Genomic DNA, 57,671 nt, shown 5'->3' with positions numbered 1-57,671 from the left:
ATCACATCTGATAGAGCCCTCCTGCATCTTACAGTCGCATATGCCAAGATACTGTAGGATAGATTTCAGTGTTTCAAGATAAACCTTTGCTTCCTGTGAGGAACGCATATCAGGCTCAGAAACTATCTCGATAAGCGGAACACCGCAGCGGTTAAGGTCAACAAGTGATACACCATGGAACTTGTCAGAGTGGAGCAGCTTACCTGCGTCCTCCTCGATGTGTATTCTTGTGATACCTATTCTTCTTTCCTCGCCGTCAACAAGGATATCAACATAACCCTTGCCGCAGAGAGGAACTTCTGCCTGTGATATCTGATAAGCCTTTGGCAGGTCAGGGTAGAAATAGTTCTTTCTGTCCTGTTTGCAGACACGGTTTATCTCGCAGTTGAGTGCGTGACCCATTCTTATTGCATAATCAACTACCTTTTCGTTAAGAGTAGGCAGTGTGCCAGGCATACCCATGCAGATAGGGCAAACCTGTGAATTGACTTCAAGACCGAACTGGTTCTTGCAGTCGCAGTATATTTTAGACTCGGTATTAAGCTCAGCATGAGTTTCAAGACCGATTACAACTTCGTAGCCTTTTACCATTTTTGTGACCCCTTTCCTTAAAGCTCAGGCATTTTGAATCCGCCAACAAGCTGCTCATAAGCATAAGCTGTGTTAAGCAGACGCTGCTCTGTAAACTTTCCGCCGATAAGCTGCATACCAACAGGCAGACCCTTGTCGTCATATGCACAAGGAATGCTTATTGCAGGCAGACCTGCAATGTTCACTGTAACAGTGCAGACATCGTTTGCGTACATTTTAAGGGGATCGTCAGTGTTTTCACCGATCTTGAATGCTGTTGACGGAACTGTAGGAGTAGCGATAACGTCAACGTCAGCGAACTGAGATGCGAACTCCTGCATTATTCTCTTCTGAACGAGCTTTGCTTTCTTGTAGTAAGCGTCATAGAAACCTGATGAAAGCACGAATGTGCCAAGCATTATTCTTCTCTTTACTTCGTCGCCGAAGCCCTCTGAACGTGTTCTCTCGTACATATCAACAAGTCCGTCATATTCTTCAGCTCTTAAGCCGTATCTTACACCGTCAAATCTTGCAAGGTTTGAAGAAGCTTCTGCAGAAGAAATGATGTAGTATGATGAAAGTGCATAATCTGTAGACGGCAGAGAGATCTCCTTTACAGTTGCGCCCTGCTTTTCAAGCTCTTTCACAGCGTTCATTACAGACTGCTTAACGAATGGGTCGATACCCTCGCCGAAATACTCTTTTGGTATACCGATCCTCAGACCCTTTACGTCAGCTTTAAGGTCAGCCGCAAAATCAGGATACTCTCTATAGGAAGAAGTAGCGTCATACTTGTCATGACCAACGATAGCAGACTGTACCATAGCAACGTCCTTTACGCACTTGCCGAGAGGTCCGATCTGATCCAGTGATGAAGCGAAAGCAACAAGACCATATCTTGAAACGCTGCCGTATGTAGGCTTCAGACCTACAACGCCGCAGTATGAAGCTGGCTGTCTGATAGATCCGCCTGTGTCAGAACCAAGGGTAACGATAGCCTCTCTTGCTGCAACAGCGGCAGCAGATCCGCCTGATGAACCGCCAGGTATCCTCTCTGTATCAAATGGGTTCTTTGTTGGCTTAAAATGTGAGTTCTCGGTTGATGAACCCATAGCGAACTCGTCCATGTTGAGCTTGCCTGTTACAACGATATCGTCAAGCTTGTTCATTACAGTTGCATTGAAAGGCGGAACATAATTGCCAAGCATTTTTGACGCACAAGTTGTTCTCAGACCCTTTGTTGAGATATTGTCCTTGATACCAACAGGTATACCAGCCAAAGGTGAAAGCTCCTCGCCCTTTGCAAGCTTTTCATCTATCTCAGCGGCTTTTTTCATAGCGTTTTCTTCGTCAAGTGTCAGATAAGCGTCTACCTTGCCCTCAACTGCTTTTATTCTGTCAAAAACAGACTTTGTAAGCTCTGCGGAGCTTATTTCCTTGTTCTTTATCATTTCTGACAAGTCGCAGGCATTTCTTTCAAAAAGTTCCAATTATAACACTCCTTACTCTACTGTTTTAGGCACGACAAGACAGCCTGCCTTTACCTGAGGAGCGTTCTGCATAAGCTCCTGTCTTGTGAATTTATCCTGAACAGCCACGTCTTTTCTGAGTATCATCGGGTTGTCAGGGTCAAGGGTCATTTCGTCCTGAATGTCGGGGAGCTTTTCAACCATTCCCACGATGTTTTCCATTTCTGACTCAAACTTATCAAGCTGATCGTCTTCGATGCGAAGTCTTGCCAGCTTGGCAATGTGTTTAATGTCAATGTTCATTTTACATTCCTCCTGTTTTATTTATATAAAAAGATATTATCTTATTTTATCATATCCTTGAACTGTTCTTCGGTGATTATTTCGATACCGAGCTGCTGAGCTTTATCAAGCTTGCTTCCTGCTTCCTCACCTGCAAGAACATAGTCCGTTTTTTTGGACACTGAGCCGCTTGCCTTGCCGCCGTATTTTTCAATAAGTGCCTTTGCCTCACTTCTTTTAAGCGTCGGCAAAGTGCCTGTGAGAACAAAAGTCTTTCCTGCAAAGCGGTCGTCTATCTGTATTTTCTCATACTTTGTGTTTATCCCACATTCTTTGAGCCTTTGAATAAGCTCTATCATATGCTCTTCATGGAAAGCATTGTAAACGCTTTGCGCCATTACGCCGCCAAAGCCGTCTATCTCGGATATCTGCTCAGCGGAAGCGTTCATGATGTTGTCAAGGTCGCCGAACTTGTCGCACAGAAGTTTCGCAGAAGCCTGTCCGATATTTCTTATGCCCAGACCAAACACCAATCTGTCCAAAGAATTGGACTTTGACTTTTCTATAGCACTAAGCAGATTGTTCACTGATTTTTCCTTGAAGTTGTCAAGCTGTAAAAGCTTGTTTTCGCTCAGAGTGTAAAGGTCAGCCACAGAGGTAATAAGCTTATTGTCAAGAAGGGTGTGAACTATCTGCGGACCAAGACCGTCAATGTTCATTGCGCCCTTTGAAGCAAAGTGAACGATGCTTCTGAATATCTGCGCAGGACATTCAACGTTCGGACACCTTACCGCCGCTTCTTCCTCGGACTTCACAAGCTTTGTTCCGCATACAGGACAGCACTCAGGGAGCGTGAAAACTCCGTTGCCATGCTTTTCCACAGAGCCAAGCACCTCAGGGATTATATCTCCTGCCTTGCGCACCTTGATGATATCCCCCACGGAAATGTTTTTCTCTCTTATAAAATCCTGATTGTGTAGGGTCGCCCTTGAAACGCTCGTGCCTGCAAGAAAAACAGGCTCAAACACGGCCACAGGTGTTATAGCACCAGTTCTGCCCACGTTAAGCTCTATATCAAGCAGCTTTGAGGTCTTTTCTTCAGGCGGAAACTTGTAAGCCACAGCCCACTTTGGCACTTTTGCAGTTGCACCAAGTATCTCACGCTGTCTGAAATCGTCAACCTTTATAACAACGCCGTCAATATCGAATGGCAGGTCAAAACGCTTTTCTCCGATAGCCTTTATGCAGCCTATGACCTCATCAGCGGTAGACACACGTTTGTAATCAGGGATAGTCTTGAATCCCAGTGTTTTCAGATAGTCAAGTGACTCCTTGTGAGAAGTAAGTTCCTTGCCCTCTATCTGCTGAACATTGAACACAAAGATATCAAGCTTTCTTTTAGCCGCTATCTTAGGGTTTTTCTGTCTAAGAGAACCTGCGGCGGCGTTTCTTGGATTTTTGAAAGGCTGCTCGTCATTATCCTCCTGCTCTTTAACAAGCTTCAGAAAAACATTTCTCGGCATATATGTTTCACCTCTGACTTCTATCAAAGGCAGTTCCTCGTTTATTTTTATAGGAATGGACTTTACAGTTTTCAGATTAGAAGTAACGTCCTCGCCCACAAAGCCGTCACCACGGGTAGAACCTATGGCAAGCTCACCGTTATGATATTCAAGGGATACCGAAAGTCCGTCTATTTTAGGCTCAACAACGAATTGTGGCTTATCAACAGCCTGCTGAACTGTCTCAATAAAGCTTCTCACCTGTTCAAAGGAAAAAACGTCCTGCAAAGAACCCATTTGCACACGGTGTGTGACTTTCTCAAATATTGATATCGCCTTGCCGCCTACACGCTGAGTAGGGGAGTCGCTTCTGATAAACTGCGGAAACTGCTCCTCAAGACCCTTTAGTTCCTGCTGGAGCATATCGTATTCATAGTCTGTGATCTCGTTCCTGTCCTCAACATAGTAAAGCTGAGAGTGATAATTCAAAAGCTTCACAAGCTCGTCTATACGTTTTTTAGCTTCCTGTTCGTTCAAAATAACACAACTCCATTTCTGCCAACTTTTTACGGCATATCATACGCAGGGCAATACCACATAAGGATTGTACGCAAGATGCGTAGCCGGATTTTTCGTTAGCTTGTATAGAAACGACGCAGGAATACTTCCGTATTTCAAGGAGTTTCTGTGCGAGATAACGGAAAATCTGCAAGCAGATTGCGTGCAAAGCCGTTAGGCGTGCCTTATGCGGTATTGCCCTTTATATTATACCATAATTGCTGGTGAAATACAAGCCTTTTTTCTATAAACTGCGAAAAAATCAGCCTTTTCCCTTGCCTAAGTACATATCAGGTATCTCCCCTACGATAACAGTTTCGCTTACGGGATAGTCATAGCTCACCACGATATCCGTAGAGTGTGCAGGAAGAATGGCTGTCATTTCTATGGTCACAGTGAGATAGAGGCTGTATTTTGTCTGATTTATCCCTGCTTCCGTTAAATCGCTTTTAAGCTCTGTTTTTGCCGCACCTATCTGATGAAGCCGCAGTGGTATGTCAAAACCTCTGCCTGTGAGGATATTTATTCCTGAAAGTGTGCCGATGGGTACGCTGAGTTTTGTTCCCTCAAGCTGTGAAAGGCTTTCGTTCACAGCTTTTGAAACGCTGCTTTGCAGCCTGTTCACTGAGGCTGTGTCGCTGTTTATGGAGGTTATCCTGCCGTCAGTTTCAGATATCTTTATATAACTGCTCTGGGGCAGTTTTTCAAGTTCTCTGCTTATGGCCGCATTTATCACATCAAGTGCAGCCTGCTTGCTTTCAAACTCGCTTATTTCGCTGATGTGCCTTGAAAGCTGTGCAAAAAACACCGTCGTGAGCAGCGCAAGAATAATAACGACAGCAAGAATTATGTATGAAATTCTGTTCTTGAAAGAACGCTTGTGGACGCTCAAAAAAATCACCGCCTTTGGCTTATTATATACCAAAATGCGGTGATATGTGATTATTTTACTTTAATTCAACGATAGTTACGCCGTCCTCGCCCTCTCCGTAAACGCCTTTTCTGAATGATTTTACAGACGGGTGGTGTTTAAGCGCACGCCTTATGGCATCACGGAGAATACCGGTGCCTCTGCCGTGGATTATGGTGAGCATCGTCACTCCTGACATGATAGCGTCAGAAATAAACTGCTCCATTTCGTGAACGCCCTCGTCAGCGGCATAGCCCCTGATATCAAGCTCGGTGGATACCTTTCGTGTCATACGGCTCTCAATGCCGCTTTTGGATACTCCGCCTTTTTTCACAGGCTTTTTGGACTGTTTCTGCGGCTGCTGTTTTTCAATAAGCTGAAGTTTTTTTACATCTATCTTGGTTTTCATTATGCCTGCCTGAATGAAGCACATTCCGCTGTTGTCAGGGGGCGTTATAATGATACCCTTTCTGTTTGTGTCAACGATAAGCACGTTGTCGCCCTTTTTCAGCGGTCTTGGCAGCACATATCCCTCGTTCCTGCTTTCAGAAACAGGGTTAGCCTCGCTGTAAAGCTTGTTCATTGTGGACTTCTGCTTGTGCCTTGCGTCAATGGCTTTCTGAGTGAAGTTTGGATTTTCTTTCTCTTTTCTCAGCTTGTCAAGCTCGTCAATAAGCGCCTGCGACTCACGCTGAACACGATTTACGATCTGCTGAGCCTCACGTCTTGCCCTTTCAAGCTCGGCTTCTTTCTGATCGTAGAATTTTTCTTTCTGCTCTGCAAGCTCTTTTCTGAGAGCCTCGCTTTCCGCACGGTATTTCTCCGCAAGCCTGTTGTTTTCTTCAAGCTGCATTCTTGTGCGTTCAAGATTGTCTATGATAGTTTCAAACTTTTTGTTATCCTCAGAAATAAGCGATTCAGCGTACTTGATTATATCCTTGTCGATACCAAGACTTTCAGAGATAGCAAAAGCGTTGGACTTACCGGGTGAGCCTATGATAAGCCTGTATGTCGGGTGCAAAGTCTGCACGTCAAACTCGCATGAAGCGTTCTCAACGTCAGGAGTGTCGATAGCGTACATTTTAAGCTCCTGATAGTGAGTAGTTGTAACTAGCGTCGCACCGAATATCCTTATGCGTTCGATTATAGCCACCGCCAGCGCAGCACCCTCCACAGGGTCAGTGCCTGAACCAAGCTCGTCAAGAAGCACAAGGCTTTCGCTGTCCGCTTCGTCAAGTATGGTCTTTACTCTGCTTATGTGAGAAGAGAATGTAGACAGATTGTTTTCTATAGACTGCTGGTCGCCGATATCAACAAGCACGTTTTTGTATACAGATATCCTGCTTCCGTCTGACGCAGGAATAAGCAGACCGCACATTGTCATAAGCGTGAGCAGACCCACAGTTTTAAGCACAACTGTCTTACCGCCCGTGTTAGGACCTGTTATTATCAGGGAGTGATAGTCAGTGCCAATAGAAAAGTCTATAGGCACGACCTTTTTCGGGTCGATAAGAGGGTGACGTGCCTTGTTCAGCACGATAACACCGTCATTGGATATCTCAGGGAGCATTGCTCTCATTTTTGCACCGAGGTTTGCCTTTGCAAAATAAAGGTTAAGCTCTGTTACCGCATTGTAGTTTGAAATGAGCTGGTCTTTCATTTCGGCACATTCCATGGAAAATTCAGCGATTATCCTGTGTATCTCGTCCTGCTCCTGACCCTGCAAAATTCTGATATCGTTGTTGGCTTCCACTACCGACATAGGCTCGATAAAAAGCGTTGAGCCTGTTGCGGAGGTGTCATGAACAAGACCGCTGACATTGCCCTTGAACTCAGTCTTTACCGGAAGAACGAAACGTCCGTCACGCATTGTGACGATGCTCTCCTGCAAATATTTCTGAGTGCTTGGGGATTTTATCATCTTGTCAAGGGTCTCTCTTATCTTTAGTCCTGAACGTGTTATCTTCTGCCTTATGCTTCTCAGCTCCGCACTTGCGTCGTCAGAAAGCTTTGTTTCATCTATGATAGCCGTTTCAAGTCGCTGCTGCAGGTACTTGTTTGGATAGAGCATTTCAAAGAGATATGAAAGGGAAGTGTCCTTGTTCTCACACTGCTCATACCAGTGGTGAAGCTCATAGGTCTGCGCAAGCAAGCGTCTTATCTGGATAAGCTCGCCCAAAGAAAGCACACCGCCTGCCTCGGCCCTTTTGATGTAAGTTGATACGTCATTTATGTTGTAGAAATTCGGCGTGCCGTATCTTACGCTGAGTTCAAGGGCTTCGGCGGTCTTGCCTGTTTCTTTCTTGACCGTGTAAAGATCAGAACAAGGCTTTATCCCCAAAGCCATTTTTTTCGTTTTTTCGTTGGAGCATTCTTTTGAAAGCATTTCAAGAATTTTGTTCAGCTCCAATGAATCGTAAAATCTTTCGTCCATTATATATACCTCAAAATATGACAATAGGCAAAGCTACGCAATGCCTACAAAAGTCTGTAAAAATCAAGCGACGGAAACTTGCCTTTCAGATTATATCTAACAAACCGCTCTGTAAAAGCCGTCAGTTTTTTCTGATATCTTTCGCTTATCTTGAAAGCAAAAAGCCGCTCATATTCCGTCAGTGCAATAAATCGGACTATGTATAGCATAGTCCTGTCTAATTCAATATCGTAAATACTGTCAGGATTGTAACAGCACTTGTCACACTCCAAGACCCCTGTTGACAGATTGAAGTGCATAATGTCAGCTTCATACGCCATGCAAACCGAACAGCCAAGAAGCGCAGGTCTTAATCCTGCTTCGCACAGCAGACGAAACTCAAATATAGATTTGAGAAGTTCGTTATCCCTGTCGCCCTTATCGAGAAAATAAAGTGTGTTCAGCGTCAGCCGCATTATCTCGTCACAGCCGCTTTCCTCTGTTCGTATATACATGAGAAGCTCAGAAAAGTAAGAGGCAAGAGCCGTTTTCTTAGGGTCGAGCCTGATGTTGTAAAAAAGCTTCTCTGATTCACTGCTGTTGAGAAAAAACATTGATTGGTCTTTAGCGTTCCTCTTTTCCTCAACGCACAGCTTAGAGTATGCAAAAAGCTGCGTTGATGACGCGTTTTTCGTGCTTTTCCTGCCACCACGAACAAATATATCTATGACTCCACGCTCTGCTGTGAGGACAGTGATGGATTTGCTTGTTTCACCCCTGTCATTTTCCCTCAGTATCAGTCCCATAAAGGTCAGCATTGTCAGTATCCTCTTTTCTGTGTGCGGCATATGTGAGATAATCCTCTATCCTGCCGCTTTCAAAGAACTTGTCCCATAAAGTCATGATATTCACCGCCTTACTGATATTATCAGCTTTTTTGGCGGCCATTATAAGCGGAAAAATATGTTGCCTTTATTCCAAACCGAAATTCTTTATCATGCCCTCACGGTTTCTCCAGCCCTCTTTTACCTTAACCCAGCACTGGAGATTTACTTTTATCTGGAAGAAATCTTCAAGGTCAGCTCTTGCTTCCTGACCTATCTTTCTAAGCATAGAGCCGCCTTTTCCAATAAGAATACCCTTGTGCGACTCTCTCTCGCAGTAAATAGTAGCGGTAACGTCAAGTATAGCTTCACCGTTTCTATTTTCACGCTCGTTGAGCTGTTCAATAGTCACAGCTATGCCGTGAGGGACTTCGTCATTAAGGTTATTGAGTGCCTTTTCTCTTATTATCTCAGCCATTATGACCTTTTCAGGCTGGTCTGTGAATTTATCATCAGGGAAGTAGTGCGGACCCTCCACAGCATTCTTTTCAAGATCTTCCATAATAATATCAAGGCCATCCTTTTCAAGAACGCTCACTGGTACGATATCTATAAAATCATAAAGCTTTGAATACTCTGCTATCACTGCGATAAGATCCTCTTTGTTTTCAAGAAGATCTATCTTGTTCAGCACAAGTATCACCTTAGTCTTGCCTGTCTTGAAGCCCTTTACAAGCTCACGCTCGTTTTCGGATATTTTCTTTGTGCAGTCAGCCATAAGGATAATAAGGTCAACCCCTGCAACAGACTCGTTCACAGCGTTGAGCATATGCTCGGAAAGCTTGTTTTTAGCCTTGTGCATACCAGGTGTGTCCATGAAAACGAACTGCGTTTCTCCCTTTGTGAGAACACCTGTTATCTTTGTTCTTGTTGTCTGCGGCTTGTCACTCACTGCGGCTATCTTTTCGCCCACAAGTGCGTTTAGCAATGAGGATTTGCCTGCGTTCGCACGTCCAACAATGGTGACGAACGCATTTTTTGAATTTGCATTTTTCTTGTTCATATATATTTTTCCTTATCTTTTTTATCTTTGTCAGCAGGCGTTTTGAACACCCATACGAGCCACAGTATCACACCTGCGGCTAAAGCTATCCCTAGCCATATGTTTCTTGCAAAATAAGAGGCTATAGCCATAAAAGCATAATAGTCCCAGAATATCCTTATTCCCACAGCCACAGAAGCTACCGCCGCAATGAGAACAGCCCCTGCCGCACAGTCTTTAGCCTTTTTAGCAAGGGGGTTTTTATCTTTACACGCCATATCCACAGCGGCTTCAACAGCCGTGTTCACAAGCTCTAGTGAAATAACAAGCCCTATGCAGATATAAACTGCGGCAGTTTCGGCGGCGCTAAGCCCATAAAATCGCATTAGCAGTATCACAAGCACTGCAACGCCAATGTGAAAACGCATATTGCGCTCTGTTTTTATACAGCTCACAATGCCCTCAAAGGCATAAACAAAGCCCTTGAAGAAACGTCCTATCCCTGTTTTACCTGTGTTCATGCTCGCCTAAGAAAGTGGCGTCACGGGATATGCCCAGATTGCCAAGTATAGCTTCTTCCTTTTCACGCATTATTCTCTCCTGAAGATTGCTTTCTTCATGGTCATAACCAAGGAGATGAAGCATTGAATGTACTGTCAAAAAGCCTATCTCTCTTTCAAGAGAGTGACCATAAATCTCAGCCTGACGGTAAGCCGTTTCAAGGCTTATGACTATATCTCCCAGCAGGAAAGTACCTGTTTCGTGGTTCATGTCAAAATCACCGTTCTCGCCAAGAGGAAAGCTCAGCACGTCTGTTGAGCGGTCTATGTTTCTATGCTCCTTGTTAAGCTCATGTATCTGCTCGTCATTCACAAAAGATACAGAAACTTCAAAATCATCATTGTGGCCCTCATATTCCAACACAGCATGGCAACAGCGTCTTACAAGAAGCCTTATGCCAACAGGTATCTTTACCTCTGTCTGGTTGTTGGTTATCATTACTTTTACCTTGCCCATTACTTTTTCACATTCCTTTTTTGTTATATTTTTCATAAGCAAGGATTATGTCCTGCACAAGCTTGTGACGGACAACGTCCTTGTCGGTAAATCTGTTTATTGATATATCGTCAACGCCTTTGAGTACGTTCATTGCCTGAATAAGTCCTGACTTTCTCTGGTCAGGCAGGTCTATCTGCGTTATATCGCCTGTTATGACTATCTTTGAGTTGAATCCAAGACGTGTGAGGAACATCTTCATCTGCTCGTGAGTGGTGTTCTGCGCTTCATCAAGGATAATGAAAGAATCGTCAAGAGTACGTCCTCTCATGTATGCCAGCGGAGCGACTTCGATACAGCCACGCTCCTGCTGTTTAGCGAAAGTGTCAGGACCGAGCATTTCAAAAAGTGCGTCATAAAGCGGTCTGAGATATGGGTCTACCTTACATTGCAGGTCGCCCGGAAGAAAGCCCAGCTTTTCTCCTGCTTCAACCGCAGGACGTGTGAGGATTATCTTCTCTACCTCGTGCGCCTTGAAAGCTTTTACCGCCATTGCCACCGCAAGATAAGTCTTGCCCGTTCCCGCAGGACCAATGCCCATGACGATAGTCTTTTTCCTTATTGCTTCAACATATCTTTTCTGACCGAGAGTTTTCGGCTTAACGAGCTTTCCGCTCACCGTTACGCACACGCCGTCATCAGACATATGCTTTATCTCATACTGCTTGCCCTCACGCACAAGTGTGAAAACATATCTTATAGTCTGCTCAGTGATAGCCTCGCCCTTGTTGATAAGAGCGATAAGACTGTTTATAGCCTCCGAGGCGTTAAATACGTTCTCCTCATCGCCTGTTATCTTGATATCGTCACCTCTGCCGAGAATCACAACATTATACTCTTTTTGGATAAGATTAACATTCTCGTCATAATTGCCGAAAAGGCTGAGTACAGTTTCCATTCTGTCCACGCTGATAAGTTTTTCCGCCATTAGCACAACTTCCTCTTTTTTTGTTCTGATATACCTATTATACAAAACTATTATATCACATTTTTCCTCTGATTGCAACAATCTCAGTAAGATTTAACACTTTTTTTATGCACCTTTTCACACTTTTTGATCATTTCTTAATAAAAAATTCCACCTCTCTGCAAAGCTCGCCATATAGGGTGTATGTTACAGTAGCGGTTACTCCGTTTTCCGTCACATTATCCTCCACTTGCCGGTCTTTTATCTCATAGTCTGAGAGAAAATTTTCCTCATATAAATAGGCCTTTTCATGAACGGCGTCAAGTGCCTGCTGTTCTGTCAGGGTGTCTTGTGAAAATTTATATTCTTCAAGTTCGCAGGTGGTTATGCCAAAAGGCATTTCAAGCCCGAAAAGCGACAGAGGAGAATATCTTTGCTCATTTTTCCAGTAACCCTCAGGCTTTGAGAAAAAAAGAGGGATATCAGCGTCAAACACAGTGAAAAAACGCTTTGTATCTCTCTTGCCTGTCGTCTTTTCTGCCTTGTCCTCAAAGGGCTGTGTGAATGTGACAGTGCGCTCAAAAGTGCCTAGTATCTTACCCTTTGAGCGTGCATAGCTTGTCTTTGTTTCAACGTTTTCCTTGCCGTCTATCCAGCTTGATTTTGATGTGATGATCTCACCTCCTACAACGATATCGCCCTTTGTCACACCGCTTCCCACAGGTATCTTTAGCTGTCCGTCATAAACCTCGATTTTTTCGATAACTCCGTTTTCGCAGGCAACAAGATTTGAGGGATAGCGGTTTGACTCACGCTTTGTGTCGCCCTCAGTTTCGATAACGTCGATTATCAGCGTGTCACCCTTGCGTGTTATGCCTGCCCATGATATGCCCTCCACTTTTTGCTTTAACGCACGTTCTGTGACTATGAGATCAATGCTTGGGATATAAGTGCCGGTTTCAACGCCCTCCTCTTTAAGCACCGACATAACGCCTTTTCTGATATTTTCATCATCACTGAGTATGTCAAACCTCACCACCACGTTTGATAGATAGAAGCACGAAAGCATGACAGCCGCAGTGCCTATGACAAGTCCTCCTCTTCCGAAAAAACGTTTTGCAAGAACAAAGCTTCCGTGACGTTTTGCGGCGGTGTATTCAAGCCCAAGTTCATCGCATAGTCTTTCAAGTGCCTTACAGTGTTCCGCAGGCATACGCAAAGTGAGCTTTCCGTTCTTTTCACACATTTTGCTAACGGGAAGCTTTTTTGACATTATCCTGCGGAAAAACTTGGTGAAGCTGTCCCCTGTGATAACATAATCTATATAACCGAAAATCATTATCCTCTCTCCCTGATACTTCTTGACACAAGCTTGACCGACTCTATTTTTCCTCTTATCTCCACGCTGTCGGAGCAGAAATTTGACATTGTTAGTCCGCTGCCCCATATCTCTATCTCAAAAGAGCCTGTCAGCACCTTTGCCATTATCTCACTGCACTCAACTATCTGTTTGCAGTTTTCGATAACGGCGGCTCTGTCGTCAGTTATGCTTATGTATGAGCTTAGTGCGGTCAATTCTTTTGTCATGCCGAAAAAGCTTAAAAATGGTATCTTCTTCATTTTTGCGTCCTCCGTTCATTGTCTTATGCTTAATTATATTATTAGACAGACTGACATATACTTAAAAAGTAAAAGTAGGGAGGTAATAAAAATGTTGAAAAGACTTGCAAAGGAGCTTTGCATATACATACTTGCGGGGGTGGTCATATGGTTCTGCATTATCACCATATCAGGGGGCGAGAGCGTAAAGCTTGGTATCTCCGAAGCTGTTGACCGCTGTATGAATATCATAATCCCGTCGCTGTTTGTTTTTATGGCGCTGTCGCAGATACTTGTTTCAAGTGGGCTTTACTACTGCGTTTCAATGCCTTTTTATCCTATATCGAGATTTATAATGGGCATACCGCCTCAGCTTTTCTTTGTATTTCTTCTTGGCAATACCGCAGGCTATCCTGTGGGAGTGAAGCTTCTTTCAGATCTGTGTCAGAGAAAGATAATATCCCAGCGTACTGCAAAGATAATGTCCTGCTTTTGTTGCTGTGGAGGACCTGCTTTTTATTCTGGTACAGTGGGTCTTGCGGTGTTTGGTTGTACAGGAGCAGGCATTGCAGTGTTCGTATCCATACTAGCGGCAAATTTTCTCACTGCACTTGTTCTCGGCAGAGCTATAAATGAGGATAAGAAAACATCAAAGCCGACTTTCAGACTTGACGGCAGAATGTTCACCGACAGCGTTATCTCGGCAGGAAAGTCACTTTTTGTTATCTGCGTTATGATAGTCTTTTTCGGAGCGTTTATGTCCTCTCTTGAATACTGCGGAGCGTTCAGCTTTCTGAAAAATTCGTTTTCACTGTCGGAAAACGAGCTTGTGCTTGTGAAAAGCTGTCTTGAAATAACTTCTCTCACTGAGCTTTCGGGAAGTCCATTTTATCTTCTGCCATTTATATCCGCTGTCTGCTCCTTCGGTGGTCTGTGTGTGATTATACAAATATCTGCACTTGGCGTGGATTTCTCCCTTGTGCCGTTTTTTATCTCACGTTTGGTATCAGCCTTTTTGTCCGCTGTCATATGCCGTTTTATCTATCCTTTCTTTATTCCTGATTCAGTTTTGACTGCTGTTACAAATAATGTTAAATTCGTCAAAGTGAACAATTTTGTTCCCTCGTTTTGCTTGATTATGATGATTTTATTACTAACTTTGAAGAAAAGACTAGCATTTTCTAAAACAGTATGATATAATTAATAACAAATGAAAAAAGATTAACTTATCTTAAAGGAGTTGTATAAATCATGGCAAAGAAGAGCTATTTTGGTAACAGAATTTCACCGTCATGTTCTTACTGCCTTTTCGGCAACAGATCAAGAGAAGGAAATAAGGTCCTTTGTGAGAAGCAGGGTCTGGTAGACGCTGATTATAGCTGTAAGAAGTGGGTCTATGATCCTATCAAGCGTGTTCCAAAGAAACAGCTTAACATTCCAAATCAGGAAGACGATGTTATCTGATACATAAAATATGCCGTACATTTTTTGGTGTACGGCTTTTATATTGCAAAAGATCCGCAGGGCGAAACAAAACGCCCTGCGGATCTTTCTATTTTATATCCTTATATCTTTTTTATCTTCGTGTAATTTGCCATTATCTTCTTTGTGCCACGATTATCGAATGCTATCTCAACAAGAGTATCGTTAGCCATAGGTTTTGAACTTAAAACAGTGCCTTCACCGAATATCTTGTGCAAAACTCTGTCGCCTGGTGCGAAAGTTTCAGTATTAACAGAAAAATTGCTCTTATCAGCCTTTCGCTGAGCCAATTGCTGTTGCAGGCTCATGCTGTGAGGCTTTTCATAGCCGTTGAGATAAGGTGAAGCCTTTGTTTCCTCGGCTTGCTTTTCTATGCAATCGGCAGGAAGCTCTTTTATAAAGCGTGATATCCTGTTTCTGTCAGTGCGACCGTAAAGCATACGTTCCTCTGCGTGGGTAAGATAAAGCTTTTCCTTTGCTCGTGTTACTGCAACATAGGCAAGTCTGCGTTCCTCTTCCGTGTCAGCCTCCGATTCAAGACTTCTTGATGACGGGAAGATGTTGTCCTCCATGCCTACCACGAAAACTATGGGGAACTCAAGTCCCTTTGCAGAGTGCATTGTCATAAGCACAACATAGTCAGCATCAGAGTCGAGATTGTCAACGTCAGTGTAAAGTGATATTTCCTCCAAAAATCCCGACAGCGACGGCTCGTCAGCATTTTCTTCGTAGCTTGACATGGTGGATTTAAGCTCGTTGATGTTTTCAAGACGTGTAAGACCCTCGTCGCCCTGCATTTCAAGATGACGCTTGTAGCCTGTCATATCAAGAAGCTTGTCCAAAAGCTCCGCAAGTGGCAGAGTGTCAGAAAGCTCAGTAAGCTCTGAGAGCATATCGCCCACAGGCATAAGCTGTTTTGAACGCTTCACAAGGGGAGCAAGCATATCGGCTTCCTGCATAATGTGGATAGGTGAATCCCCAAGGTCTGAGGTTATCTGCTCAAGAGCGTTTACAGTGGCTTCGCCGATACCACGTTTCGGCTCGTTGATTATTCTTCTCAGACGTAGAAAGTCAAAATGGTTGTTTATTACAGAAAGATAAGCGAGGATATCCTTTATTTCCTTTCTGTCGTAGAATTTCAGACCGCCTATTATTTTATATGGTATTCCACTTTGTATGAACGTCTGCTCCAAAGCGTTCGATTGTGCGTTCATTCGGTAGAGAATTGCATGGTCATTGTATTTTCTGCCCTTGTTTATGTCCTCTAAAATAGTGTCAGCCACGAATTTTGCTTCACTGCGCTCGCTTGAAGCCTTGTATACTGTTACCTTTTCACCGTCACCCGAAGCTGTCCACAGATTTTTACCCTTTCTGCCCTGATTGTTACTTATAAGCTGATTTGCGCAGTTAAGAATATTCTGCGTTGAACGATAATTCTGTTCAAGCTTTATAACATCAGTGTCAGCATTGCAGTTGAACTGCTCCTCGAAGTTGAGGATATTCTCGATAGTCGCACCACGGAACTTGTAGATGCTCTGGTCGTCATCACCCACAACGCACAGGTTGTTATACTTCTGTGACAGCAGCGAAACAAGTCTGAACTGAGCCTTGTTGGTGTCCTGATACTCGTCTACCATTATATATTTATACAAATTCTGATAGTGGTCGAGGACGTCAGGAAACTGCTCAAAAAGCTTGACTGTGTGGCAGATCATGTCGTCAAAGTCCATAGCGTTTGCGGCTTTGAGCTTCTTCTGATAGTGCTTGTATACCTTGCCTATGGTCAGATTACGATAATCTCCTGCGGCTGAAGCGATATATTCATCAGGCTCTTGGAGCAGGTCTTTAGCGTGGGATATCTCGCTGAGTATCGTTCTCGGTGGAAACATCTTCTCGGATATGCCAAGCTCTCTTAATATGCTTTTTACAGTCCTCTGAGAATCGTCAGAATCATAAATGGTGAAACTGCTTGAAAATCCAAGCTTGTCACATTCACGCCTGAGTATCCTTGCGCAGGCGGAGTGGAAAGTCGCCGCTGTTATGCCTTGACCTGCCTCTCCCAACATTCCTGCAAGACGTTCTTTAAGCTCGCCTGCCGCCTTGTTTGTGAACGTTATAGCAAGTATGCTCCACGGCTTTATGCAGTCATATGCCACAATGTCTGCGAGGGTAGAAGCGTCATTTGTCTTGCCATCAATGTAGTCTTTGAGAAACTGTATGTCCTGCTCAGAGGGCGTGCCGTAGGTCTGCTCTGTGTTGTATGCGTTGCCGAAGTATATCATGTTTGCGATGCGGTTTACCAAAACAGTGGTCTTGCCGCTTCCTGCTCCTGCCAGTATAAGGAGAGGACCCTTTATTTTGAACACAGCCTTGCGCTGTTGGTCGTTCATTCGTGAAAAATATTTTTCAAGTGCTTTTCTTTTAAGAGCCGTAAACTGCTCCATTATATACACCTCCGTAAAATTTCTTTTATGCCGTACCCTACATTATAGCATATTTTTTCTATCTTGAAAAGGGCGGCGGCAAATTTTTTTCACATGAATAACAGTGGGTATGTTTTCCAATAATACATTAAATCAAGTATTATGAACGGAGGAACATATATGAAAGCTGTTGTTTTATGCGGAGGACGTGGAGAAAGATTGATGCCCATGACAGACAGGCGACCTGCGGCTCTTCTGAGATTATGCGGAAAAGAAATTTTGCTTTTTACTCTTGAAATGCTGGAGAAAGCAGGCTTTGAAGAAGCTGTCCTTGCGGTGGGCTATGGTTCTGAACAGGTAGAAAGGCTTCTTGACGAAAAATACTCAGGTAAGATAAAGCTCCATATGATAAACACCGCAGGCAAAAGCACTGCGCAGGCTGTTAGAACAGCAATGTGCGATGAAACAGAAATTCTTGCCGTGGAATGTAACTGTATCTGCACTCACCCTCTTGATGAGATCATAAAAGTTCATTTGAGCCACGATACCTTTTGTACGGCTCTGACTTATGATACTGAAAACAAACCTGCTGGCATATATATAGTGAAAAGAGAGCTTTTTGATAGTCTTAATCCTGAAAAGCCTATGGATATGACGGAGGATATTATCCCCGAGGCTGTGAAAAGTGGCGAAGCTGTCCTGCTTGACGGAAAAGGATATTATAAAAGGATAACCACGCCTGAGGCTTTTCTTGATTGTCAAAGGCATATGCTTTACAACGAAAATATGTCACAAAGGCTGACAGAAAATAATTTCAGCGGTGCGGCAATAGGTGAGCCTGTTTATATAGGAGAGAACGTTTCTGTCATGTCAGGGTCGGTCATAGAAAGCGGAAGCGTCATAGACAATAACGCTGTTGTAAAGGGCGGCAAGGTGAACGGATATGTTGGCATAGGCTCGGTGATATCTGAACGCTGTGATATAAACAGTGCAGTGGTATGCCGTGGGGCTGTCCTTGACAGCGGTGTGAAGTGCGGTGAATATTCTGTCATAGGCGAAAAGGCTCATATCGCAAGTGAAGCCGTCATTGAAAAAGGAGTGGGCATATGGTCTGGAAAAAATGTTGAAGAGGGCGCAAGGCTTTATGAAAACGTGAAAAGATCATCTGACAGCCGACTTGTCATAGACGAAAACGGCGAGTGCAGTTTGTGGGGCGGTGAAGCCACAGCGCAAAAGGCTATGCTTTTTGGACTTTGTGTCGCAAGCGCTGCAAAAAAAGGGAGAAGTATAGTGACAGCCTATGGCTCTGACGAAAGCCTTTTGCTTAAACAAGCCCTTGACTGCGGCATATGTCAGGCTGGAGTGAACGTGTACAGTATAGGCAGAGCAGGCATTTCGGAGCTTTCTTATGCTGTGAACAGATTTGGCGGAGAGTTCGGCATACTCATAGGCGCAAACATTTCAGGTCATGCAAGGCTTATTTCGGCTGGAGGAATGTTGCCTGATGAAAAGCTTCTTGACCGCATTGGAAGCATAGCTGACGACAGAGCTTATCGCAGTGTGGGGCTTTCTCAGACGGGTTGTGTGACAGATTTTTCAGCGGTGAGGGAGATATACGTCGCAGAGCTTGAAAAAATACTCCCTGACCGATTTAAAGGCGTAAATGTTGATATCCGCACATATGATGTTAAAAAGGCGACCCTTGCCGACAGACTCTTTCACGGCAGGAACGATATAGACGGTGAGCGTATAATATTCAATCTTTCCGCAGACGGCACAAAAGTATCAGCTTACAGTGAGAAAACAAGCTATGTCATGTGGGAAAAGCTGGTGGCAATGTATGCAGGGGTGTGCTTTGAAAAGGGGCTTGCGGTGGCATTGCCTGAGAATTTCCCCTCTAATGCCGATGCCACTGCTGAAGTCCACTGTGGCAGGCTTTACCGATACGAAAACAATGCTGACATAGCAAAGGACGTTGCCGTTTCAACCCATAATATGTTTGCCTATGACGGACTTTACCTTGCGTCAGCGGTAACGTCTTATCTGTCAGAGCAGGGGATAACGCTACAAAAAGCTCTCTGTGATGTGCCTGACGCATACACTTCAAGCCGATTTGTGGGCATAACAATGAGCCGTGAAAACAAGGAAAAGATATTTTCAGAGCTTGGCTGTTCGGTAGAGGGAGAGATAACAATGGGCAAGACACACGCAGTTATCAGACCGCTGAGGGATAAAAAAGGTATAACAGTGTTTGCAGAAAGCGTGAGCTGCGAGCAGGCGGCTGCCTTTTGCGAGGATATAACAAGCAGGATAAAGGGCATATTTAGATAAATGTAATAAATTGCTATTGACATTGAGACGAAAATGGAGTACAATATAATCAGATATTTTTGTTCGGACAAAGGCGGCTCATGCCGCTGTATTTAAACTGCGTTCATCACACCATTTTGTCTTTCTTTGAGGCTTTAAGCGTTTTTGACAGCACATGATAATAAAGCCCAAACGCAGCGGTATATTGAATCTAAACGGAAAAATCGAATATTATTTGAGCATGATAAAATGCAGCAGGAAGGAGATAATTGCTCCTGCCGTATGTTTGTGTTGCTTTTTTGCGGCATTTTGTGCCTTTGAAGGCTTAAAAGCGGAGTACAGCAGGGCAAAGTACATTATTTTATGAACGAAAAGAACAACACAGTAAAAAATCCTACACAAAAACGTTTTTTTAGAAAAAAACAGAACAAGAGCGAGATACCTCTGGCTCAGGCTTCAAAAGAGCTTGACCGTGTAAAAAGTCAGAGAGCTTCGGGCAGTGTGAAAAAAACACTTCAGCCGAGAAATGAAACTCCACAGAGAAAACCGCAGAATACTCAGCAAAGACGTCCAAGACCTGCGGCGAACAGAGTGAAAGAGCCTGTAAGAAGAACGCCTGTGAAGATAATCCCTCTTGGCGGTCTTAACGAGATAGGCAAGAATTTCACTGTTATCGAGTGTTCAAACGATATGTTCGTTATAGACTGTGGATTGGCTTTCCCTGACAGTGAAATGCCGGGCGTTGATATTGTTATCCCTGATTTCTCATACGTCGAGAAAAATCAGGAAAAGCTCAGGGGCGTTGTGCTTACACATGGTCATGAGGATCATATAGGCGGTCTGCCGTATTTTCTGAAAAAATTCAACGTGCCTGTTTACGGCACAAGGCTGACGCTGGGTCTTGTCGAGGGCAAGCTGAAAGAGCATGGGCTTCTAGGAACTGTAAAACTCAACGTTGTAACGCCAAGACAGACAGTTAAGCTTGGCTGTATGGCGGTGGAGTTTATAAGAGTAAATCACTCTATCCCTGATGCCGTGGGAATGGCTATCCATACCCCTGCTGGTGTGCTTATCCATACCGGTGACTTCAAGGTAGACTATACACCTATCGAGGGCGGTATAATCGACCTGCCTAGATTTGCAGAGCTTGGAAACAAGGGCGTTTTGGCTCTTATGGCTGACTCTACAAACGCTGAAAGACCTGGCTATACCATGAGCGAGCGCAAGGTTGGCGAAAGCTTTGTGAAGCTTTTCAACAAGGCTGAGGGCAAGAGGATAATCATTGCTACTTTCGCTTCAAACGTTCACAGAGTTCAGCAGATAATAAATAACGCTGTCACACACGGCAGAAAAGTGGCTGTGTCAGGCAGAAGTATGGTGAATGTTATCTCAAAGGGCATCGAGCTTGGCTATCTTAAAGTGCCTGACGGTGTGCTTGTGGATATCGACACTATATCGAGATATGCACCTGAAAAAATGGTCATCGTCACAACGGGAAGTCAGGGCGAGCCTATGTCGGCGCTTACAAGAATGTCGGCAAACGAGCATAGGAATGTTACTATCACTCCTATGGACTTTATCATAATCTCGGCTAATCCTATCCCTGGCAATGAAAAGTATGTCACAAAGGTAGTAAACGACCTTATGAGATTGGGTGCAGAGGTAATATATGAGTCAATGTACGAGGTGCACGTTTCAGGACACGCTTGTCAGGAAGAGCAGAAATTGTTGCTTTCTATCACAAAGCCAAAATTCTTTATCCCTGTACACGGTGAGTATAAACATCTTATGAAGCACAGAGATACGGCGCTTTCTGTGGGAATCCCTGAGAGCAATATAATCATTGCTGATATAGGCAACGTTATCGAAACAGACGGCGTTGACATGAAGATAACAGGACAAGTGCCTGCGGGCAAGGTGCTTGTGGACGGTCTTGGCGTTGGCGACGTTGGCGCAATAGTTCTCCGTGACAGAAAACATCTTGCTCAGGACGGACTTATCATTGCCGTGGCAACTATCGACAGGGCTTCGGGAGATATCCTTGCAGGGCCTGATGTGGTTTCAAGAGGCTTTGTGTATGTAAGAGAGAGCGAGGAGCTTATGACCGAAGCTCAGAAGCTTCTTACCGAAACACTTCAGGATTGTCTTGACAGGAATATGAAGGATTGGAATACCATAAAGGGCAGAATGAAGGACAATCTTTCGGACTTTATCTTCACAAAGACAAAGAGAAGTCCTATGATTTTGCCGATAATAATGGAATTATGACCGCCTGACAACAGTGCGGCTGTTTATAGAAATGCAGGAGCTTTAAAATGAAAAGTAACAACGGATTACAGATCATAATAAGAATAACAGTGTGCGTTACCATGCTTTCGTCACTTATAGGCGCTTTTATGCTGCATTCTACTCCGTCTCACAGAGAGTCGGGCAGTGTGCTTATCCTAGTGTCTGTGGCGGCGGCTGTATTGTGGGTGCTTGAAGAAGTGGTTTTCCACAATCACACTCGCAAGTATGTGGCAAAGCTTTCCACGATGATCTCAAAGACGGAGAGAGATTCTCTCCTGAATTTTCCTGCTCCTGCTATAATAATCGACAGCGAAAACGTCATCGTGTGGTATAACAGACTTTTTGGCAGACAGGTCTACTCTGAGGAAGAGGCTTACGGCATTGACCTCACTGAGCTTATGAACATTGATATGGACAAGATATATTCCTCTGACGGCGACCTTGTGTGCATAAACGCCCATTTTTATAAGGCGAAGGCTATACACACCGATGTGAACGGTGAGCTTTCAATGGTCTATTTCAATGACGTTACCGATTATGTGGAGCTTGAATATGAGTTCAGAATGTCCCACAAGGCGGTAATAATCATAACTATAGATAACTTTGACGAGCTTATGTCAAATATCAGAGAGAGCGAAAAAGCTCACGTTGTTGTTGAGATAGAAAAGCTCATAGAGGAATTTTTGGAGAATACCACTGCGGTATCAAAAAAGGTAGCAAGCGACAAGTTCTATGTTTATATGGAGGAACGCCACCTTGCACCTATAATCGAGCAGAGATTTAAGATACTCGAGCAGGCAAGAAAAATAGCCGTTGGCGAGCGTTCTAACCTTACATTGTCCATAGGTGTGGGCAGAGATGGTGCAAACCTTGCGGAGAGCGAGAAGTTTGCAAAGCAGGCTCTAGAAATGTGCCTTGGACGTGGCGGAGATCAGGCGGCTGTCAAGGAGGACGGTGAGTTCAAGTTCTTCGGCGGCATTTCTTCTGCACCTGACAAGAACAATAAGACCCGTATCCGTATGGTGGCAAAGGCTATGCTGGAGCTTATCTGCAACCACGATAAGGTGCTTATAATGGGTCACCGATTTGGCGACCTTGACAGCGTAGGCTCTGCAACAGGCTTCTGCTGTGCTATCAGAAACATGGTAAAAGAAGCTTACGTTGTGGTAGACCCTGAGCAGAATTTGTCGAAAACGCTTATAAATTATATAAACGAAAACGAGTCGGAGCATTATTACATAACCCCTCAGGAGGGTCTTGAAAGACTTGACGATAACACGCTTCTTGTGGTAACTGATACCCATAACCCTGCACTGGTGGAGTCAAAGGAGATACTTGCAAGGGCGAAAAATGTGGTAGTTATCGACCACCACAGAAGAATGGTGAACGGAATCGAGCCGACTATCATGTCGTTCTTAGAGCCGAATGCGTCATCAGCCTGCGAGCTTGTGACCGCTCTTATCGAGTATTTCGGTGAGGATTCCAACATCACAGTCCATGCGGCGGAAGCTCTGCTTGCGGGAATAATGCTGGATACAAAGAATTTCATTATGAAAACAGGCGTAAGCACTTTTGAAGCGGCAGCATTTTTGAAGAAAAAGGGCGCTGATACCATAGCTGTCAAAAAGCTTTTTGCAAACTCTATCGAGACTTATCATCAAAAATCGTCGCTTATAAACAGTGCTCACCTTTATAAAGAGTGTGCAGTGGCTTATACAGAGGAAAGCTTCTCTGAAATAAGGATAGCGGCTTCACAGGCGGCAGACGAGCTGCTTGGTATAACAGGCGTAAAAGCTTCGTTCGTTATCTATGAAACGAACGGTGTGATAAATATCTCTGCACGAAGCATGGGTGCTTGTAATGTGCAGATCGTCATGGAGTCTTTGGGTGGCGGCGGTCATCTTACTATGGCGGCAACTCAGCTCAACTGTTCAATGAATGAGGCGAGAAAGCGCCTTGCAGACGCCATTGACGAATACTGGGAAAATAATTCGCAGGAATAAAAAAAGAAAGGCAGAGTGAATAATATGAAAGTTATTTTGTTAAAAGATGTAAAGGGTTCAGGCAAGCAGGGAGATATCATCAACGTTGCAGACGGATATGCAAGAAATTTTCTTATCGGAAAGGGTCTTGCACTTGAAGCTACAGCTAAAAACCTTAATGACCTTGCAGGCAAAAAGGCTTCCGCTCAGCACAAGATAGATGTTGAAACAGCCGACAATAAAGCTATCGCAGAGAAAATAAAGGATAAGGAAGTTCTGGTAAAGGCTAAGGCAGGTCAGGGCGGAAAGCTCTTTGGCGCAGTTACAGCAAACGTTATTTCAGATTGCCTCAAGGCTCAGTATGGCGTTGTTATCGAGAAGAAGAAGATAAATCTTACAGCCGAGATAAAGGCTTTCGGTGACTATACTGCACAGATAAAGCTTACTCATGGCGTATCATGCAGCATTAAAGTAAAGGTCGTTGAGGAGTAATCATGGCTGATAATTTCCGTGGGCTTACCACAGGAGCGACCCTTGGCAGGGAGCTGCCTTTTTCTCAGGAGGCTGAGGAAGCCGTTCTGGGAGGAGTTCTTCGTGATCCTTCGGTGCTTCCGAAGGTCATTGAGATACTAAAGCCTGAAAGCTTTTATCGTCCACAGCATCAACAGCTTTTCTCCATAATAATGAGAATGTTCACCACAGGCAGCAAAGAGGACCTTATCACGGTAATTAATGAAGCCGTCACAATGGGTGTTTTTGAAACGTCTGCAATGGCTAAGAATTATCTTCTTGGTATTATGGAAATGGTGCCGTCAACGGATAATATCGAGAGCTATTGCAAGATAATCGAGGAAAAAGCAAGGGTAAGGTCGCTTATAAATGCCGCTAATCAGATTCTTGAAAAGGCGTATGACGGCGGTGAGGATTCTCAGACGCAGCTTGACGCTGCCGAGCAGTCTATATTTGAGATAAGACAGGGCAGAGATGTTCAGGGCCTTACACGAATAAGCGACGTTATCGTTGATACATTCGAGCATTTGCAGGAGATATCAGGTCCTGACGCAGGTGAACATCTTGGCGCAAAGACAGGCTTTGGTCAGCTTGACGCAATCACAACAGGTCTTAACAGAACTGACCTTATCATTATCGCTGCACGTCCTGCAATGGGAAAATCTGCATTTGCACTTAATATTGCGGTGAATACCTGCAAGGCGACAAAGCGTGACGTTGTTATATTCTCTCTCGAAATGGGTAAGGAACAGCTCGTGTCCCGTATGCTCGCTTCAGAGGCACTTGTTAATAATACCCTGCTTAGGTCGGGCAATCTTGAGCCTTCCGATTGGGAGAAGATAGCAGGTGCGGCAGATACGCTGTCACAGCTTCCTATATATTTTGATGACGGTGCAGGCTGTACAGTGCCGCAGATGAAAGCAAAGCTCAGAAGAATGAGAAATCTTGGACTTGTGGTCATCGACTACATACAGCTCATGCAATCAGCAAATAAAAACGCCAGCCGTGTTGAGGCGGTGTCTGAGATAACACGTTCCTTGAAGCTTATGGCTAAGGAGCTTAATGTGCCTGTTATCGCACTTTCACAGCTTTCCCGTAGCTCAGAGAAGCGTGACGATAAAAGACCTATCCTTTCAGACCTGCGAGAATCAGGTTCTATCGAGCAGGACGCTGATATCATCATGTTCCTCTATCGTGACGCTTACTACAGCGATGAGGGCGACAAGTCGGTGGCTGAGTGTATAGTTGCGAAAAACCGTCACGGACAGACAGATAAGGTGCAGCTTGGCTGGATAGGCGAATATACCCTGTTCAGAGGTCTTGATTTCAGGAGAGATGATGAATAATTTTCTTAAAAAGGTAGCTTCTACCATAGAGAAATTTAATATGGCAAATAAGAGCGAACGCTTGCTTGTGTGCCTCTCAGGAGGTGCCGACAGCGTTACGCTCCTTTTGTGTTTATATGAGCTGGGCTATGATGTGTGCGCTTGTCATGTCAATCACCACCTCCGTGGGGAGGAAAGCGACAGAGATCAGCATTTTTGTGAAAAGCTTTGCGAGAAGCTTGGGGTCGAGCTGAAGGTGTTTCATGCCGATGTTGTGGGCTATTGCAAGGAACATTCTGTATCCACTGAGGAGGGGGCAAGAAAGCTTAGATATGACTTTTTCGACAGTATCGGTGCAGACAAGATATGCACAGCACACAGTCTTTCGGATTGTCTTGAAACTGCCATATTCAACCTCGCAAGAGGTACAGGTCTGAAAGGTATTTGCGGAATACCGCCTGTGAGGGGAAATATCATAAGACCGCTTATAAATTGTACTCGTCAGGAAATAGAGGACTTTCTCAAAGAGAGAGGACAGGACTTTGTTACTGACTCCACAAATCTTACTGACGATTATACCAGAAATAAGATTCGCCACCTTGTTGTGCCAAGGCTTGCGGAGCTTAATAGTTCGCTTTTTGGCTCATATTCCATGACAGCTGACAGGCTTAGAACAGACAGTGACTATCTTGAAAGTCAGGGGCTTGAAGCCTTTGAGAAAGCGGTCTTGCCAAAGGGCTATGACGCATTGTGTCTAAGACAGCTCCACGAAAGTGTACGCCGACGTGCAATAATGCACATTCTTGAGAAAGAGGGGCTTACTGTGAGCCATGACAGTATCGAGGATATCGACAGGCTGATACTTGACGTTGGCAAGGCGAACGTCAAGGGCGGAGTTTTTGCGGTCTGCTCAAAAGGTGTGCTCAGCTTTGTAAAGGGCGAGATGCTTGAAAACAGCACTATCAGGAGCGTTAATGTAAGCGGCGAGGGCGTTTATCAGTTCGGCAACAGGGAGATAGAGTTCAAAATCTATCCTTTTGACGGAAAAATCGCAAATGTTCATAAAAAGTTTGCAAATTGTTGTCTGGATTATGATAAAATAAAGGGTGAGATTGTTGTCGAAAATCGCAGAGAGGGCGAGAAGATACGCCTTGTGAACAGAGATTTTGACAGCGATGTGCGAAAGCTGGTGAACAAGTACTTCAGACTTGAGGACAGGAGCAGTGCCGTTATCCTAAAAGATAGTCAGGGCGTTGTTTTCGTTGAAGGAAGCGGTGCGGCTGAAAGGGTGAAGATAGACTCTGAAACCGTTAAAATATTGGCTTTTACCATAAAGTGAGATGAATATCACCCTAAGCTGAAAAGTTTTTTGTGTGAACTTGTATTTTTTCACTTTTCTGTCACATTGATAATATATAATCAGAGAGGTTGTTAGTTAATGAACAATATATCGGTTCTTTATTCTGAGGAAGAGCTTGCATTGTCTGTGAAAAAGCTTGGAGCAGAGATAACTGAAGAGTATAAAGGAAAAAAGCTTCTTGTTGTGTGCGTTCTTAAGGGAGCGTTCGTGTTTACTGCTGATCTTGTAAGAAGTATCGACAACGATATGCAGATCGCTTTTATTACTGCAAAGAGTTATGTTGGCACAAGCTCAACAGGAAATGTTTCAATTTCAGGAGATCATGATTTTATGGGTCTTGACCTGAGAGAGTGGGACGTTTTATTGGTTGAGGATATTCTCGACACAGGAAGAACGCTTTGCGAGTTAAAAAAGAAGTTTGCGTCAATGGGTGCGCCAAGTGTTAAGATAGCTGTTATGCTTGATAAGCCGTCAAGACGTGTTGCAGACATAACACCTGATTTCAAATGCTATGAGATCGAGGACAAATTCGTTGTTGGCTGTGGTCTTGATTATGATGAGAGATATAGAAATCTTCCTTTTATCGGTATAGTTTCCGAATAAGGAGCCAAATATAATACAGAACAAAAGGTTGTGATCGATTGAAAAACAATAATAATGGAAAGACCCTGTTGATCTATCTGCTGGTATCGGTTGCCATAATCTGCGGATTGGTCTATATGCTAACAAGCATGAGCACAAAATCTTCCGACAAAAAATATTCGGAGATAATGGAACAGTTTGACAGCCTGAACGTGTCACAGTTTGAGCTTGATCTTGGCTCCGGACAGCTTAAGTATAAGCTCAAGGGCGAGGATAAGGTATATAGTTATACAGTTCCAAATGTTTCACTGTTTGCAAATGAAGTCCTTGGCGGTGAGGATGCTGAGAACTATCGTAAGAAATATAATACTGAAAATCCAGACGATCCTTTGCAGTATAATCTTATACCGATATCGGATAACAGCTTCTGGCTCAATCTGATACCGACGCTGCTTATGCTTGGCGTTATGATATTCTTCTTTGTGTTCATGATGAAGAATGCAGGCGGCGGAAAGATGTCGTCTTTCGGAAAAACAAATGCCAAAATGGCACCAAGCAGCAAGAAAGCTACCTTTGATGATGTTGCGGGTGCAGACGAGGAAAAGGAAGAACTTAAGGAGATCGTTGATTTTCTCCGTGATAATAAGAAGTATACCGAGATCGGTGCGAGAATACCTAAGGGCGTTCTGCTCCTCGGCCCTCCGGGTACAGGTAAAACGCTTCTCGCAAGAGCCGTTGCAGGCGAAGCAAAAGTTCCATTCTTCTCAATCTCAGGTTCTGACTTCGTTGAGATGTTTGTGGGCGTCGGTGCTTCAAGAGTAAGAGATCTTTTTGAGCAGGCTAAGAAAAACGCTCCTGCTATCATCTTTATAGACGAGATCGACGCAGTGGGTCGACAGAGAGGCGCAGGCCTTGGCGGCGGTCATGACGAGCGTGAGCAGACCCTTAACCAGCTTCTTGTTGAAATGGACGGCTTTGAGGATAACGATTCTGTTATTGTTATGGCTGCAACAAACAGACGTGATATACTTGACCCTGCACTTCTTCGTCCGGGCAGATTTGACCGACAGATACTTGTGGGCTATCCTGACGTTAAGGGCAGAGAAGCTATACTGAAAGTTCACACAAGAAATAAGCCGCTCGCTCCTGACGTTGACCTTGAAACTATTGCAAAATCAACTGTAGGCTTTACAGGTGCAGACCTTGAAAACCTTGTGAACGAGGCTTCGCTCCTTGCGGCAAGAAAGAATAAAAAGGCTATCACAAAAGATGAGCTTGAGGAAGCTTCTATAAAGGTTGTGGCAGGTCCTGAGAAAAAGTCTAAGGTCATCACAGAGGACGAAAAGAAGCTTACCGCTTATCACGAGGGCGGTCATGCGCTTTGCACATACTACAGCAAATCACAGGATAAAGTTCATCAGGTATCTATCATACCTAGAGGTCAGGCTGGCGGTTTCACAATGAGCCTGCCTGTCAAGGATAAATCTTATGTTAGCAAGAACGAGATGTACGAAAATATCGTGGTTCTTCTTGGCGGACGTGTTGCTGAAAAGCTGATCCTTGACGATATCTCAACGGGTGCTTCAAATGACCTTGAGAGAGCTACTTCCACAGCTAGAAACATGGTAACACGCTACGGCTTCAGTGACAATCTTGGTCCTGTTGTATACGGTCAGGGCGATCATGAAGTATTTCTTGGCAGGGATTACACTAATACGCCAAGCTACTCTGATAACGTTGCGGCTGAGATCGATAATGAGATAAGAACTCTTATTGAAAGTGCATTTACTGACGCTGAAAAGATACTCAACGAGCATATGGATAAGCTTCATGTTGTGGCTAAGTATCTTATGAAGTATGAAAAGGTTGATGGTGCAACATTTGAGAAGCTTATGAATGGCGAGCTTACAGAAAGCGAGTTTATGGGCGAACCTGATAAAACACCAGAAATCCAGGATACTCCTGAGATAGTTGATGATATTTCAGTTGACGATAATTGATATGGAAAATCAGACGTGTAAAAGCGTCTGATTTTTTTTGTGATGTCTGCTTGATTTTGCAGTAAGGATAGTGTATAATAAGGGTAACTGTAAAATGCAGTATAGAACGGAGATAGCAAATGAACTTACTTTTTATCGGAGATGTTGTGGGACAAAGCGGCTGCGATTTTCTTGAAAGCAGAATGTATAAGCTGAAGCGTGAATATGATATAGATGTGACCGTGGTGAACGGTGAAAATTCTGCTCAGGGCAATGGTATCACACCGCAGTCTTACAGACAGCTTCTCAACATGGGGGCTGACGTTGTAACGACAGGAAATCATTCTTTCAGACGACGTGAGGCTGAGGAGCTTTATGACACAAACGAGCAACTTTTAAGACCTGCCAATTACCCTGAGGGCGTTATGGGTCATGGAGTGACTTATATCGATATGTGTCCTTATAAGATAGCCGTGGTAAATCTTATGGGAACGATGTATATGGAAGCAGTGGAAAATCCTTTCAACTATGTTGACAAGCTTCTTGAAAGCATTGATACGCCTAATATAATCGTTGATTTTCATGCGGAGGCAACTTCTGAGAAAAAGGCTATGGGCTTTTATCTGCAAAAACGATGCACCGCTGTGCTTGGCACTCATACCCATGTTCAGACGGCCGATGAAACGATCTTAGGCGGACATACCGCCTATATCACCGATGTTGGAATGACAGGCCCTGAGCTTTCCGTACTTGGGGTGGACAGTGATATAGTCATAAATAAGTTCAAATATCGCACCCCTGTGAGGTTTTCAGAAAGCACCAACGATTGCTTTATAAACGGAGTTGTGGTAAAATTTGATGAAAAATCGGGAAAAGCAACAAATATACAGCGTGTTATTAAGCGATAATAACGAAAAGTATTAATAAAGCTTGAAATTTTATTATGTATGTAGTATAATATAGTGTGTATAATAAGTGGGGTAAATTCTTTGAATTTACTTATGGAGGTATTCAAGTGGAAATTCTAAAGGTTTCTTCAAGGTCTGTCCCTAATTCGGTGGCAGGAGCAGTTTCGGGCGTTATCCGTGACAGCGGTGCAGTTGAGGTACAGGCAGTGGGCGCAGGCGCAGCCAATCAGGCGATCAAGGCTATAGCGATCGCAAGGGGCTATCTTGCACCATTGGGCATTGATCTTATTTGTATCCCTGCATTTGCAAGCGTTTTGATTGACGGTGAGGAAAGAACTGCGATCAAGCTTATTTGTGAAGAAAGATAATAATGCGGCAGCAAGGCGTGTTAAAGTCTTGCTGCTTTTTGCTACAAAGGAGGGGACAGCATGGAAACTGTTTTGCAGACTTATGGGCTTACAAAGCAGTATGGAAGCTTTACAGCGCTGAGCAATCTTGACCTTGCGCTGGAGAGGGGTAAAATTATCGGTCTGCTAGGGCCGAACGGAAGCGGAAAAACAACATTTATCAAGCTTTGCTGTGGACTTATAAAACCTACGGCAGGTAATATACTCATATGCGGAATGCCTATTGGCGTGGAAACTAAAAAAGTGGTTTCCTATCTGCCTGACAGAAATTTCATACCTGACGATATGAAAGTAAATGAGATGCTTAGGTTTTTTCAGGATTTTTACAGCAATTTCAATGTAGTAAAGGCTCAGGATATGATGAAAAGGCTGGGGATAAACCCTGCGGCAAAGTTCAAAACAATGTCAAAGGGCACAAAAGAAAAGGTGCAGCTTTGTCTTGTTATGAGCCGTGAGGCTGACGTTTATCTTCTTGATGAGCCAATTGCAGGCGTTGATCCTGCGGCAAGAGATTATATCCTCAACACCATAATCTCAAATTACAACGAGCGGGCGGCTGTGGTAATTTCCACCCACCTTATTGCAGATATCGAACCTGTCCTTGACGACGTAGTGATGATACAAAACGGTATGCTAAGGCTGCATAAATCTGTTGACGCTATCCATAACGAAACCGGCAAGTCTGTGGATCAGCTTTTCAGGGAGGTGTACAGATGTTAGGCAAGCTTTTGAAATATGAGCTTAAACGCTCGGCAAGAAAGTTTTTCCCTCTTGTGGTGGGATATATGATAGTTGCACTGATATTTTCTCTTATGCTCCGTTACGGTGAGAGCGTTAAAAGCCCTAATTTTTTGATGATATTCATTGTTGTGAGCATTGCCTATGGTATTGCCGTGGGGGCTTTGTTCACTGTGGGTTTTACCATATCGCTGACGAACTTTCACAAGACCCTTTTCACTGACGAGGGCTATCTTATGCTGACAATACCTGTCAAGCCATATTATCACATTTTCACAAAGTTCATCTCTTCTGTTATATGGTCGGCGGCAAGCATGATCGTTTTTGTGCTTTCGCTGTTGCTTATCGACCCAACAGAGTATCTTGACTCTGTGGGAGATTTTATAAACGCTTTGGGCAACGGCTTTGCTGAAGAACCGCTCACTTCGTTTCTGATATGCTTGTATACTCTGACGCTGTTTGCAGGCTTGCAGATATTCTTATACTTTGTTATCTCTCTTTCAAACTGTTTCAAGCACAAAGTTCTTGTAGGCTTTGCCATAATCTTCGCTTGCAATATGTTATCCTCGATGATAAGCAATCTGGCAGGCGACCTTTCTCTGTGGAATATGCTCTTTATGCCAACGTCACGCTTGCCTGATACAGAAGTGGCATTCAACCTAAGACTTGTGTTTATGACAATGTATCAGTTTGCATATATTTTGGCATATTTCCTGTTGACAAACTTCATAATAACACGCAAACATAATTTGCAATAAAAAAAGGCAGACGATGAGTCTGCCTTTTTTTGTGTTGTGATCTTTAGTTAAGTATCCAAATCTGAGCTGAGTTTTCAGGCTCAAGGTCAGCAAAGGAGAGCTTTCCACCCTTTGAGTTTGCAAGCACCTTTACATAGTCTGTGGACTCAGTGGATATTCTGAAACGTCTTTTTCCCAGCGCAGTGACCCTGAACTGAACAGGCTTGCCGTCTATTTTCAGATAGTCATAGCCTTTGCATGAAGCGTTTACATATCCGCCGTCGCCTATCTTCAAACCGAATGTGCCGTCCTCTGTAAGACAGACCGTCAGCTTCTGTTCAAGCTCCTTGTCAGGCTTTTCAAGCTGCAATCCCTTTGGGGTAACAGTGAGGATAAGTCCCGATATCTCGTTTTTGAAAGTGTAAGCCTTGCCGTCAAGTATGTAATTGCCAGCGTCAGCGGTGCAATCGTCATAGAATTTCAGAAGAAGCGCTGTGACATTCTGCTGTGTGACCGGTAGAGTGTTCTTTGCAACGTCATCAAAAGCTCTTGGGTCAAGGTGAGAAATGGTGTCAACGAACTTGCCTGCGTATTTTACAAGCTTGTTTGAAGCCTCGCCAAAGTTATCCTTGCCGTAGTATTTCAGCAGACGCTTGTCGAAGCTGTCGGCTGTGTGTCTTGTGCAGGTGGTGGAAACGTGCTTCTCAAAAGCGTAATGCACGTTGTTTGCCTTGTCCTGATATTTCATGTTTGCAACGTGAACAGTGCAGCCCATGTCTGAAATAAAATGTGCGGCTCTGCCGAGAACACGCATGGCGTTTTTTATGTCACCGCTTTTGTAAAGAGATACTGCGGCGGTGTAGTTTTCTTCGAGGCAAGTTCTTGCGCTCACTGCAAGGTCACCAAAGCGGTTGCGGTAATAGCCGTTAGTTTCAGGAAGCTCCTTGCCCTTTGGATTAACGCAGGAGTAATAATGCTTGCCATGACCTTTGTCCATATCGTTCTCCTCGTCAGGCTGTGTGCAGCCCTTGAGTATCTCGCTGTGATAGTCTTTATAGAATGTCACCTGCTTTTGTTTCTTTTCCTTTTCAAGAAGTGCAAGTGATTTTTTCACAATGTCCTCGTGAGTAGTGCCGCTCCATGCGTACGCTTTGATAGGTCTGAGCCTATAGCATACAGCCAGCGCAACTGCGGCTGTGAGAATTTTTTTCATAACTCTATTTTCCTTTTCTGATATTTTTGTTGTTTTTCTTTTTCTTTACTGAGTAGCCGAACGTGCCAAGCTTTTTGCCAAGACCGTAATACTCTCCGTGAGCGTAGGCAAGAAGCCCCGCTTTGTCAAGACAAAGCTTGCCTTTTTCGTCAAGCAATTCTTTTGCAACGTCAAGCCCAACAATGTCCGCAATGAACATATCATGTGTTCCAAGGCTTACCACCTCTCTTACTTTGCACTCGATATTCACAGGAGACTGGGCCAGCAAAGGTGCCGATACCTTTGCGGACGGTTCTGCGGTAAGGTGCATTTCCTTGAACTTATCCACTTTTCTGCCGGTTTTCACACCGCACCAATCTACAGCTTTCACGAGCTCTCTGGTCGGCAGATTTATGACGAACTCACCGCTTTGAGTGATAAGCTCGTGGGAATATCTCTCAGGTCTGACGGAGATGTAGGTAACAGGCGGCTGAGTGCAGAGAATGCCTGTCCACGCAACTGTGAACACATTGGGTTTGTCCATACTGCCGCAGGTAACGAGAGTAGGTGGCAGGGGAGAGGTTATGACGCTGCCTTTCCACTGCTCCTTGGTGTATTTTGTGTACTCCATTATTTCACGCCTTTCTCGTTGTCAAGTCCAAAATTATGTACTCGTCTGTATATTTTGTCATAGTCCTTATAAAGAAGCTGAGTCTGATTTTCAAGAAAATAGTAGTGCTTTATATAAGGCACAAGCAGTACGAGAAACGCAATGGCAAGGGGTATGAGTATCATGACCTGCCAAACTGCAATGGCAATGAACGTCATGACAGTACAAAGTGCAAAAAGCACCGTCACGATAAGATGTATCAGCCGTTCGTGCTGAAAAAAAGCGATATGTTCTTTGTGATAATCAAGGAGCTTTGCAAAGTCGCAGTCTTTATCCTCAAGACAGCTTGCAACAAAACTGCGGTAACGCTTGAAATATTCCGTCATGATATCACCTACAGTTCAATAAACTCAGCGTCTTGTATCTCAAGGTCACGGAGCTTGGTCTTGTATGAATTTTTCTTTTTAAGAGCCGCACGTTCCTGCTCTTTTTTCTTGACGTCCTTTGCAACTGTCATAAGCATTATATTGTCGATAGTTTTATAGTGCTTTGAAACTCGCTGAGCAAAGCTTTTGCGCTTTGCAGGCTTTTTCTTTTTGCCGTCAAAAATAATGGCAAGAACAACGGATATCGTCATTGCGATAATAGTTTTCTCTGCATTTGAGTTTACAGAGATAACTCCTTTTTTCATACTATCACCATTCCTTCTGCCTGAGTTTTCCTATCAGGATAACAACATATAAAATTATTATACTATATTATCCCGAAGATTTCAAGTATTATCTATTAATAAAAAAGTAACGGTGTTATTATGAGAGCTATCGTTTTTGTTGTACTTTAACGGTCACGGAGATGTTGGACTGTCAAAAAAATGAAAGCCATATGTATCAAAAAAACTACCGCTTGTGCATTGTTTTTACCACTTGTGCAAATGTTGTTGACTTTTTGTTAATAACAATGTATGATTATTGTGAACATTAATGCTATTTAGCAGGAATGTCTGGCTAATGCACAAGCAGGAGGATAATGATGGAGAATAATGAGAACAAAGCAAAAAAACAAAGGATCATAATAGCTGCACTTATTCTGGGCATGATGTTTTGCATAGGCATTACGATTTGGGCTGTGTTTTTCAGAAAGTCAGAAACAAAATCTCTAGTACCTGATTATGCACCTCAGCAGACAGAGCAGAATGCTGAACCTTTGGAGAACAACAGCAGAAGTCTTGATGTGCCTGAGGGTGGCGGAGGAATTTCTCTTGAATACGAAAATACAGTGAATATCAAGCTTTCTGATAAAACAGCTTATTTTAGTTATAAGCATCCAAGCAGTTCAACTCAGGATATCGTGCTTTGTATTGAGATAAATGGTGAGATCATCGCACGCTCAGGTACTATAAAACCAGGTAATCAGCTTAAAACGCTTCCTTTGCTTGAGGGCGAGGCGGACAAACTTAGTGAAGGCACTTATACAGACGCAAATTTCAGAGTTTTAAGTTATGATCCGCAATCAGGTGAAAAAGCAATGGTCGATACGGTGGCAAAAATAACTGTCACTGTTGAAAAATAAATAACGGGGGAATTTATCATGAAAAACAAATTGGCGATCATCGCTGCATTAGTGCTTGCAAGCACTAGCGTGGTTACATCATATGCGGTAAATTCAGAAAAAAATGACGGCAGCGAACTAACAAATATCAAGGTTACAGGAAGCTATATTGATTCCAAGTCAACGACAATGTCTGTGGACGTTGAGTGGGAGGAAATGAATTTTACCTACTTTGGCGGACATAAGGTATGGGATCCTGAAACACATAGCTATACCACAGAGTCTGCATGCTGGTGGAATGAGCCTAAGGAGATAACTGTAATAAACCATTCAAATTCGGCTATTAAAGCACAGATGAATTTTGCATCAAAGGTTGAAGGACTTAACGGAATGTTTGATGAAGATGTTATTTTATTGGAAACAGCCGAAGGCACTGCTGTTGACGCTGCACCTAAAGATTCAACATATTTCAGTGTAAGTGGAGCAGGGATAGAAACAAACAATACAGATCTTGGCACTATCACAGTAACGATCTCTGAAGACATTCAATAAGTAACTAACGTAATGGTTGCTTCTACTCATGTTGATACAACTCTTTATTATGTAACAGGATCAAATGGAGCATGGAGGGTAGTAAGAAACAATGATATTGGGATTGTGCCGATAGCGTGATTAAAAAAAGTATTCATATCAGGGGGCTTATGATGGATAAGCAAAAAAATGACGGGAAGCTGATCGTATCAGTGCTTATGGTCTGTTTTGCAGTTACCATTGGCGTGATGATATTTGCATTGTGCCGTCCAAATGATAAAAAAAGTGCAGAATTTACTCCACCGCCTTTTGAAAGCACAGCACAGCATGGCAAGCCTGAGGTTTCGGAAAATTTAGGCTATAGCTCTCCGAACAGAGATGATATGAGCTATGATTTTGCGGTGTGCGGAAACGTCACTATGGAAGGCGATAAGGCAATAGTATATCTTACAAATATTGAGGGCAACAATGCCTGGATAAAGCTCAGAGTGTTTGACGAACAGGGAAATATGCTTGGAGAAACGGGTCTTATCAAGCCAAACGAGTATGTGAAATATGTTACGCTCTCAAAGACGCCGGAGGTCGGTACAAAGATAAAGCTTAAGATCATGGGTTACGAGCCGCACACTTATTATAGTGCAGGTGCGGCTTCCTTGAATACACAGATAGGGGGTCAAATAGACCAATGAGAAAAATGACTTCATTCCTTGCTCTTGTGCTTGCATTAAGCATACCTTCTGGTGCTTATGCGGCCGAGGCAAAGCTTGATGATAATAACACAACTGCAAATGGAAATGTTTATGCGGTCTATACAGAAGATGTTCCATGGAACAGTGTGCCTGTTGACGACGATGGAAATGCTGTTATTGATTTTCCAGATGGCACAAGCGTGAAGATCGAGAATGCCGATAAAGATAAAAATCTTGTGGTGGATCAGGTCACAGAGAAGGAAGCTCTTGACTGGTTAAACAGCGTCATGGGAAAAAAGTCTGAAAACACCGTAGCATTTCATATTTATTACATTGACGGAGATTCTATTCTGCCGGCAAATGGAATAAAGGTAACGATAAACATAGACAAAGATCAGGTAAATTCCGTTAAAGGTGATGGTACAGTAAGCAGTCTTAAATGTGAAGAGTCTGACGCAGAAATATCCTTTGTCACAGACGATGCACCTTTCTATGTCCTTGGTACAAAAGCATCTGAAAGTTCATCAGATATATCACCAGACAGCACTGGTAAAAAAGATGATAGCTTACAAAACAGTTCACAGACAGCAGTTCAAAATGTAAACAAAGACGGTGATAAGTCACCTAACACAGGCATAGGAGCAGGTGCAGCATTGACAATGCTGCTGCTTGGTGCCGTTGCCGTAAGCGTGTCAAAAAGAACAAAGGATAAATGATCTGATATTCATAAGGCTCGCCGTTTGCATTGGCGTTATTAAGCAAAAAAAGACTCGCACGAAATTGTACGAGTTCTTTTTTTATGTAGCAGATATATAAAATACACTTATATTTCAATATAATCCCAAAGCTCGGAAACAAGTTTTTCTGTAAAGCCCTTGCACAAAAGAAGCTCGTTAGGGCTTTCGTAATAGGATATAAGCTCACGAAGTTCTATGACAGCATTCGCCTTGTCCATATCAATTAGCAGCTTGTCTGATATCTCCTGAGCGTCAGCCTTGTTTATGTTCACTTTCTGCCTGACTTTCTCAGTAGTTTCAGCCGTTGTAACAGTTTGCTCCTCTGTGGTCGTAGGCTCTGTTACAGTATCAGCAGAGATTTCTGTCTGAACAGGCTGAGTTTCTGTGACTTTCGTTTCCTGCGGCATATCATGGTAGTCTGCACTGTCAACATAAAAATAGCCTTTGAGAAGTGCAAGTGTAGAGTCTCCGATGCCGTTTACTTCAAGAAGCATATCCATGTTGCTGATAACACCAACTCTGTCACGATATGCTATTATCCTGTCGGCTGTTACCTCGCCTATGCCGCTCACCGCCATAAGCATTTCCTTGTCAGCTTTGTTTATGTCAGCAGGAAAGCTGTATTCCTCTTTGGTTTCAGCAATACTGCTTGTGACGGCTTTTGATGTCACTGTTTTCTTTGTGGTGTGTGCCTTTGCAGTCTTGCTAATGACCTTTTCACTGCCTGAATTGTCCACCTTGTCAGCCTGAGAGCTGTTAGCAGGCGGTGTAAGTATCACCACATCATCACGCTGTGGTCTGTTAACAAGTGCAGAAGCGATCGCTGTAGTAATGGCGATCGCAACTGCGATAACGCCTACAAAAAGTTTTATTCTGCTTGTTTTTGCTTTTGTAGCATCATTTTCTGTCACATTCGATTTTTCGTCTTTGTTGCTGTCTAACTTGCTGTCCATAATTGATTATTTTTCTGCAAGCATTTCGTTGAGATTTTCCACCATTTCTGACATCTTCGCTCTTGTGATGTCTGGAACATTTGTAAATGTAACAAGGGTTCTCAGTGGCATATCTCTTATCATTGCTTCCATCATTTCCTTTGCAGAAGCGCCAAGATCGTCGGAAGCCGTGTCGCCAAAACCGCAGTCTATTTTGCTTAAAATGTCCTCGAACATAGCTCTGCCCTCTGGGATAGAATTTATCTCGCCACAGGTGGTGTTCAAGGTGAAATGCACTGGGAGTTTTGTATCGGAAGATACATAAACAGAAGTCGAAAGTCTGATATCTCTTGAAGAAGAGCCTGCCTCGATAATAAACTCACCGTATTCAACGAACCAATCGTGTATATCAGGCTCGTAGTATGCAAATGAACGCTTATCAAGGTGGAACACGGCCTTTTTGGTCTCGCCGGCTTTAAGGAAAAGCTTTTCAAAGCCCTTAAGCTCACGGGCAGGTCTGCGCACTGAGCTTTCCTTGTCAGAAACGTAAAGCTGAACGATCTCCATACCGTCTCTGTCGCCTGTGTTTGTTACGTCCACCATGACCGTCAGGGTCTTGTCGTCTTTTATCTCGTTTTCTGAAACAGTAAGATTGCTGTATTCAAAGGTTGTGTATGAAAGTCCGTGACCAAATGGGAACAGTGGCTTTATGCCCTTTTCATCATAATATCTGTAGCCCACGAAAATACCCTCGGCATAGTCAACATCGTCCATATTTCCCGGGAAATTAAGATAAGACGGATTATGTGAAAGCTTTTCAGGGAAAGTTTCCGCAAGCTTTCCGCTAGGGTTAGCTTCGCCAAAAAGCAGAGCCTTTTCAGCAGTGCCGACGTTCTGTCCGCCAAGATACATTTCAAGTATGCCCTTCACCTTATCTGCAAACGGCATTTCAACAGCCGAGCCGTTGTGGAGAACGATAACAACGTTTTCATTTACCTTAGCAACTTCATCAATAAGCTTGAGCTGACAATCAGGCATTCTCATATGCTTTCTGTCAAAGCCCTCAGATTCAAAGCTTTCGGGCAGACCTGCGAAGATAACGGCAACATCGCTGTTCTTGGCAAGCTCCACAGCTTCATTGAGAAGCTCGTCAACAGTTTCGTCACGGTCGGTGACGAAGCCCTGTGCGTATGTGATATTATCCATGCCCTTGACAGCTTCAAGAGCAGATGTTACCTTAAATGAATTTATGTGAGAGCTTCCACCACCCTGATAACGTGGCTTGTCGGCAAATTCGCCAATGAAAGCTATCTTTGCAGACTTGTCAAGCGGCAGTATCTTATCATCATTTTTGAGCAGTACCGCACATTCGGACTCTATCTTGCCTGCAAGTTCATGCTGTTTTTCTTTATCCCACTTTGTTGCAGGGGCATAGCCGTCCTCGGCTTTCTGAATAAGCGTAAGCACGTTTCTCACAGCCTTGTCAAGGTCTTTCATTGAAAGTGAGCCGTTGTTTACGGCTTCTATGATAAGCTCGTCATTCTTGCCGTTGCTGGTAGGCATCTCAAGGTCAAGACCTGCGGCAATGCCAAGAGGTCTGTCATCAACTGCGCCCCAATCACTAACTACAAGTCCATCATAGCCCCATTCGTTTCTGAGTATATCAGTGAGCAGAAGCTTGTTCTGCGAGGAATATTCACCGTTTATGCGGTTGTATGAACACATCACTGTCCATGGCTTTGCTTCCTTGACTGGTGTTTCAAAGGCACTTAAATATATCTCATGGAACGTTCTCTCATCAACGTTAGCAGAATAGCTCATACGTCTTGTTTCCTGATTGTTCATGGCAAAGTGTTTAAGGGAAGTTCCTACGCCCTTGCTCTGAACGCCCTTTATGTGTGCTGTGGCAAGCTGTGAAGCAAGATAAGGGTCTTCTGAGAAGTATTCAAAGTTTCTGCCGCAAAGTGGTGAACGCTTTATGTTACAGCCAGGGCCAAGTATAACGGAAACGTCCTCAGCCTGACACTCCTCGCCAAGAGCCTTGCCGAGAGTTGTAAGCAGCTTTCTGTCAAAAGAGCAGGCAAGTGCGCAGGCACATGGGAAGCATACTGCCTTGATAGCTTCGTTAGGATTGTCTGTATCATCACGCATTTTTCTAAGTCCGTGAGGGCCGTCAGACACCATTATGCTTGGTATATCCAGCCTTTTTATTTCCTCAGTGTGCCAGAAGTCAGAGCCTGAGCACAATGAAGCTTTTTCTTCAAGTGTGAGTTCCTTCAAAATCTTGTCTATGTTCATTGTGAAAACCTCTTTTCTATAAAACTACAGTTTGATTGTAACACAATTTTCTATGAAATTCTATATATTTTGTGCATATTTTACATAAAGTTAATATTATCTTCGATTAGTTTGGTAAGAGCCACCCTGAAATCCTCGTCCTGCTGTTTGGTGCGCTTTGGCGGACCTTTGAGCCTGCCGCCGCTTCTGCGTATCTTCTTTGCAGTATGTCTTGATAGAAGCAGTGCGTCAATGTTGGAGCTGTCATATATCCTGCCGTTCTGGTCCAAAGCAAGGACGTTTCTTGCAAGACACATTGCCGCAAGCCCATAGTCCTGCGTCACGGCAATATCGCCCTTTAGAGGGATGTTCACAAGCTTCATGTCTGCACTGTCTGCACCCTTGTCGACAGTTATCACCTGTGCATAGTCAGAGCTGAAAATATGTGAGCTGTCGCAAACTATGATACATTCAAGCCCATGGCTTTTGCTTATAGAAACTGCGATATTCGTAACAGGACAGCCGTCAGCGTCTATAAGTATCCTCACGCCTTGCCGCCTTCTATACAAAATGTAGATTCCATATCTGCAATGTGGGTCGCCAGTGCGAGAGGATACATTTCAAGGGCAAGACCGATACTGTTCTTGTTTTCTTCTCCTGAAAAGCCCATGTGCCAGCGTATAGCCATGGCTTCCTCACGGGTCAGTCGCATATAGCTGCTTACTATGTAGACCGACTTTTCACCGTGACCATATGGCAGTGTTTCGTGAAATTCATAGTATGGGACTTTCTCCCACACGCCCTGTTCGTTCTTGGCATTGCGGTAGCTTACTCTGTAAAGATTTACCTTGCAGATGTCGTGAAGCAGTGAAACGATAGCAATGCTCTCGTCAGAGTATTCCATGTTGTAATCTTCCTTTACACGCTCACGCTCCAGATAGCTTTTCAGGCACTCATAAACGTGTATGCTGTGTTCGCACAAGCCACCCTCGTATGCTCCGTGGTATCTTGTAGAAGCAGGTGCAACAAAGAAGTCGCTGTTTTCTGAAAGCAGATAATTGAGCAGCTTTTCCGAACCCGGGCGCTTTATGTTTTCCGTGTAGATCTCAACGAATTTGTCTTTAAGTTCTGTTACCTTTGACATAGTTGACCTCCTGTAAAAATATTATATTATGATAAGCTTTAGCGTTTTAGTTTTACCAAACTAATTATAACATATTTTTTGTAAGATTAACAGTACTTTTCGCTAATTTTTGCATTTGCTATTGCTTTTTCATGCAAAATATGCTATGATATATTATATTTATGTGGATATGGTTTGGAAAAATATAAGAAATTTAGTGATTTTTAACAAATGAGAATGAAAGGAGTTGCTTATACATGTGCGGAATAGTAGGCTATGTGGGAAAAAAGGATTGTACAAAGGTGCTGCTTGACTCACTGTCAAAGCTTGAATACAGAGGTTATGACTCAGCAGGAATAGCTGTTTTTGAGAACGATGCTATCAAGACAAAAAAGACAAAGGGCAGACTTGCTGACCTTGAAGAAAAGCTTAAAAGAGAGGGCTGGCTCAATGGTACTTGCGGTATAGGACACACACGCTGGGCTACACACGGCGAGCCGTCTGATATAAATTCACACCCTCACGGAAATGCGAATATTTCTATCGTTCATAATGGTATCATTGAAAACTACAGAACTATCAAGGATTTTCTGCTGAAAAAGGGATATGTCTTTGAATCTCAGACAGATACAGAAACAGTTGCAAAGCTTCTTGATTATTATTATGAGGGCGACCCTATGGCGACAATACAGAAGGTTCTTGCTGAGATAGAGGGTTCATATGCTCTCGGTATCATATTCAAGGATTTTCCAAGAAGAATATATGCAGTAAGAAAGGATTCTCCTCTTATCGTTGCAGTTGGCGAGGACGAAGCTTTTATAGCTTCTGATGTGCCTGCAATACTGAAATATACGAAGAATTACTATCTTCTTGACGAGAACGAGATAGCTGTCCTTGACGATGGCAAGGTGGAGTTCTTTGACGTTCATGGAATGCCAGTTGAGAAAGAGATGCTCGTTGCTGACTTTGATATGGAAGCCGCTGAGAAGGGCGGATATGCTCACTTTATGCTCAAAGAGATTCACGAACAGCCAACAGCTATAAAAACAACTATCACACCAAGAATAGTTGACGGTATGCCAAACCTTGAAGAGTGTGGTCTTACATATGACAGACTCAAGGGCTATAACAACATCTTCGTTGTTGCCTGCGGTACTGCTATGCACGCAGGTCTTGTGGGCAAGTATGTGCTTGAAAAGATTGGCAGGGTACCTGTTACAGTGGATATGGCTTCTGAGTTCAGATACAGAGATCCTATCATTGCAAAGGGAGATCTTGTTATTCTTGTTTCACAGTCAGGAGAAACAGCCGATACTCTCGCAGCCCTTAGAATGGCTAAGGAGAGGGGTGCTGAAACACTTTCTATCGTAAACGTAAAAGGCTCGTCTATCGCAAGAGAGTCTGATATGGTGCTTTACACCCATGCAGGCCCTGAGATATCTGTAGCTTCCACAAAGGCATATATCGTTCAGCTTTCTGTATTCTATCTGCTGAGTTTTGCTATAGCATACGCTCACGGAGCTATCTCAAAAGAGGAGTGCATGAGACTTACAGCAGAGCTTCAGAATGTTCCTAATATGCTTGAAGTTGTCCTTAAAACACCTGATAATTGTCAGTATGTTGCTTCTCAGCTTGTAAACAAGGAAAATCTTCTTTATATCGGCAGAGGTCTTGACTATGCACTTTCTATGGAAGGCTCACTGAAGCTTAAGGAGATATCATATATCCACTCTGAGTCATATGCCGCAGGCGAGCTTAAGCATGGCACTATCTCACTGGTAACAAACAATATGCCTGTTATCGCAGTTGCAACACAAAGAGAGCTTCTTGACAAGACCATAAGCAACGTCAAGGAGGTCAAGGCAAGAGGAGCATACGTTGTTCTTGTTACTCACGGATATATCAACGTTGACGACGAGGTAGCTGATTATAAGATCGGTCTGCCGACAATAGACGATCTGCTCATGCCTATGCTGACAGTGGTTCCTTTGCAGCTTATCGCTTACTATACCTCAGTTCTCAGAGGCAATGACGTTGATAAGCCGAGAAATCTTGCAAAATCAGTTACAGTTGAATAAAATACAGGGCAATCCGCAAAGGGTTGCCCTTGCTGTTTGAAAAGGAGTTTATTATGAGCAAATACAAATATTTTGTTTTCGATTTTGACCTTACTCTTGCAGACTCTTCCGAGGGTATTCTGGAGTGTTTTAAGCACGTTTTGAAAGAGTTTGGTTATCCGCCAAAGGACGACAGGACTATCTACAACACCATAGGCATGACGCTTGTTGACGCTTTCGACCTGCTGACAGATATGCCCGACAATCCTCAGCGCGAGGATATGCGCAAGGCTTATGTAAAAAAGGCAGACGAAGTAATGGTGAAGAAAACATATTTTTATGACGATACTATCGCACTCTTACAGACCTTGCAGAACGCAGGGGTAAAAGTCGGCATAGTTTCCACGAAATATCGCTATAGGATAGTCAATACTTTCAATGAGCAGGCAGGCTCTTTGCCTGTGGATATCATAGTTGGCGGTGAGGACGTCACAAGGGCAAAGCCTGACCCGCAGGGACTTGACCTGATAATAGAGCGTTTTGGTGCGGATAAATCGGACGTGCTTTATATAGGCGACAGCTACATCGACGCTGAAACTGCACTCAATTCAGGTGTGGATTTTTCAGGAGTAACAACTGGCTCTACTACTAAAGAGGATTTTGAAAAATACCCTCATATCTATATCGGCTCGTCACTGTTGGACATATTTCAGAATATATAAATTTTAAGTAAATATAATTTTAAATAAATGTGAAAAACTATTGCTATTTACGGAGCTTGATGTTATAATATAATTTGATGTACTATGTTAAGTACCAAGCGGATAACATAAATATTAATATATGAAAGGACGGGTATGCTATGATAAAAAGCATGACCGGTTTCGGCAGAGAGCATATCGTGGCAAACGGCAGAGAGATAATCGTTGAGATACGCTCTGTAAACCACAGATATTATGAATTTACTTCGAGAACTCCGAGAGCCTACGGCTATCTTGATGAAAAGCTGAAAGGCTTTCTTAAAAGCGGTATCTCCCGTGGCAAGGTAGAGGCGTCTGTTTCTATCTATAATCAGGAGGGTACTGACGCTGAGATAGAGCTTAACAAGGCTGTTGCAAAGGGCTATCTTGACGCACTGAGAGGTGCGGCTGACGAGCTTGACCTTGATGACGATATAACACTGTCACATATCATGAAGCTTCCTGATGTGTTCACAGTTGTTAAGAAAACAGATGATGAGGAAGTAATCTGGAACGAGGTCAAGGACGTGGCTCAGGTGGCGTTGGACAGATTTGTTCAGATGCGTGAAACTGAGGGCGTCAAGATGTATGACGATATCAGCGGCAGACTTGATTATATCGAGGAAACTGTGGGCAAGATAGAAGATCAGTCACCTAGCGTTACTGAAAGCTACAGAGAAAGACTTTATGCAAAGATAAAGGAAACTCTCGGCGATAAGGACATAGACGAGCAGAGGATACTTACAGAAGTGGCTATTTTCGCCGATAAGGTGGCAATAGACGAGGAAACAGTAAGGCTCAGAAGCCATATCTCACAGTTCAGAGGGCTTATCAAGTCGGACGAGCCTGTGGGAAGAAAGCTTGACTTCCTTGTGCAGGAGCTTAACCGTGAGGTGAATACTATCGGCTCAAAGGCTAACGACCTCACTATCACAAAAATGGTGGTGGATCTTAAGGCTGAGATCGAAAAGATCAGAGAGCAGATACAGAATATCGAATAACGGCGGTGTGAGATATGCAGCTTATTAATATCGGTTTTGGAAATATGGTGTCCTCCGCAAGGGTCATTGCCATAGTTTCCCCTGAGTCTGCGCCTATAAAGCGTATCATTCAGGAAGCTAAGGATAAGGGTACTCTTATAGACGCCACCTACGGCAGAAGAACAAGAGCGGTGCTTATTATGGACAGCGACCATGTGGTGCTGTCGGCAGTTGCACCTGAAACTGTAGGCGGACGTGCCGCTGTTGACGAGGAGGACGATGACAATGTATAAGAACAATGCAAAGCTGTTTGTTATATCAGCTCCCTCAGGCTGTGGCAAGGGAACTATACTTGCAGAGGTCTTTAAAAACAGAGATGTGTTCTATTCTATATCCTGCACTACAAGAAAGCCCAGAGAGGGCGAAAAGGACGGCGTTCATTATCATTTTATAAGCGATGACAGCTTTAAGAAAATGATAGACAGCGGTGAATTTCTTGAACACGCAGGCTATGTTGGTCATTATTACGGAACGCCAAAGAAGCCTGTTCTCGCTAATCTTGAGCAGGGCAGAGATGTTATACTTGAAATTGAAACTAACGGTGCGTTTCAGGTGAAGAAAGCCTTTCCTGAAGCTGTGCTGATGTTTATACTTCCACCATCTGTTAAGGAGATAGACAGACGGCTTAGAAAGCGTGGAACTGAGTCTGATGATGTTATTGCTGACCGTGTAAGTCAGGCTGCCGGTGAGATCGGCAAAGCCGGCGGTTATGATTATGTGATAATGAACGACGGACTAGAGGACGCTGTGGAAGATTTTGTTGCAGTTATGAACTCCGTGAAAGCCGAGGACGGCAAGGCGGATAAATTCAGATCAGAAAATGATGATACAAAGAAATTAATTGACGAGGTGCTTAATTATGATGCTTAGACCGGCCGTAAGCCAGATTTTGAAGAACAATGAAAGCTATTATTCTCTAGTTATTGCAGTTGCAAAGAGAGCAAGAGAGATCACGAGCGATGCTTTTGACAACAAGCTGGTGCTTGATGAAAAGCCAGTAAAGACAGCAGTTGACGAGCTTTATAATGGCGAATACAAAATAATCGAGGATCCAAGCCTCAGAAAATAATCGAGGCTTTTTATGGGGAGGTGTACGGCTGTGCGTGGAGTTTTTATCGTGGCAAAGGTTGCAATAAGCCGTGCATCATACAGCTTTGACGCACTGTATAGCTATAGTGTGCCGGAGGAGCTGGCTCAGAAAGTGAAAAGCGGAGTGCGTGTGCTTGTGCCTTTTGGCAGAGGAAACCGCAAAGCCGTAGGGTTTGTTGCGAGAACGTATACGGAAGCCGAGTATAACGATAAGCTGAAGCCTATTATTTCAGTGGTGGACGGGGAAAGCCTTGTTACTGAGGAAATGATGAGGATAATAATGTGGCTGAAAGAAAACACTTTCTGCACCTATTATGACGCTTACAAATCCGTTGTGCCTACAGGCTTTTCCTACACTTTTTCACAGCATTACAGCCTTGTCAATACCTACATTGACGAGGATACTTTAAATGAAGATGAGAAAAATGTGGTGGACTTTCTCCGATGTGCAAAAAGTCAGAGGGAGATAGACAGCTTTCTTGACGTGCATAATGACGCACGAAAGAAGAAAACTGTGGATTCTCTTGTGGATAAGGGCTATGTTGAGATCAGCGACGCTTTGAAAAGAAAAGTCGGTGATGAGAATGTCAGCATGGTAAGGCTTTCTGACGAGTATGTGTCAGGGGAGATACAGACCACTCTTACCCCGAAGCAGACCCTTGTGGTGAAGCTTCTTGAGGAGGGTGGCTGTGCCTCTGTGAAAGAGGTCTGCTATATGACCAACTGCACTTCAAGCATATTAAAAAGGCTTGCTGACAAGAAAGTTATCGTGCAGTATAAATATGAGGTCATGCGTGACGCCATAGGCGAGCTTGGCGAAAGGCAGGACCCTGACGATATCATATTAAATGACGAACAATCAGCGGCATATGAGGGCATAATGGGGCTTATAAAAGCCGAAAAGCCCGCAGGTGCGTTGCTTTACGGCGTTACGGGAAGCGGCAAGACCTCTGTGTTCATAAAGCTTATAAAAAGCGTTATGGATATGGGTAAAACAGCGGTCATGCTCGTGCCTGAAATATCCCTTACACCACAAATGCTCGGCAAATTCAAGTCACTTTTCGGTGATAAGATAGCCGTTATGCACTCTTCGCTGTCATTGGGACAGCGTACTGACGAGTTCAAACGTGTAATGCGTGGGGAAGCAAGAATAGTTATCGGCACAAGAAGTGCAATATTTGCTCCTGTCACCAACGTTGGAATAATCATCATGGACGAAGAGGGCGAGCCGTCATATAAGTCGGACTCAACGCCTAGATACCATGCACGAGATGTTGCCATACAGCGGTGCGGATATAATAACTGCGTGCTGTTGATGGCTTCTGCAACGCCGTCGCTGGAGAGCTTTTATTACGCTCAAAAGGGCAGATATCACTTGTTTGAGCTTAAAAACAGATATTCAAAGTCGCCCCTGCCGGCAGTCGAGATAGTCGATATGCAGGAGGAAGCGGCAGAGGGCAATGACAGCTTGCTCAGCCGTGTTATGTGTGATAAGCTCACAGAAGTGCTTGCGAAAAAAGAGCAGGCTATCCTGCTTCTGAACAGACGTGGCTATACAACATATATCACTTGCATGGACTGCCGACAGCCTGTGGCTTGCCCTAATTGCAATATACCCCTGACCTATCACAAGAAAAATGATCGGTATATGTGCCACTACTGCGGATATACCATGGATAATATAGAGCGCTGTCCACAGTGCGGCTCACAGCGGCTCAAATCAAGCGGTGTGGGAACTCAGCGTGTGGAGGACGAGCTTGAAAGGCTTTTTCCGCAGGCAAGACTTCTGCGAATGGATGCTGACACCACTTCTTCGAGATATTCCTATGAGGAGAATTTCAAGGCGTTTGAGAAAGGCGAGTATGATATAATGCTCGGCACTCAAATGATAGCAAAGGGACTTAATTTCCCTAACGTCACAATGGTGGGTGTCATATCCCTTGACAAGGCACTGTTCACAGGGGATTTTCGCAGCTATGAGAGAACATTCTCACTGCTCACTCAGGTGGCAGGAAGAAGCGGCAGAGGAGATAAATCAGGGGTCGCATACATTCAGACCTTTGTGCCTGACCATTATGTGCTGAACCTTGCGGCAGAGCAAAATTATGATGAGTTTTATAAAGAGGAGATAGCACTGAGAAAGTCGCTGACATATCCGCCTTTTTGCGATATATGCGTCATAGGTTTTTCAGCACCCCTTGAAAGCAAGGTAATAGGCGCTTCACGCTGGGTGACTCAGCTTATAAAAGAGTATATCTCACAGCACAAGGTGAATTTTCCCCTCAGAGCGCTAGGCCCTGCACCATGCACATTTGAAATGATAAATAATCGCTACAGATACAGACTTATCCTGAAAACACGCAATACTGCGGATTTTCGTGAGATGATAAAGCACGTTCTGGGCGAGTTCTATAAAAATAAAGATTATCAGACAGTTCGTATCTATGCCGACATAAACGGCGATATCGGGCTTTAAGAAAGGATAGTTAAATAAATGGCACTCAGAAAAATACTTAATAAGAGCGACGAGATACTTCACAAGGTCTGCAAGCCTGTTACAGAATTTGACGACAAGCTTGGTCAGCTTCTTGACGATATGACAGAAACCCTGAAAAACGCCAACGGCGTTGGTCTTGCAGGTCCACAGGTGGCAAAGCTGAGAAGAGTGGTCGTTATAATAATCGACGATAAGGTTTACGAGCTTATCAACCCTGAGATAACATGGCAGAGCGAGGAAAAGCAGAGAGTTCTGGAGGGCTGTCTTTCATGCCCGAACGAGTGGGGCTATGTTACAAGACCTATGAGAGTTAAGTTCAAGGCGCAGGACAGACACGGCAAGTGGTACGAAATGGAAGTATCAGAACTGTTTGCACAGTGCGTTTGCCATGAGCTTGCACACCTTGAGGGTCATCTGTTTACTGAGATAGTTGAAGAATTTGTAGAGGTCGAGGACTAATGAAAATAATCTTCATGGGTACGCCTGATTTTGCCGTACCAACGCTGAAAAAGCTTTATGACAGCGGATATGAGGTGCAGGCTGTTTTCACTCAGCCTGATAAGCCAAAGGGCAGAGGCTATAAGCTTACTCCGCCCCCTGTAAAGGTGCTTGCGCAGGAGCATGACACTCCTGTTTATCAGCCGCAAAGCCTTAAAAAAGACGGCGAGGAGTATGTTAAAATTATCAATGACCTTGCCCCTGATTGTATCGTGGTGGCGGCTTATGGTAAAATGCTCCCTAAGTCGGTGCTTGATATACCAAGGCTTGGCTGTGTGAACGTCCATGGCTCGCTGCTTCCTAAATATCGTGGAGCAGGTCCGATACAGTGGGCTGTGCTTAATGATGAAGCTGAAACTGGAATTACAACGATGCTTATGGGCGAGGGCATGGATACGGGAGATATCCTTGTGGAAAAGGCTACTCCTATTGGCGAGAACGAAACAGCCGCTGAGCTTTTTGACAGACTTGCTGAAATGGGTGCAGAGGTGCTTGTTGATACCCTTGAAAAGCTCGATAAGGGCGAGATAACCCCTGTTAAGCAGGACGAGAGCCTTGCGACTTATGCACCAATGCTCTCAAAGGAGCTTTGCCCTATAGATTTCACAAAGCCAGTGAGAAAGATACACAAGCAGATATGCGGTCTGTCTGATTGGCCATGCGCTACTACAGTGCTTGAGGGCAAAAGGCTAAAAGTATATAGATCTGAGATAGCTTCCACAAAGCCTTGCGGAAAGCCTGTGGGCACTGTGGTGGATAACAGCGACTTTTCTGTTGCCTGCTCAGACGGAGTGATAAGATTTACTCAGGTGCAGGCTGAGGGCTCAAAGAGAATGGATACCGCTGATTTTCTTAGAGGCAGACATATCGAGAACGGCACTGTGCTGGGATAATTCGGAGGAACTATGGGAAACGCCAGAAAAACGGTTTTAAGGCTGCTTACAAGGCTTGAAAACAGCGGCTCATATTCAAATATACTTCTTGACGAGGGCCTTGAAAGGTCAGACCTTTCACCTCAGGACAAGAAATTCGCCGCAGCTCTTTTCTACGGCGTTTTGGAAAGACAGATTACTCTTGATAACATTATTCGGGAATATTCACGCAACCCTAAGAATAAGCTTGGTACTGAGGTCAGAGTTATACTGAGAATGGGTATTTATCAGCTTTTATATATGGACTCCGTTCCTGACAATGCGGCTGTGGACGAGTCTGTGAAGCTTGCAAAGAAAAACAGAAATCCTGCGGCAAGCGGCTTTGTGAACGCAATGCTAAGGGAGTTTATAAGAAACGACAAAAAGCTTCCAAAGGGCAGAAATGCCACGGAGGAGCTTTCTATAGAATACTCCGCACCTGTATGGCTGACGGAGAAGTGGACAAGGGAATACGGCAAGGACATCTGCCTTGAAATGCTGAAAACCTCTGTGGGACAGGCACCTGTCACCGCAAGAGTGAACACGGTCTTTCATTCTCTTGAAAGCACACTGGATATGCTCGCTGAGGAGGGCATTACCTTTGAAAGGCTGTCCGTCCTGCCTGATTGCATAAGGATATGCGGTGCAGGGGCGGTGGAGCATACTAAGGCTTACAAAGAGGGCAGGATACACGTTCAGGATCTTTCGAGCCAGCTTTGCTGTGCGGCTCTTGATCCTAAGGAGAACGATACAGTTCTTGACCTTTGTGCCGCACCTGGTGGAAAGACCTTTACCATTGCCGAGCGTATGAACAATAATGGCAGAGTGCTTGCTTTTGATCTGCATAAAAATCGTGCAGGGCTTATTGAAAGCGGTGCCAAAAGGCTTGGACTTGACTGCATAAGCGCAGGTGTCAACAACGCAAAGGTCTATGACGAGAAAATGCCAAAGGCTGACAAAGTGCTTTGCGACGCACCTTGTTCCGGACTTGGCGTAATAAGAAGAAAACCTGAGATAAAGTATAAAGAACCCTCAGATTTCGACAGACTTCCTGAAATACAGTATGATATACTGAAAACGTCAGCGGAGTATGTAAAAGTCGGCGGAACACTGGTGTATTCCACCTGCACGCTGTCAAGGGCGGAAAATGATGAGGTGGCAGATAGATTTTTGGCTGAACACCCTGACTTTGAGCCTGCACCGCTAGGCGAGGCTTTCGGTAGCGACAGCGGTCTTTGCAGAATGTCTATCACACCTGCAAAATATAATTCAGACGGATTTTTTATTGCTAAGTTTATCAGGCTGAGGTGATCTTTTGGTAGCATTTGATGATAATGGAAAAATAGATATATTGGGGCTTCTGCCTGACGAGCTGGAAGCCGAGATACTAAAGCTTGGAGAAAAGAAGTTCCGTGCAGGGCAGATATTTGACTGGCTTCATGTAAAGCGAGTGTCAAGTTTTGATGAAATGACTAATCTATCTGTACAATTAAGGAATCTGCTCAATGAAAAATTTTGTTTAAAATCACTATTTGTGTCAAAAAAGCTTGAATCTCATACCGATAATACTGTAAAATATCTATATGAGCTTGAGGACGGAAATCATGTGGAATCCGTAATAATGGAATACAACTACGGAAACACCATTTGCGTGTCAACTCAGGTGGGCTGCAAAATGGGCTGTCGCTTTTGTGCGTCAACTATTGCAGGGTTCAAACGTAACCTTACGTCCTCGGAGATTCTGGGACAGATATACGCTTCTGAGCGTGACAGCGGAAGAAAGATATCAGGCGTGGTGCTTATGGGAATAGGCGAGCCTATGGATAACTTTGATAATGTGGTGAATTTTCTTGAAGTGCTGTCCTGTCCAAAGGGCTTTAATATGTCGCTAAGGCACGTTTCAGTATCTACCTGCGGCATTGTGCCGAGGATATATGAGCTTGCAGAGAAAAAGCTGGGCATAACATTGTCTATCTCTTTGCACGCTTCCAATAATAAGAGCAGGAGCGAGATAATGCCCGTTAATGACAGGTATGATATCAACGAGCTTCTTGCCGCCTGCCGATACTATTTTAAGGTAACAGGCAGGAGAATTTCTTTTGAATATGCTTTGATAGACGGGCATAACGATTCTATGGAGGACGCAAGGGAGCTTGCGGAGCTTCTGGGCGGATTTGTCTGTCATGTGAATATAATCCCTGTTAATAAGATAAAGGAGCGTAATTATCATTCTGACAGAAAGTCAGCCAACAGATTCAGAGGATATCTGGAGAAGCTTGGGATAAACGCTACTGTGAGGCGGACCTTGGGTGCGGATATAGACGCTGCCTGCGGTCAGCTAAGACGAGAATATGAGATCTGATAAAAGGTGGTGAATCGCTTGTTTATAGCGTCTGATACAGACATCGGAAAAAAACGCAGTGAAAATCAGGACAGAGTGCATGCTGAATTTCTTGCTGACAATGTTGCCGTTGCGGTGGTCTGTGACGGTATGGGCGGAGCGTCATCAGGCGGAGTTGCCAGTCAGCTTGCCATTGACGCAGTAGTAAAACGTATCAAGGAAAATTTCAGAAAAGATATGAAACCAAATTCCATAAGAAATCTTATGCTCACTTCAGTGCATTATGCGAATACGATCGTGTATGGCAAGAGCAAGGAGGATATTGACAAAAACGGTATGGGTACTACCTGCGTTGCGGCATTGGTGGTGGATAAGACCGTCTATATGGTGAGCGTGGGCGACAGCCGTGGATATCTTCTTACCAAGGACGGTATAGCTCAGATAACCACTGACCATACTTATGTGGAAATGCTTTATAGGTCGGGTCAGATAACCAAAGAAGAAGCGAAAAATCATCATATGAGAAACGTTATCACAAAGGCTGTGGGCGTTGAATCAGATGTTGAGGTCGATTATTTCGAGCTTGAAGAAAATGATAATTTTGCGGTGCTGCTTTGCTCTGACGGTCTGACCAATTATTGCACAGACAATATGATATATGAAACTGTGTTTGGCAATAATCTTGACGAGGCTATAAAACAGCTTATTGCTTTCGCAAATGAATGCGGCGGTAAAGATAATATTACTGCTGCGGTAATAGCAAATTAATGGAATGACAATAAAACATGAATAATATAGGAGTTGAATTACATGGATTCTAATATCGGCAAAAAGCTAGACGGCAGATATGAGATAACCGAACTTATCGGCGTGGGCGGAATGGCTGACGTTTATAAGGCAGTTGACGTTATGGAAAACCGTACTGTTGCGGTAAAGATACTTAAGCCTGAGTTTTCACAGAACGAGGAATTTCTAAGACGCTTCAGAAACGAGAGCAAGGCTATAGCTGTACTTTCTCACCCTAATATCGTAAAGATATATGACGTGGGATTTTCTGACGAGATACAGTTTATCGTTATGGAGTATATCGACGGCATCACCCTTAAAGAGTTTATCGAGCAGCAGGGCGTGCTTAGGTGGAAAGACGCTTTGCACTTTGTAACTCAGATACTCCGTGCTTTGCAGCACGCTCATGACAAGGGTATCGTTCACAGAGATATCAAACCGCAGAACATAATGCTTTTCCCTGACGGAACTATCAAGGTCATGGATTTTGGTATAGCAAGATTTTCAAGGATCGACGGAAAGACACTTTCTGACAAGACTATCGGTTCTGTTCACTATATCTCACCTGAGCAGGCAAGGGGCGATATGACAGATGAAAGATCTGACATATACTCTGTAGGCGTTATGCTCTATGAGATGCTCACAGGCAGAAAGCCTTTTGACGGTGAAAATCCTGTGGCTATCGCTCTCAAGCATATGCAGGAGGATCCGGTTCCGCCAAGAGAGATCATGCCTTCTATCCCAGAGGCTCTTGAAGAAATAGTTATGCACGCTATGGAGAGAGATCCTGCAAGACGTTATCAGTCAGCAGCAGAGATGATAAAGGATATAGACACATTCAAGCTCAATCCATCTGTTGTTTTCGGATATAAGAACAGCCCTGTTCCTATCCCTGTGGCTGATGACAATAACAAATATTTTGACGATGAGCATAGTGAGAACTATGACGACGATGAAGAATATGAGGACGATGACGAAGAAAACGATGACGAGGAAGAAGAGGAAGAAAAGAAGCGTTCTTACGTTGTTCCTATACTCCTTGCTGTGACAGTTGCAGTAGTTATCATTGCAGCGTTCGTTATCGTAGGAGTTGTATTCAAGTCATTCAGCGGTTCAAACGGTATGCACACAGGCACAGTTACACTGCCAAACTTTGTGGGCAAGAATATCGTTCAGGTTGAGCAGGATTATAAGGATAAGCTTAAATTTGATATCACCGAAGAGTATAATGACCAGTATGACGAGGGAATAATCACATTCCAGGGTCAGGCAGCAGGAAAGTCTGTTAAGGAAGGCTTCACGGTTACACTTACTGTAAGTAAGGGCAAAAAAATGGCAACTATCCCTGACATGGTGAAGAAAGACGGCACTGTGGCTGAAAGCGAGCTTAAGGCTGCAGGATTTATGGTCGTTAAGAGAGATATATGGTCTGAGGATATAGCTTCAGGTCTTGTTGTGAAAACACAGCCGGCAGCAGGCGAGCAGTATGCCGTAGGTGCGACTGTTGCTTTGTTTGTAAGTAAGGGTCCTGTTGAAACAAGAGTCAAAGTACCAAGCGTTGTAGGTCTTACAGAAGAAAAGGCAGTTGCAATGCTCAAGGAGAACAAGCTCAAGGCTGAGGTCAAGGAGATCGAGCATGAGGGCGATAAGGGCAAGGTCATCGAGCAGGATACAGATGAAGGCACATACGTTGAGCGTGATACAACTGTTACTATTTACGTTTCGACCGGAGAAACTTCACCTGTTGAGGTAACATTCTCACTGCCACTCCCAAGTGGTATCCACGGCTCATATTCTATAGACATCTACAATAACGGCAACGTTGCATATACACAGAAGATCGGTAGTGGAGAATCTGTTGCAGGCGGTTCTGTAAATGTAACTGTAAAGGGCAAGAAGACAGAAACTCTGACTATCTTCATCACAAATGACGAAAATCAGCAGAAGTGCCGTTATGCAGTATATGACATAGATTATGATAAGCAGACAGCTACTCTTAGCGGAAGCCTGAATGAAAGCGGTCTGATCGACATTACTCCGACAACGACCACAACTACTACAACTACGACCACAACAACTACTACAACTACCACTACTGAAGCACCTGCACCGGAGCCTCAGGAGCCAGACGAGCAGGGTCAGTAGTTCATGAATGGAATAATCGTTAAAGCTATCGGAGGCATCTACTATGTAGAAGCCTCCGACGGCATTTATGAATGTAAGGCAAGAGGAGTATTCAGAAGAAAGAACATTTCTCCTGTAGGCGGCGACAGAGTTGAATTTTCATTGGAGGACGACGGAAGCGGAGTTATCGAGAAGATAGAGGAAAGACGCTCATTGCTTATAAGACCGCCTCTTGCAAATCTTGATATGCTTGTATTCGTTTCGTCTACCTGCGAACCAAGACCTAATCTGCTGTTGCTTGATAAGTTTATTGCAATAGCTGTTTTCAAAAAAATAGAGCCTGTGGTAGTCTTTACAAAGATAGACAAGGAAAGCTGTGACGAGCTTGTGGACATATACAAGGGTGCAGGGATAAAGACCTTTCAGGTAGACAATACCACTGGTGAGGGCAGTGAAGCTGTTAAGGCAGTTCTGGAGGGCAAGCTGTCGGCATTTACAGGAAACACTGGCGTTGGCAAATCGTCACTGCTCAATAATATGTTCCCTGCATTGGGGCTTGCCACCAACGAGATAAGCAAAAAGCTTGGCAGAGGAAAGCACACCACACGCCATGTAGAGCTTTACAAGCTGGAGGGCGGTGGGTATATTGCCGATACCCCTGGCTTTTCGTCGTTTGATACCAACAGATATGATATTATTTTCAAGGACAAGCTTTCAGGCTGTTTTCCTGAGTTTCAGAAATACGAGGGCAAGTGCAGATTTCCTGATTGCAGCCACACAAAGGAAAAGGGCTGTGCGGTCATAGAGGCGGTAAAAAATGGCGAGATCGCAAAGTCAAGGCATGAAAGTTATGTGGAAATGTACGAGCAGGCAAAGCAGCTTAAGGAGTGGGAATATAAAAATGACTAAGAAATGCACTATCTTTTCAGGCGGTGAAGCGGTGTCGGCTCAGTGTGTGGCAGAATATAAGTCTTTTATCGACGATTCTCTTGTGATATCCGCTGACAAGGGCTATAAGCTTGCACAGGCAGTGGGCGTAAAGTCGGACATTATTATGGGCGACTTTGATTCCGCTGAAAAACCTGTTTTTGATAATATCGAGATCTTCCCCTCAGAAAAGGACGATACCGACCTTATGCTTGCCATAAAGCAGGGCTTTGAGTCGGGTTGTGATGATTTTCTCATATTCGGTGCAACAGGCGGACGAGTAGACCACTTACTTGGGAATATCCAATCTCTTGGATATATTTTATCTTGTGGCGGTGAGGGAATGATAGCCGCTGACAGAGAGATAATTCGTCTTTATCGTGCAGGCAGTTACAGGATATATGACCGTGAGGGCTTTTCGCTCTCACTGGTGGCATATACCGATAAGGTAGAGGGTCTGACCATAAAGGGTGCGAAATATGAGGTAGAGGACTGTCTGCTGACCAATGCTTTTCCACTCGGCATATCAAACGTGGTGAAAGGCTTTGATGGGCAGGATAGAAAATACGCTGAGATATCATTCAAAAGTGGCTATCTGCTGTCAGTACAGTCAAAAATGGTAACCGATTTTTGATTTTTGAATAATATAAACTATAACTATTCGGGAGGTAATACTTATGAAAGTTGTAGTTGTAAAAAGTCCAAAGGTCATATCGGGTTTAATGAGGCTTATTTTCAAGATCAAAAAGGAAGAAGAATAGGATAACTGGCGGTACTCGTGTGATATAATCCCCTTAGAGTAGACACATGAAATAATAAAATGGTGTAACTCTAAAGGGGGTTATTTTATGTCAAAGA

At 43.9% G+C, this 57,671-nt stretch carries 57 protein-coding genes (1 of these 57 running past the window's edge); 34 read left to right on the top strand and 23 right to left on the bottom strand.

Features of this window, described 5'->3' with window-relative positions:
• From gatB to AB5123_RS07130, 14 genes are all read right to left on the bottom strand, one after another.
• Nucleotides 1-591, bottom strand: partial view of an Asp-tRNA(Asn)/Glu-tRNA(Gln) amidotransferase subunit GatB gene (gene gatB, locus AB5123_RS07195; RefSeq protein ID WP_337811916.1) — the 5' end (the start) only. Its footprint begins 846 nt before the window's first position; 591 of the gene's 1,437 nt are visible here — the first part of the coding sequence; it begins with the start codon at nucleotides 589-591; the stop codon falls past the left edge of the window.
• Nucleotides 592-608: 17 nt separating this feature from the next.
• Nucleotides 609-2,060: an Asp-tRNA(Asn)/Glu-tRNA(Gln) amidotransferase subunit GatA gene (gene gatA, locus AB5123_RS07190; protein ID WP_368364643.1), complete on the bottom strand. Its 1,452-nt coding sequence runs from the start codon at nucleotides 2,058-2,060 to the stop codon at nucleotides 609-611.
• Between the two features lie 12 nt (nucleotides 2,061-2,072).
• Nucleotides 2,073-2,342, bottom strand: coding sequence for an Asp-tRNA(Asn)/Glu-tRNA(Gln) amidotransferase subunit GatC (gene gatC, locus AB5123_RS07185; protein ID WP_022287800.1), 270 nt, complete (start codon nucleotides 2,340-2,342; stop codon nucleotides 2,073-2,075).
• Between the two features lie 41 nt (nucleotides 2,343-2,383).
• A complete protein-coding gene (gene ligA / locus AB5123_RS07180; RefSeq protein WP_368364642.1) occupies nucleotides 2,384-4,360 on the bottom strand; it encodes an NAD-dependent DNA ligase LigA in 1,977 nt (658 codons plus the stop codon).
• 283 nt (nucleotides 4,361-4,643) lie between these two features.
• Entirely contained in the window at nucleotides 4,644-5,273 is a 630-nt protein-coding gene (yunB, locus tag AB5123_RS07175; protein ID WP_278946056.1) for a sporulation protein YunB, read from the bottom strand.
• Between the two features lie 55 nt (nucleotides 5,274-5,328).
• Nucleotides 5,329-7,725, bottom strand: a complete 2,397-nt coding sequence (locus AB5123_RS07170) for an endonuclease MutS2 (protein WP_337812444.1) — start codon at nucleotides 7,723-7,725, stop codon at nucleotides 5,329-5,331.
• 44 nt (nucleotides 7,726-7,769) lie between these two features.
• A complete protein-coding gene (gene recO, locus AB5123_RS07165) occupies nucleotides 7,770-8,522 on the bottom strand; it encodes a DNA repair protein RecO (protein ID WP_278340463.1) in 753 nt (250 codons plus the stop codon).
• The gene (locus AB5123_RS07160) at nucleotides 8,485-8,607 is read right to left on the bottom strand and encodes a hypothetical protein (RefSeq protein WP_022287805.1); all 123 of its coding nucleotides are present in this window, start codon (nucleotides 8,605-8,607) and stop codon (nucleotides 8,485-8,487) included. Before AB5123_RS07160 ends, recO begins: the two co-directional genes overlap by 38 nt.
• A gap of 69 nt (nucleotides 8,608-8,676) precedes the next feature.
• Nucleotides 8,677-9,591, bottom strand: a complete 915-nt coding sequence (gene era / locus AB5123_RS07155) for a GTPase Era (protein WP_216552194.1) — start codon at nucleotides 9,589-9,591, stop codon at nucleotides 8,677-8,679.
• Complete coding sequence (locus AB5123_RS07150; RefSeq protein WP_117924321.1) at nucleotides 9,588-10,091, bottom strand: diacylglycerol kinase family protein; 504 nt, start codon at nucleotides 10,089-10,091, stop codon at nucleotides 9,588-9,590. The genes era and AB5123_RS07150 overlap by 4 nt, the downstream gene beginning before the upstream one ends.
• Nucleotides 10,078-10,587, bottom strand: coding sequence for an rRNA maturation RNase YbeY (ybeY, locus tag AB5123_RS07145; protein WP_286962109.1), 510 nt, complete (start codon nucleotides 10,585-10,587; stop codon nucleotides 10,078-10,080). The genes AB5123_RS07150 and ybeY overlap by 14 nt, the downstream gene beginning before the upstream one ends.
• Before the next feature lie 7 nt (nucleotides 10,588-10,594).
• Entirely contained in the window at nucleotides 10,595-11,554 is a 960-nt protein-coding gene (locus AB5123_RS07140) for a PhoH family protein (protein ID WP_278643086.1), read from the bottom strand.
• A gap of 130 nt (nucleotides 11,555-11,684) precedes the next feature.
• A complete protein-coding gene (locus tag AB5123_RS07135; RefSeq protein WP_181981583.1) occupies nucleotides 11,685-12,872 on the bottom strand; it encodes a sporulation protein YqfD in 1,188 nt (395 codons plus the stop codon).
• Nucleotides 12,872-13,153 carry a YabP/YqfC family sporulation protein gene (locus AB5123_RS07130; protein ID WP_022287811.1) on the bottom strand — a complete coding sequence of 94 codons (282 nt, stop codon included), beginning with the start codon at nucleotides 13,151-13,153 and terminating at the stop codon, nucleotides 12,872-12,874. Before AB5123_RS07130 ends, AB5123_RS07135 begins: the two co-directional genes overlap by 1 nt.
• A gap of 91 nt (nucleotides 13,154-13,244) precedes the next feature.
• Between AB5123_RS07130 and AB5123_RS07125 the strand changes: the two genes are divergently transcribed.
• Both AB5123_RS07125 and AB5123_RS07120 read left to right on the top strand, forming a co-directional pair.
• Nucleotides 13,245-14,327 (top strand): nucleoside recognition protein, encoded by a 1,083-nt coding sequence (locus tag AB5123_RS07125; RefSeq protein ID WP_368364641.1) that lies wholly within the window; start codon nucleotides 13,245-13,247, stop codon nucleotides 14,325-14,327.
• Between the two features lie 56 nt (nucleotides 14,328-14,383).
• Nucleotides 14,384-14,596 (top strand): hypothetical protein, encoded by a 213-nt coding sequence (locus tag AB5123_RS07120; protein ID WP_022287813.1) that lies wholly within the window; start codon nucleotides 14,384-14,386, stop codon nucleotides 14,594-14,596.
• A gap of 101 nt (nucleotides 14,597-14,697) precedes the next feature.
• Here AB5123_RS07120 and AB5123_RS07115 read toward each other — a convergent pair whose 3' ends face one another.
• Nucleotides 14,698-17,058, bottom strand: coding sequence for an ATP-dependent helicase (locus tag AB5123_RS07115; RefSeq protein WP_278645355.1), 2,361 nt, complete (start codon nucleotides 17,056-17,058; stop codon nucleotides 14,698-14,700).
• 159 nt (nucleotides 17,059-17,217) lie between these two features.
• Here AB5123_RS07115 and AB5123_RS07110 point away from each other — a divergent pair, with 159 nt between their 5' ends.
• From AB5123_RS07110 to AB5123_RS07055, 12 genes are all read left to right on the top strand, one after another.
• On the top strand, nucleotides 17,218-19,368 hold the full coding sequence (locus tag AB5123_RS07110; protein WP_368364640.1) for a sugar phosphate nucleotidyltransferase: 2,151 nt from the start codon (nucleotides 17,218-17,220) through the stop codon (nucleotides 19,366-19,368).
• A 342-nt stretch (nucleotides 19,369-19,710) separates the two neighbouring features.
• On the top strand, nucleotides 19,711-21,615 hold the full coding sequence (locus tag AB5123_RS07105; RefSeq protein WP_081855966.1) for a ribonuclease J: 1,905 nt from the start codon (nucleotides 19,711-19,713) through the stop codon (nucleotides 21,613-21,615).
• 47 nt (nucleotides 21,616-21,662) lie between these two features.
• Entirely contained in the window at nucleotides 21,663-23,639 is a 1,977-nt protein-coding gene (locus AB5123_RS07100; protein ID WP_022287817.1) for a DHH family phosphoesterase, read from the top strand.
• A 24-nt stretch (nucleotides 23,640-23,663) separates the two neighbouring features.
• On the top strand, nucleotides 23,664-24,110 hold the full coding sequence (gene rplI, locus AB5123_RS07095; RefSeq protein WP_022287818.1) for a 50S ribosomal protein L9: 447 nt from the start codon (nucleotides 23,664-23,666) through the stop codon (nucleotides 24,108-24,110).
• A 2-nt stretch (nucleotides 24,111-24,112) separates the two neighbouring features.
• The gene (dnaB, locus tag AB5123_RS07090; protein ID WP_038671492.1) at nucleotides 24,113-25,474 is read left to right on the top strand and encodes a replicative DNA helicase; all 1,362 of its coding nucleotides are present in this window, start codon (nucleotides 24,113-24,115) and stop codon (nucleotides 25,472-25,474) included.
• Entirely contained in the window at nucleotides 25,464-26,792 is a 1,329-nt protein-coding gene (gene tilS, locus AB5123_RS07085) for a tRNA lysidine(34) synthetase TilS (protein WP_368364639.1), read from the top strand. The genes dnaB and tilS overlap by 11 nt, the downstream gene beginning before the upstream one ends.
• 99 nt (nucleotides 26,793-26,891) lie before the next feature.
• Nucleotides 26,892-27,416 carry a hypoxanthine phosphoribosyltransferase gene (gene hpt, locus AB5123_RS07080; RefSeq protein ID WP_046440161.1) on the top strand — a complete coding sequence of 175 codons (525 nt, stop codon included), beginning with the start codon at nucleotides 26,892-26,894 and terminating at the stop codon, nucleotides 27,414-27,416.
• A gap of 38 nt (nucleotides 27,417-27,454) precedes the next feature.
• Nucleotides 27,455-29,395, top strand: a complete 1,941-nt coding sequence (gene ftsH, locus AB5123_RS07075) for an ATP-dependent zinc metalloprotease FtsH (RefSeq protein WP_117858948.1) — start codon at nucleotides 27,455-27,457, stop codon at nucleotides 29,393-29,395.
• Between the two features lie 119 nt (nucleotides 29,396-29,514).
• Nucleotides 29,515-30,282, top strand: a complete 768-nt coding sequence (locus AB5123_RS07070) for a TIGR00282 family metallophosphoesterase (RefSeq protein ID WP_046440166.1) — start codon at nucleotides 29,515-29,517, stop codon at nucleotides 30,280-30,282.
• A 107-nt stretch (nucleotides 30,283-30,389) separates the two neighbouring features.
• The gene (locus tag AB5123_RS07065) at nucleotides 30,390-30,650 is read left to right on the top strand and encodes a stage V sporulation protein S (protein ID WP_022287824.1); all 261 of its coding nucleotides are present in this window, start codon (nucleotides 30,390-30,392) and stop codon (nucleotides 30,648-30,650) included.
• A 60-nt stretch (nucleotides 30,651-30,710) separates the two neighbouring features.
• Entirely contained in the window at nucleotides 30,711-31,409 is a 699-nt protein-coding gene (locus AB5123_RS07060) for an ABC transporter ATP-binding protein (RefSeq protein WP_368364638.1), read from the top strand.
• Nucleotides 31,403-32,185: a hypothetical protein gene (locus AB5123_RS07055; protein ID WP_256322421.1), complete on the top strand. Its 783-nt coding sequence runs from the start codon at nucleotides 31,403-31,405 to the stop codon at nucleotides 32,183-32,185. Before AB5123_RS07060 ends, AB5123_RS07055 begins: the two co-directional genes overlap by 7 nt.
• Nucleotides 32,186-32,228: 43 nt before the next feature.
• Here the strand turns inward: AB5123_RS07055 and AB5123_RS07050 are convergent, their stop codons facing one another.
• From AB5123_RS07050 to AB5123_RS07035, 4 genes are read right to left on the bottom strand one after another with little or no spacing between them, the layout of a single operon-like run.
• Nucleotides 32,229-33,377, bottom strand: a complete 1,149-nt coding sequence (locus AB5123_RS07050; RefSeq protein WP_195247204.1) for a zinc dependent phospholipase C family protein — start codon at nucleotides 33,375-33,377, stop codon at nucleotides 32,229-32,231.
• A 4-nt stretch (nucleotides 33,378-33,381) separates the two neighbouring features.
• Nucleotides 33,382-33,987 (bottom strand): flavin reductase family protein, encoded by a 606-nt coding sequence (locus tag AB5123_RS07045; RefSeq protein ID WP_117926897.1) that lies wholly within the window; start codon nucleotides 33,985-33,987, stop codon nucleotides 33,382-33,384.
• A complete protein-coding gene (locus AB5123_RS07040; protein ID WP_022287829.1) occupies nucleotides 33,987-34,352 on the bottom strand; it encodes a hypothetical protein in 366 nt (121 codons plus the stop codon). The genes AB5123_RS07045 and AB5123_RS07040 overlap by 1 nt, the downstream gene beginning before the upstream one ends.
• Nucleotides 34,353-34,360: 8 nt before the next feature.
• Entirely contained in the window at nucleotides 34,361-34,657 is a 297-nt protein-coding gene (locus tag AB5123_RS07035; RefSeq protein WP_022287830.1) for a hypothetical protein, read from the bottom strand.
• Nucleotides 34,658-34,995: 338 nt separating this feature from the next.
• Between AB5123_RS07035 and AB5123_RS07030 the strand changes: the two genes are divergently transcribed.
• The 4 genes from AB5123_RS07030 to AB5123_RS07015 all read left to right on the top strand — a co-directional run bounded on the left by AB5123_RS07030 (nucleotide 34,996) and on the right by AB5123_RS07015 (nucleotide 37,450).
• Nucleotides 34,996-35,535, top strand: a complete 540-nt coding sequence (locus tag AB5123_RS07030; protein WP_278339586.1) for a hypothetical protein — start codon at nucleotides 34,996-34,998, stop codon at nucleotides 35,533-35,535.
• A gap of 18 nt (nucleotides 35,536-35,553) precedes the next feature.
• Nucleotides 35,554-36,066: a hypothetical protein gene (locus tag AB5123_RS07025; RefSeq protein ID WP_368364637.1), complete on the top strand. Its 513-nt coding sequence runs from the start codon at nucleotides 35,554-35,556 to the stop codon at nucleotides 36,064-36,066.
• 152 nt (nucleotides 36,067-36,218) lie between these two features.
• Nucleotides 36,219-36,734, top strand: a complete 516-nt coding sequence (locus AB5123_RS07020) for a hypothetical protein (protein ID WP_038671510.1) — start codon at nucleotides 36,219-36,221, stop codon at nucleotides 36,732-36,734.
• Nucleotides 36,731-37,450, top strand: coding sequence for a hypothetical protein (locus tag AB5123_RS07015; RefSeq protein WP_138337213.1), 720 nt, complete (start codon nucleotides 36,731-36,733; stop codon nucleotides 37,448-37,450). Before AB5123_RS07020 ends, AB5123_RS07015 begins: the two co-directional genes overlap by 4 nt.
• A 107-nt stretch (nucleotides 37,451-37,557) precedes the next feature.
• Here AB5123_RS07015 and AB5123_RS07010 read toward each other — a convergent pair whose 3' ends face one another.
• The 4 genes from AB5123_RS07010 to AB5123_RS06995 all read right to left on the bottom strand — a co-directional run bounded on the left by AB5123_RS07010 (nucleotide 37,558) and on the right by AB5123_RS06995 (nucleotide 41,824).
• Nucleotides 37,558-38,424, bottom strand: coding sequence for a helix-hairpin-helix domain-containing protein (locus AB5123_RS07010; RefSeq protein WP_368364636.1), 867 nt, complete (start codon nucleotides 38,422-38,424; stop codon nucleotides 37,558-37,560).
• 6 nt (nucleotides 38,425-38,430) lie between these two features.
• Complete coding sequence (locus AB5123_RS07005) at nucleotides 38,431-40,701, bottom strand: glycoside hydrolase family 3 C-terminal domain-containing protein (protein WP_337812047.1); 2,271 nt, start codon at nucleotides 40,699-40,701, stop codon at nucleotides 38,431-38,433.
• An 80-nt stretch (nucleotides 40,702-40,781) separates the two neighbouring features.
• Nucleotides 40,782-41,228, bottom strand: coding sequence for a YaiI/YqxD family protein (locus AB5123_RS07000; protein WP_289149123.1), 447 nt, complete (start codon nucleotides 41,226-41,228; stop codon nucleotides 40,782-40,784).
• On the bottom strand, nucleotides 41,225-41,824 hold the full coding sequence (locus AB5123_RS06995; RefSeq protein WP_046442014.1) for a hypothetical protein: 600 nt from the start codon (nucleotides 41,822-41,824) through the stop codon (nucleotides 41,225-41,227). Before AB5123_RS06995 ends, AB5123_RS07000 begins: the two co-directional genes overlap by 4 nt.
• Nucleotides 41,825-42,060: 236 nt before the next feature.
• Between AB5123_RS06995 and glmS the strand changes: the two genes are divergently transcribed.
• The 16 genes from glmS (at nucleotide 42,061) to spoVM (ending at nucleotide 57,574) form a co-directional block, all read left to right on the top strand.
• A complete protein-coding gene (glmS, locus tag AB5123_RS06990) occupies nucleotides 42,061-43,881 on the top strand; it encodes a glutamine--fructose-6-phosphate transaminase (isomerizing) (protein ID WP_038671519.1) in 1,821 nt (606 codons plus the stop codon).
• Nucleotides 43,882-43,934: 53 nt separating this feature from the next.
• Nucleotides 43,935-44,582, top strand: a complete 648-nt coding sequence (locus AB5123_RS06985; protein WP_337812048.1) for an HAD family hydrolase — start codon at nucleotides 43,935-43,937, stop codon at nucleotides 44,580-44,582.
• 140 nt (nucleotides 44,583-44,722) lie between these two features.
• Nucleotides 44,723-45,601, top strand: a complete 879-nt coding sequence (locus tag AB5123_RS06980) for a YicC/YloC family endoribonuclease (RefSeq protein WP_022287841.1) — start codon at nucleotides 44,723-44,725, stop codon at nucleotides 45,599-45,601.
• A 14-nt stretch (nucleotides 45,602-45,615) separates the two neighbouring features.
• On the top strand, nucleotides 45,616-45,873 hold the full coding sequence (gene remA / locus AB5123_RS06975) for an extracellular matrix/biofilm regulator RemA (RefSeq protein WP_022287842.1): 258 nt from the start codon (nucleotides 45,616-45,618) through the stop codon (nucleotides 45,871-45,873).
• On the top strand, nucleotides 45,866-46,510 hold the full coding sequence (gene gmk, locus AB5123_RS06970) for a guanylate kinase (RefSeq protein ID WP_022287843.1): 645 nt from the start codon (nucleotides 45,866-45,868) through the stop codon (nucleotides 46,508-46,510). Before remA ends, gmk begins: the two co-directional genes overlap by 8 nt.
• Nucleotides 46,500-46,709, top strand: coding sequence for a DNA-directed RNA polymerase subunit omega (gene rpoZ, locus AB5123_RS06965; protein ID WP_022287844.1), 210 nt, complete (start codon nucleotides 46,500-46,502; stop codon nucleotides 46,707-46,709). Before gmk ends, rpoZ begins: the two co-directional genes overlap by 11 nt.
• 30 nt (nucleotides 46,710-46,739) lie before the next feature.
• The gene (priA, locus tag AB5123_RS06960; protein ID WP_337812049.1) at nucleotides 46,740-49,205 is read left to right on the top strand and encodes a primosomal protein N'; all 2,466 of its coding nucleotides are present in this window, start codon (nucleotides 46,740-46,742) and stop codon (nucleotides 49,203-49,205) included.
• Between the two features lie 18 nt (nucleotides 49,206-49,223).
• Nucleotides 49,224-49,685 (top strand): peptide deformylase, encoded by a 462-nt coding sequence (def, locus tag AB5123_RS06955; protein ID WP_022287846.1) that lies wholly within the window; start codon nucleotides 49,224-49,226, stop codon nucleotides 49,683-49,685.
• The gene (fmt, locus tag AB5123_RS06950) at nucleotides 49,685-50,617 is read left to right on the top strand and encodes a methionyl-tRNA formyltransferase (RefSeq protein WP_337812050.1); all 933 of its coding nucleotides are present in this window, start codon (nucleotides 49,685-49,687) and stop codon (nucleotides 50,615-50,617) included. The genes def and fmt overlap by 1 nt, the downstream gene beginning before the upstream one ends.
• A gap of 12 nt (nucleotides 50,618-50,629) precedes the next feature.
• Entirely contained in the window at nucleotides 50,630-51,946 is a 1,317-nt protein-coding gene (gene rsmB, locus AB5123_RS06945) for a 16S rRNA (cytosine(967)-C(5))-methyltransferase RsmB (RefSeq protein ID WP_337812051.1), read from the top strand.
• A 4-nt stretch (nucleotides 51,947-51,950) separates the two neighbouring features.
• Nucleotides 51,951-52,997, top strand: a complete 1,047-nt coding sequence (gene rlmN / locus AB5123_RS06940; RefSeq protein WP_278645404.1) for a 23S rRNA (adenine(2503)-C(2))-methyltransferase RlmN — start codon at nucleotides 51,951-51,953, stop codon at nucleotides 52,995-52,997.
• A gap of 18 nt (nucleotides 52,998-53,015) precedes the next feature.
• Complete coding sequence (locus tag AB5123_RS06935) at nucleotides 53,016-53,744, top strand: Stp1/IreP family PP2C-type Ser/Thr phosphatase (RefSeq protein WP_022287850.1); 729 nt, start codon at nucleotides 53,016-53,018, stop codon at nucleotides 53,742-53,744.
• 42 nt (nucleotides 53,745-53,786) lie between these two features.
• Nucleotides 53,787-55,907, top strand: coding sequence for a Stk1 family PASTA domain-containing Ser/Thr kinase (gene pknB, locus AB5123_RS06930; protein ID WP_256322409.1), 2,121 nt, complete (start codon nucleotides 53,787-53,789; stop codon nucleotides 55,905-55,907).
• Nucleotides 55,908-55,910: 3 nt separating this feature from the next.
• Nucleotides 55,911-56,795 carry a ribosome small subunit-dependent GTPase A gene (gene rsgA / locus AB5123_RS06925; RefSeq protein ID WP_278946366.1) on the top strand — a complete coding sequence of 295 codons (885 nt, stop codon included), beginning with the start codon at nucleotides 55,911-55,913 and terminating at the stop codon, nucleotides 56,793-56,795.
• Nucleotides 56,788-57,447 carry a thiamine diphosphokinase gene (locus tag AB5123_RS06920; RefSeq protein WP_278946368.1) on the top strand — a complete coding sequence of 220 codons (660 nt, stop codon included), beginning with the start codon at nucleotides 56,788-56,790 and terminating at the stop codon, nucleotides 57,445-57,447. Before rsgA ends, AB5123_RS06920 begins: the two co-directional genes overlap by 8 nt.
• Before the next feature lie 43 nt (nucleotides 57,448-57,490).
• A complete protein-coding gene (gene spoVM / locus AB5123_RS06915; protein ID WP_117856231.1) occupies nucleotides 57,491-57,574 on the top strand; it encodes a stage V sporulation protein SpoVM in 84 nt (27 codons plus the stop codon).
• Nucleotides 57,575-57,671: the final 97 nt, after the last annotated feature.

Origin of the sequence: Ruminococcus sp. RTP21204st1_B2_RTP21204_210225, from assembly GCF_040914135.1 — a bacterium.
GTDB lineage: Bacteria > Bacillota > Clostridia > Oscillospirales > Ruminococcaceae > Hominimerdicola > Hominimerdicola aceti.
This window is presented reverse-complemented; position numbering and strand designations above follow the sequence as displayed.

Bases quoted from the DNA above. Each gene is read 5' to 3' on its own strand.
- gatC (WP_022287800.1), bottom strand. From the start codon at position 2,342: ATGAACATTGACATTAAACACATTGCCAAGCTGGCAAGACTTCGCATC.
- AB5123_RS07170 (WP_337812444.1), bottom strand. From the start codon at position 7,725: ATGGACGAAAGATTTTACGATTCATTGGAGCTGAACAAAATTCTTGAA.
- recO (WP_278340463.1), bottom strand. From the start codon at position 8,522: ATGCTGACCTTTATGGGACTGATACTGAGGGAAAATGACAGGGGTGAA.
- AB5123_RS07160 (WP_022287805.1), bottom strand. From the start codon at position 8,607: ATGACTTTATGGGACAAGTTCTTTGAAAGCGGCAGGATAGAGGATTAT.
- era (WP_216552194.1), bottom strand. From the start codon at position 9,591: ATGAACAAGAAAAATGCAAATTCAAAAAATGCGTTCGTCACCATTGTT.
- AB5123_RS07150 (WP_117924321.1), bottom strand. From the start codon at position 10,091: ATGAACACAGGTAAAACAGGGATAGGACGTTTCTTCAAGGGCTTTGTT.
- ybeY (WP_286962109.1), bottom strand. From the start codon at position 10,587: ATGGGCAAGGTAAAAGTAATGATAACCAACAACCAGACAGAGGTAAAG.
- AB5123_RS07140 (WP_278643086.1), bottom strand. From the start codon at position 11,554: ATGGCGGAAAAACTTATCAGCGTGGACAGAATGGAAACTGTACTCAGC.
- AB5123_RS07135 (WP_181981583.1), bottom strand. From the start codon at position 12,872: ATGATTTTCGGTTATATAGATTATGTTATCACAGGGGACAGCTTCACC.
- AB5123_RS07130 (WP_022287811.1), bottom strand. From the start codon at position 13,153: ATGAAGAAGATACCATTTTTAAGCTTTTTCGGCATGACAAAAGAATTG.
- AB5123_RS07125 (WP_368364641.1), top strand. From the start codon at position 13,245: ATGTTGAAAAGACTTGCAAAGGAGCTTTGCATATACATACTTGCGGGG.
- AB5123_RS07120 (WP_022287813.1), top strand. From the start codon at position 14,384: ATGGCAAAGAAGAGCTATTTTGGTAACAGAATTTCACCGTCATGTTCT.
- AB5123_RS07115 (WP_278645355.1), bottom strand. From the start codon at position 17,058: ATGGAGCAGTTTACGGCTCTTAAAAGAAAAGCACTTGAAAAATATTTT.
- AB5123_RS07110 (WP_368364640.1), top strand. From the start codon at position 17,218: ATGAAAGCTGTTGTTTTATGCGGAGGACGTGGAGAAAGATTGATGCCC.
- AB5123_RS07105 (WP_081855966.1), top strand. From the start codon at position 19,711: ATGAACGAAAAGAACAACACAGTAAAAAATCCTACACAAAAACGTTTT.
- AB5123_RS07100 (WP_022287817.1), top strand. From the start codon at position 21,663: ATGAAAAGTAACAACGGATTACAGATCATAATAAGAATAACAGTGTGC.
- rplI (WP_022287818.1), top strand. From the start codon at position 23,664: ATGAAAGTTATTTTGTTAAAAGATGTAAAGGGTTCAGGCAAGCAGGGA.
- dnaB (WP_038671492.1), top strand. From the start codon at position 24,113: ATGGCTGATAATTTCCGTGGGCTTACCACAGGAGCGACCCTTGGCAGG.
- tilS (WP_368364639.1), top strand. From the start codon at position 25,464: ATGATGAATAATTTTCTTAAAAAGGTAGCTTCTACCATAGAGAAATTT.
- hpt (WP_046440161.1), top strand. From the start codon at position 26,892: ATGAACAATATATCGGTTCTTTATTCTGAGGAAGAGCTTGCATTGTCT.
- AB5123_RS07070 (WP_046440166.1), top strand. From the start codon at position 29,515: ATGAACTTACTTTTTATCGGAGATGTTGTGGGACAAAGCGGCTGCGAT.
- AB5123_RS07060 (WP_368364638.1), top strand. From the start codon at position 30,711: ATGGAAACTGTTTTGCAGACTTATGGGCTTACAAAGCAGTATGGAAGC.
- AB5123_RS07055 (WP_256322421.1), top strand. From the start codon at position 31,403: ATGTTAGGCAAGCTTTTGAAATATGAGCTTAAACGCTCGGCAAGAAAG.
- AB5123_RS07050 (WP_195247204.1), bottom strand. From the start codon at position 33,377: ATGAAAAAAATTCTCACAGCCGCAGTTGCGCTGGCTGTATGCTATAGG.
- AB5123_RS07045 (WP_117926897.1), bottom strand. From the start codon at position 33,987: ATGGAGTACACAAAATACACCAAGGAGCAGTGGAAAGGCAGCGTCATA.
- AB5123_RS07040 (WP_022287829.1), bottom strand. From the start codon at position 34,352: ATGACGGAATATTTCAAGCGTTACCGCAGTTTTGTTGCAAGCTGTCTT.
- AB5123_RS07035 (WP_022287830.1), bottom strand. From the start codon at position 34,657: ATGAAAAAAGGAGTTATCTCTGTAAACTCAAATGCAGAGAAAACTATT.
- AB5123_RS07030 (WP_278339586.1), top strand. From the start codon at position 34,996: ATGGAGAATAATGAGAACAAAGCAAAAAAACAAAGGATCATAATAGCT.
- AB5123_RS07025 (WP_368364637.1), top strand. From the start codon at position 35,554: ATGAAAAACAAATTGGCGATCATCGCTGCATTAGTGCTTGCAAGCACT.
- AB5123_RS07020 (WP_038671510.1), top strand. From the start codon at position 36,219: ATGGATAAGCAAAAAAATGACGGGAAGCTGATCGTATCAGTGCTTATG.
- AB5123_RS07015 (WP_138337213.1), top strand. From the start codon at position 36,731: ATGAGAAAAATGACTTCATTCCTTGCTCTTGTGCTTGCATTAAGCATA.
- AB5123_RS07010 (WP_368364636.1), bottom strand. From the start codon at position 38,424: ATGGACAGCAAGTTAGACAGCAACAAAGACGAAAAATCGAATGTGACA.
- AB5123_RS07005 (WP_337812047.1), bottom strand. From the start codon at position 40,701: ATGAACATAGACAAGATTTTGAAGGAACTCACACTTGAAGAAAAAGCT.
- AB5123_RS06995 (WP_046442014.1), bottom strand. From the start codon at position 41,824: ATGTCAAAGGTAACAGAACTTAAAGACAAATTCGTTGAGATCTACACG.
- glmS (WP_038671519.1), top strand. From the start codon at position 42,061: ATGTGCGGAATAGTAGGCTATGTGGGAAAAAAGGATTGTACAAAGGTG.
- AB5123_RS06985 (WP_337812048.1), top strand. From the start codon at position 43,935: ATGAGCAAATACAAATATTTTGTTTTCGATTTTGACCTTACTCTTGCA.
- AB5123_RS06980 (WP_022287841.1), top strand. From the start codon at position 44,723: ATGATAAAAAGCATGACCGGTTTCGGCAGAGAGCATATCGTGGCAAAC.
- remA (WP_022287842.1), top strand. From the start codon at position 45,616: ATGCAGCTTATTAATATCGGTTTTGGAAATATGGTGTCCTCCGCAAGG.
- gmk (WP_022287843.1), top strand. From the start codon at position 45,866: ATGTATAAGAACAATGCAAAGCTGTTTGTTATATCAGCTCCCTCAGGC.
- rpoZ (WP_022287844.1), top strand. From the start codon at position 46,500: ATGATGCTTAGACCGGCCGTAAGCCAGATTTTGAAGAACAATGAAAGC.
- def (WP_022287846.1), top strand. From the start codon at position 49,224: ATGGCACTCAGAAAAATACTTAATAAGAGCGACGAGATACTTCACAAG.
- fmt (WP_337812050.1), top strand. From the start codon at position 49,685: ATGAAAATAATCTTCATGGGTACGCCTGATTTTGCCGTACCAACGCTG.
- rsmB (WP_337812051.1), top strand. From the start codon at position 50,630: ATGGGAAACGCCAGAAAAACGGTTTTAAGGCTGCTTACAAGGCTTGAA.
- pknB (WP_256322409.1), top strand. From the start codon at position 53,787: ATGGATTCTAATATCGGCAAAAAGCTAGACGGCAGATATGAGATAACC.
- rsgA (WP_278946366.1), top strand. From the start codon at position 55,911: ATGAATGGAATAATCGTTAAAGCTATCGGAGGCATCTACTATGTAGAA.
- AB5123_RS06920 (WP_278946368.1), top strand. From the start codon at position 56,788: ATGACTAAGAAATGCACTATCTTTTCAGGCGGTGAAGCGGTGTCGGCT.
- spoVM (WP_117856231.1), top strand. From the start codon at position 57,491: ATGAAAGTTGTAGTTGTAAAAAGTCCAAAGGTCATATCGGGTTTAATG.